The 56,061-nt window shown below is 60.7% G+C and carries 56 protein-coding genes and 1 pseudogene (2 of these 57 only partly in view); 26 read left to right on the forward strand and 31 right to left on the reverse strand.

All coding sequences use genetic code 11. The annotated features are described in order from the left end of the window. From TU81_RS20810 to TU81_RS20830, 5 genes are all read right to left on the reverse strand, one after another. Window positions 1-13: the beginning of a lysylphosphatidylglycerol synthase domain-containing protein gene (locus TU81_RS20810; protein WP_038981331.1), read on the reverse strand. 974 nt of this gene lie to the left of the window's left edge; 13 of the gene's 987 nt are visible here — the first part of the coding sequence; its start codon is at window positions 11-13; its stop codon lies beyond the left edge, outside the window. After that, on the reverse strand, window positions 10-1,296 hold the full coding sequence (gene clsB, locus TU81_RS20815; RefSeq protein WP_048396426.1) for a cardiolipin synthase ClsB: 1,287 nt from the start codon (window positions 1,294-1,296) through the stop codon (window positions 10-12). Before clsB ends, TU81_RS20810 begins: the two co-directional genes overlap by 4 nt. Then, the gene (locus TU81_RS20820) at window positions 1,293-2,090 is read right to left on the reverse strand and encodes an endonuclease/exonuclease/phosphatase family protein (protein WP_038981333.1); all 798 of its coding nucleotides are present in this window, start codon (window positions 2,088-2,090) and stop codon (window positions 1,293-1,295) included. The genes clsB and TU81_RS20820 overlap by 4 nt, the downstream gene beginning before the upstream one ends. Next, the gene (locus TU81_RS20825) at window positions 2,087-3,013 is read right to left on the reverse strand and encodes a DUF72 domain-containing protein (RefSeq protein ID WP_048396427.1); all 927 of its coding nucleotides are present in this window, start codon (window positions 3,011-3,013) and stop codon (window positions 2,087-2,089) included. Before TU81_RS20825 ends, TU81_RS20820 begins: the two co-directional genes overlap by 4 nt. Before the next feature lie 191 nt (window positions 3,014-3,204). Continuing rightward, window positions 3,205-7,530, reverse strand: coding sequence for an Lhr family helicase (locus TU81_RS20830; RefSeq protein WP_038981335.1), 4,326 nt, complete (start codon window positions 7,528-7,530; stop codon window positions 3,205-3,207). 326 nt (window positions 7,531-7,856) lie between these two features. Here TU81_RS20830 and TU81_RS20835 point away from each other — a divergent pair, with 326 nt between their 5' ends. Both TU81_RS20835 and TU81_RS20840 read left to right on the forward strand, forming a co-directional pair. Continuing rightward, the gene (locus TU81_RS20835; protein ID WP_038981336.1) at window positions 7,857-8,741 is read left to right on the forward strand and encodes a sugar nucleotide-binding protein; all 885 of its coding nucleotides are present in this window, start codon (window positions 7,857-7,859) and stop codon (window positions 8,739-8,741) included. After that, window positions 8,734-9,663, forward strand: coding sequence for an NAD-dependent epimerase/dehydratase family protein (locus TU81_RS20840; RefSeq protein ID WP_038981337.1), 930 nt, complete (start codon window positions 8,734-8,736; stop codon window positions 9,661-9,663). The genes TU81_RS20835 and TU81_RS20840 overlap by 8 nt, the downstream gene beginning before the upstream one ends. Window positions 9,664-9,912: 249 nt before the next feature. On the opposite strand, the gene TU81_RS20845 is transcribed toward TU81_RS20840, so the two are convergent. The 5 genes from TU81_RS20845 to TU81_RS20865 all read right to left on the reverse strand — a co-directional run bounded on the left by TU81_RS20845 (window position 9,913) and on the right by TU81_RS20865 (window position 14,006). After that, entirely contained in the window at window positions 9,913-10,611 is a 699-nt protein-coding gene (locus TU81_RS20845; protein ID WP_038981338.1) for an OmpW/AlkL family protein, read from the reverse strand. 247 nt (window positions 10,612-10,858) lie between these two features. Continuing rightward, window positions 10,859-11,377 (reverse strand): DUF3299 domain-containing protein, encoded by a 519-nt coding sequence (locus TU81_RS20850; RefSeq protein ID WP_048396505.1) that lies wholly within the window; start codon window positions 11,375-11,377, stop codon window positions 10,859-10,861. Window positions 11,378-11,388: 11 nt separating this feature from the next. After that, on the reverse strand, window positions 11,389-12,654 hold the full coding sequence (locus TU81_RS20855; RefSeq protein ID WP_007906845.1) for an ABC transporter permease: 1,266 nt from the start codon (window positions 12,652-12,654) through the stop codon (window positions 11,389-11,391). Between the two features lies 1 nt (window position 12,655). Further along, window positions 12,656-13,366, reverse strand: coding sequence for an ABC transporter ATP-binding protein (locus TU81_RS20860; RefSeq protein ID WP_038981339.1), 711 nt, complete (start codon window positions 13,364-13,366; stop codon window positions 12,656-12,658). Between the two features lie 37 nt (window positions 13,367-13,403). Beyond that, the gene (locus TU81_RS20865) at window positions 13,404-14,006 is read right to left on the reverse strand and encodes a DUF2796 domain-containing protein (RefSeq protein WP_038981340.1); all 603 of its coding nucleotides are present in this window, start codon (window positions 14,004-14,006) and stop codon (window positions 13,404-13,406) included. A gap of 135 nt (window positions 14,007-14,141) precedes the next feature. Here TU81_RS20865 and TU81_RS20870 point away from each other — a divergent pair, with 135 nt between their 5' ends. Then, a complete protein-coding gene (locus TU81_RS20870; protein ID WP_038981341.1) occupies window positions 14,142-14,489 on the forward strand; it encodes a hypothetical protein in 348 nt (115 codons plus the stop codon). 107 nt (window positions 14,490-14,596) lie between these two features. Here the strand turns inward: TU81_RS20870 and trxA are convergent, their stop codons facing one another. From trxA to TU81_RS20885, 3 genes are all read right to left on the reverse strand, one after another. Further along, window positions 14,597-15,469, reverse strand: a complete 873-nt coding sequence (gene trxA / locus TU81_RS20875; protein ID WP_038981342.1) for a thioredoxin — start codon at window positions 15,467-15,469, stop codon at window positions 14,597-14,599. A gap of 175 nt (window positions 15,470-15,644) precedes the next feature. Then, window positions 15,645-16,301 (reverse strand): class I SAM-dependent methyltransferase, encoded by a 657-nt coding sequence (locus TU81_RS20880; protein WP_038981343.1) that lies wholly within the window; start codon window positions 16,299-16,301, stop codon window positions 15,645-15,647. Beyond that, window positions 16,298-16,762 (reverse strand): lipoprotein, encoded by a 465-nt coding sequence (locus tag TU81_RS20885; RefSeq protein ID WP_038981344.1) that lies wholly within the window; start codon window positions 16,760-16,762, stop codon window positions 16,298-16,300. The genes TU81_RS20880 and TU81_RS20885 overlap by 4 nt, the downstream gene beginning before the upstream one ends. 117 nt (window positions 16,763-16,879) lie before the next feature. Here TU81_RS20885 and nrdR point away from each other — a divergent pair, with 117 nt between their 5' ends. The 12 genes from nrdR to TU81_RS20945 all read left to right on the forward strand — a co-directional run bounded on the left by nrdR (window position 16,880) and on the right by TU81_RS20945 (window position 25,618). Beyond that, window positions 16,880-17,344, forward strand: coding sequence for a transcriptional regulator NrdR (nrdR, locus tag TU81_RS20890; protein ID WP_007906838.1), 465 nt, complete (start codon window positions 16,880-16,882; stop codon window positions 17,342-17,344). Continuing rightward, window positions 17,341-18,474, forward strand: a complete 1,134-nt coding sequence (gene ribD, locus TU81_RS20895) for a bifunctional diaminohydroxyphosphoribosylaminopyrimidine deaminase/5-amino-6-(5-phosphoribosylamino)uracil reductase RibD (protein WP_038981345.1) — start codon at window positions 17,341-17,343, stop codon at window positions 18,472-18,474. Before nrdR ends, ribD begins: the two co-directional genes overlap by 4 nt. 47 nt (window positions 18,475-18,521) lie before the next feature. Continuing rightward, window positions 18,522-19,199, forward strand: coding sequence for a riboflavin synthase (locus TU81_RS20900; protein WP_038981346.1), 678 nt, complete (start codon window positions 18,522-18,524; stop codon window positions 19,197-19,199). A gap of 31 nt (window positions 19,200-19,230) precedes the next feature. Then, window positions 19,231-20,322: a bifunctional 3,4-dihydroxy-2-butanone-4-phosphate synthase/GTP cyclohydrolase II gene (ribBA, locus tag TU81_RS20905; protein WP_038981347.1), complete on the forward strand. Its 1,092-nt coding sequence runs from the start codon at window positions 19,231-19,233 to the stop codon at window positions 20,320-20,322. 91 nt (window positions 20,323-20,413) lie between these two features. Further along, window positions 20,414-20,890 carry a 6,7-dimethyl-8-ribityllumazine synthase gene (ribH, locus tag TU81_RS20910; RefSeq protein WP_003228649.1) on the forward strand — a complete coding sequence of 159 codons (477 nt, stop codon included), beginning with the start codon at window positions 20,414-20,416 and terminating at the stop codon, window positions 20,888-20,890. Further along, window positions 20,887-21,387, forward strand: coding sequence for a transcription antitermination factor NusB (nusB, locus tag TU81_RS20915; RefSeq protein ID WP_038981348.1), 501 nt, complete (start codon window positions 20,887-20,889; stop codon window positions 21,385-21,387). Before ribH ends, nusB begins: the two co-directional genes overlap by 4 nt. 18 nt (window positions 21,388-21,405) lie before the next feature. Next, window positions 21,406-22,371, forward strand: a complete 966-nt coding sequence (gene thiL, locus TU81_RS20920) for a thiamine-phosphate kinase (RefSeq protein ID WP_038981349.1) — start codon at window positions 21,406-21,408, stop codon at window positions 22,369-22,371. After that, window positions 22,368-22,871: a phosphatidylglycerophosphatase A family protein gene (locus TU81_RS20925; RefSeq protein ID WP_008073949.1), complete on the forward strand. Its 504-nt coding sequence runs from the start codon at window positions 22,368-22,370 to the stop codon at window positions 22,869-22,871. Before thiL ends, TU81_RS20925 begins: the two co-directional genes overlap by 4 nt. A 23-nt stretch (window positions 22,872-22,894) precedes the next feature. Beyond that, window positions 22,895-23,632 carry a substrate-binding periplasmic protein gene (locus TU81_RS20930; protein ID WP_048396428.1) on the forward strand — a complete coding sequence of 246 codons (738 nt, stop codon included), beginning with the start codon at window positions 22,895-22,897 and terminating at the stop codon, window positions 23,630-23,632. 152 nt (window positions 23,633-23,784) lie between these two features. After that, the gene (gene ribA, locus TU81_RS20935) at window positions 23,785-24,402 is read left to right on the forward strand and encodes a GTP cyclohydrolase II (protein WP_007906827.1); all 618 of its coding nucleotides are present in this window, start codon (window positions 23,785-23,787) and stop codon (window positions 24,400-24,402) included. Further along, window positions 24,399-24,818 (forward strand): hypothetical protein, encoded by a 420-nt coding sequence (locus TU81_RS20940; RefSeq protein WP_038981351.1) that lies wholly within the window; start codon window positions 24,399-24,401, stop codon window positions 24,816-24,818. Before ribA ends, TU81_RS20940 begins: the two co-directional genes overlap by 4 nt. Then, on the forward strand, window positions 24,818-25,618 hold the full coding sequence (locus TU81_RS20945; RefSeq protein WP_048396429.1) for a cobalamin-binding protein: 801 nt from the start codon (window positions 24,818-24,820) through the stop codon (window positions 25,616-25,618). The genes TU81_RS20940 and TU81_RS20945 overlap by 1 nt, the downstream gene beginning before the upstream one ends. A 107-nt stretch (window positions 25,619-25,725) precedes the next feature. On the opposite strand, the pseudogene TU81_RS20950 reads toward TU81_RS20945, so the two are convergent. From TU81_RS20950 to exaC, 13 genes and pseudogenes are all read right to left on the reverse strand, one after another. Further along, window positions 25,726-27,602, reverse strand: a pseudogene (locus TU81_RS20950) (TonB-dependent receptor domain-containing protein). A 151-nt stretch (window positions 27,603-27,753) separates the two neighbouring features. After that, window positions 27,754-29,652 carry a 1-deoxy-D-xylulose-5-phosphate synthase gene (gene dxs / locus TU81_RS20955; RefSeq protein ID WP_048396430.1) on the reverse strand — a complete coding sequence of 633 codons (1,899 nt, stop codon included), beginning with the start codon at window positions 29,650-29,652 and terminating at the stop codon, window positions 27,754-27,756. 91 nt (window positions 29,653-29,743) lie between these two features. Further along, window positions 29,744-30,631: a (2E,6E)-farnesyl diphosphate synthase gene (ispA, locus tag TU81_RS20960; RefSeq protein ID WP_038981355.1), complete on the reverse strand. Its 888-nt coding sequence runs from the start codon at window positions 30,629-30,631 to the stop codon at window positions 29,744-29,746. Continuing rightward, window positions 30,628-30,870 (reverse strand): exodeoxyribonuclease VII small subunit, encoded by a 243-nt coding sequence (locus tag TU81_RS20965; RefSeq protein ID WP_007894317.1) that lies wholly within the window; start codon window positions 30,868-30,870, stop codon window positions 30,628-30,630. The genes ispA and TU81_RS20965 overlap by 4 nt, the downstream gene beginning before the upstream one ends. Window positions 30,871-31,611: 741 nt before the next feature. Next, the gene (locus TU81_RS20970; protein WP_038981356.1) at window positions 31,612-32,358 is read right to left on the reverse strand and encodes a S24 family peptidase; all 747 of its coding nucleotides are present in this window, start codon (window positions 32,356-32,358) and stop codon (window positions 31,612-31,614) included. A 237-nt stretch (window positions 32,359-32,595) separates the two neighbouring features. Beyond that, complete coding sequence (gene ppa / locus TU81_RS20975; protein WP_008052339.1) at window positions 32,596-33,123, reverse strand: inorganic diphosphatase; 528 nt, start codon at window positions 33,121-33,123, stop codon at window positions 32,596-32,598. Between the two features lie 113 nt (window positions 33,124-33,236). Next, window positions 33,237-34,049, reverse strand: a complete 813-nt coding sequence (locus TU81_RS20980; protein ID WP_048396431.1) for a M90 family metallopeptidase — start codon at window positions 34,047-34,049, stop codon at window positions 33,237-33,239. 6 nt (window positions 34,050-34,055) lie between these two features. Next, window positions 34,056-34,712 carry a DedA family protein gene (locus TU81_RS20985; RefSeq protein ID WP_038981360.1) on the reverse strand — a complete coding sequence of 219 codons (657 nt, stop codon included), beginning with the start codon at window positions 34,710-34,712 and terminating at the stop codon, window positions 34,056-34,058. Window positions 34,713-35,037: 325 nt separating this feature from the next. After that, window positions 35,038-35,499 carry a GNAT family N-acetyltransferase gene (locus TU81_RS20990; protein ID WP_038981361.1) on the reverse strand — a complete coding sequence of 154 codons (462 nt, stop codon included), beginning with the start codon at window positions 35,497-35,499 and terminating at the stop codon, window positions 35,038-35,040. A 112-nt stretch (window positions 35,500-35,611) separates the two neighbouring features. Next, entirely contained in the window at window positions 35,612-36,436 is an 825-nt protein-coding gene (gene eutC / locus TU81_RS20995; protein ID WP_161794733.1) for an ethanolamine ammonia-lyase subunit EutC, read from the reverse strand. Window positions 36,437-36,444: 8 nt separating this feature from the next. Further along, window positions 36,445-37,839 carry an ethanolamine ammonia-lyase subunit EutB gene (locus TU81_RS21000; RefSeq protein WP_048396432.1) on the reverse strand — a complete coding sequence of 465 codons (1,395 nt, stop codon included), beginning with the start codon at window positions 37,837-37,839 and terminating at the stop codon, window positions 36,445-36,447. 51 nt (window positions 37,840-37,890) lie between these two features. Continuing rightward, the gene (gene eat / locus TU81_RS21005) at window positions 37,891-39,339 is read right to left on the reverse strand and encodes an ethanolamine permease (RefSeq protein ID WP_038981364.1); all 1,449 of its coding nucleotides are present in this window, start codon (window positions 39,337-39,339) and stop codon (window positions 37,891-37,893) included. Window positions 39,340-39,472: 133 nt separating this feature from the next. Then, the gene (exaC, locus tag TU81_RS21010; RefSeq protein WP_038981365.1) at window positions 39,473-40,993 is read right to left on the reverse strand and encodes an acetaldehyde dehydrogenase ExaC; all 1,521 of its coding nucleotides are present in this window, start codon (window positions 40,991-40,993) and stop codon (window positions 39,473-39,475) included. 391 nt (window positions 40,994-41,384) lie between these two features. Here exaC and TU81_RS21015 point away from each other — a divergent pair, with 391 nt between their 5' ends. From TU81_RS21015 to TU81_RS21030, 4 genes are all read left to right on the forward strand, one after another. Further along, complete coding sequence (locus TU81_RS21015; protein WP_048396433.1) at window positions 41,385-43,298, forward strand: sigma-54-dependent Fis family transcriptional regulator; 1,914 nt, start codon at window positions 41,385-41,387, stop codon at window positions 43,296-43,298. 158 nt (window positions 43,299-43,456) lie between these two features. Then, window positions 43,457-44,806: a UDP-N-acetylmuramate:L-alanyl-gamma-D-glutamyl-meso-diaminopimelate ligase gene (mpl, locus tag TU81_RS21020; protein WP_038981367.1), complete on the forward strand. Its 1,350-nt coding sequence runs from the start codon at window positions 43,457-43,459 to the stop codon at window positions 44,804-44,806. Further along, window positions 44,803-45,435: a flavin prenyltransferase UbiX gene (ubiX, locus tag TU81_RS21025; RefSeq protein ID WP_007894343.1), complete on the forward strand. Its 633-nt coding sequence runs from the start codon at window positions 44,803-44,805 to the stop codon at window positions 45,433-45,435. The genes mpl and ubiX overlap by 4 nt, the downstream gene beginning before the upstream one ends. Then, a complete protein-coding gene (locus TU81_RS21030; RefSeq protein ID WP_048396434.1) occupies window positions 45,428-45,712 on the forward strand; it encodes a YceK/YidQ family lipoprotein in 285 nt (94 codons plus the stop codon). Before ubiX ends, TU81_RS21030 begins: the two co-directional genes overlap by 8 nt. An 85-nt stretch (window positions 45,713-45,797) precedes the next feature. Here TU81_RS21030 and TU81_RS21035 read toward each other — a convergent pair whose 3' ends face one another. From TU81_RS21035 to TU81_RS21045, 3 genes are all read right to left on the reverse strand, one after another. Then, window positions 45,798-46,439, reverse strand: a complete 642-nt coding sequence (locus TU81_RS21035) for an oxidoreductase (protein ID WP_048396435.1) — start codon at window positions 46,437-46,439, stop codon at window positions 45,798-45,800. A gap of 27 nt (window positions 46,440-46,466) precedes the next feature. Continuing rightward, the gene (locus tag TU81_RS21040) at window positions 46,467-48,182 is read right to left on the reverse strand and encodes a C13 family peptidase (RefSeq protein WP_038981369.1); all 1,716 of its coding nucleotides are present in this window, start codon (window positions 48,180-48,182) and stop codon (window positions 46,467-46,469) included. Between the two features lie 114 nt (window positions 48,183-48,296). Next, window positions 48,297-48,752, reverse strand: a complete 456-nt coding sequence (locus TU81_RS21045) for a MaoC family dehydratase (protein WP_038981370.1) — start codon at window positions 48,750-48,752, stop codon at window positions 48,297-48,299. Window positions 48,753-48,946: 194 nt separating this feature from the next. Here TU81_RS21045 and TU81_RS21050 point away from each other — a divergent pair, with 194 nt between their 5' ends. Genes TU81_RS21050 through TU81_RS21060 form a run of 3 tightly spaced genes read left to right on the forward strand, consistent with a single transcriptional unit; the run spans window position 48,947 to window position 50,623 of the window. Next, window positions 48,947-49,309: a CidA/LrgA family protein gene (locus tag TU81_RS21050; protein ID WP_038981371.1), complete on the forward strand. Its 363-nt coding sequence runs from the start codon at window positions 48,947-48,949 to the stop codon at window positions 49,307-49,309. Beyond that, window positions 49,306-50,022, forward strand: coding sequence for an LrgB family protein (locus TU81_RS21055; RefSeq protein ID WP_008009037.1), 717 nt, complete (start codon window positions 49,306-49,308; stop codon window positions 50,020-50,022). Before TU81_RS21050 ends, TU81_RS21055 begins: the two co-directional genes overlap by 4 nt. A 10-nt stretch (window positions 50,023-50,032) precedes the next feature. Then, window positions 50,033-50,623 (forward strand): LON peptidase substrate-binding domain-containing protein, encoded by a 591-nt coding sequence (locus TU81_RS21060; RefSeq protein ID WP_038981372.1) that lies wholly within the window; start codon window positions 50,033-50,035, stop codon window positions 50,621-50,623. Between the two features lie 93 nt (window positions 50,624-50,716). Here TU81_RS21060 and TU81_RS21065 read toward each other — a convergent pair whose 3' ends face one another. Both TU81_RS21065 and TU81_RS21070 read right to left on the reverse strand, forming a co-directional pair. Continuing rightward, window positions 50,717-52,033 (reverse strand): bifunctional DedA family/phosphatase PAP2 family protein, encoded by a 1,317-nt coding sequence (locus TU81_RS21065; protein ID WP_048396436.1) that lies wholly within the window; start codon window positions 52,031-52,033, stop codon window positions 50,717-50,719. Between the two features lie 191 nt (window positions 52,034-52,224). Then, entirely contained in the window at window positions 52,225-52,923 is a 699-nt protein-coding gene (locus TU81_RS21070; RefSeq protein ID WP_048396437.1) for a DNA-3-methyladenine glycosylase, read from the reverse strand. A 189-nt stretch (window positions 52,924-53,112) separates the two neighbouring features. Between TU81_RS21070 and TU81_RS21075 the strand changes: the two genes are divergently transcribed. From TU81_RS21075 to rlmH, 4 genes are all read left to right on the forward strand, one after another. Beyond that, a complete protein-coding gene (locus TU81_RS21075) occupies window positions 53,113-54,384 on the forward strand; it encodes a glutamate-5-semialdehyde dehydrogenase (protein WP_048396438.1) in 1,272 nt (423 codons plus the stop codon). Window positions 54,385-54,430: 46 nt separating this feature from the next. Next, window positions 54,431-55,075, forward strand: a complete 645-nt coding sequence (gene nadD, locus TU81_RS21080) for a nicotinate-nucleotide adenylyltransferase (RefSeq protein WP_161794745.1) — start codon at window positions 54,431-54,433, stop codon at window positions 55,073-55,075. A gap of 72 nt (window positions 55,076-55,147) precedes the next feature. Next, a complete protein-coding gene (gene rsfS / locus TU81_RS21085) occupies window positions 55,148-55,642 on the forward strand; it encodes a ribosome silencing factor (RefSeq protein WP_038981377.1) in 495 nt (164 codons plus the stop codon). A 9-nt stretch (window positions 55,643-55,651) separates the two neighbouring features. Then, window positions 55,652-56,061, forward strand: partial view of a 23S rRNA (pseudouridine(1915)-N(3))-methyltransferase RlmH gene (gene rlmH, locus TU81_RS21090; RefSeq protein WP_003185785.1) — the 5' portion only. Its footprint extends 58 nt past the window's final position; only the first 410 of its 468 coding nucleotides appear in the window; its start codon is at window positions 55,652-55,654; its stop codon lies beyond the right edge, outside the window.

Below are 56,061 nucleotides of genomic sequence, written 5' to 3' on the forward strand. Positions count from 1 at the left end.
CAGAATGCCTCATGCCTTATCGCTCCCAGTCGGATGGATGAAGGGTTTCAGGCGCGGTTTATGCGCCGGCAGCCAACCAGCCCACGCCGGGAAATGCCGCAGGAAGTGAAACACCAGAAAGCCGACAGTCATGTGCCAGATCCGCCCGCGAGGCGCCTTGTCCGCCGACATGACCTTGCAGTGGTTGCTGCTCAACTCGTCGAGACGCTCGAACAGATCGCGGTTGAAGGCGCGGTCGCGGATCAACACGTTGGCCTCCAGGTTCAGCGACAGGCTCAGCGGGTCGAGGTTGCTTGAGCCTACGGTGCTCCAGTCCTCGTCAACCAGGGCGACTTTGCCATGCAGGGGCCGGTCGCAATATTCGTAAATCGCTACGCCGGCCCGCAGCAGATAATCGTAGGTCATGCGCGCGGCGAGCCTGGCCACCCGCAAATCCGGCTGGCCCTGAAGAATCAGGCGCACCTCGACCCCTCGACGCGCCGCGTTGCGGATCTCCCGCAGCAGCCGATAGCCTGGAAAGAAGTAGGCGTTGGCGATCACCACGCGATGCCGGGCACCGCGCACGACCTGCAAGTACACCTCTTCGATATCGCCCGGGTGTTCGCCATTGTCGCGATACACCAGCCGGACCTGACCATCATGATCGCTGACCGCCAGTTCCGCGCGCCGCTGTCTGCGGCGCTGCCACCAATATTTGGCCCGGGCCGGGCGGCCGCTTTGCAGCAAGGCGAAATGATGGATATCGGCCACCGCCGGGCCTTGTACTTCAACCGAATAATCCTGTTTGGCCTCGGGGCCGAAGTCGGCCAAATGGTCGGCGGAAAAGTTGATTCCGCCGAGGAACGCAATCGTCCCGTCGACCACCACAATCTTGCGGTGCAGGCGGCGGAACCAGTTGGTGCGAATGCCAAAGTGACGCGGGGCGGGGTCGAATATTTGCAGGCGCACACCGGCATTGCTCAGGGCGGCGAGGAACTCCGTACTCAATTCGCCACAGCCAAAACCGTCGAGGTTGACGGTGATGCGCACACCCCGGTGAGCCGCTTCAATCAGGATTTTTTGCAGCTCATTGCCGACCTTGTCCTCGAACACAATGAAAGTCTCCAGCAGGATTTCACTCTGGGCCTGGCGCAGCGCTTCAAACACCCGTGGAAAGTATTCCTCACCGTTCTCCAGCAATTGGACCCGGTTGTTACCGTGCCAACCGTATTCGACGTTAACGACCGCCGGCTCACGCACGGGCGGAGGCGCGGAGACGTGTTCGATCGTGGTTTTTTCCATCAATGGGCCGGTCATAGCTCGATCTCCACCGATAGCGGTGCATGGTCAGAAAGGTGTGACCAGGGCCGTGCCGCCAGTACTTGCGGATGGCTGGCCTTGAGGTTGCGCACGTAGATGCGGTCCAGGCGCAACGCCGGCAGACGCGCCGGGAAACTGCGCGCTGGTTTGCCATGCAGCTCGGCGAACACCTCACGCAAACCGCAGGGCTTGAGCAGTGCATCGGCGCGCAGGCGCCAGTCGTTGAAGTCGCCAGCGACCACCACCGGGGCATCCTGCGGCAACTCTTCCATGCGTTGGCTCAGCAGCTTGAGTTGTGCCGTCCGGTGACTTTCGCGAAGCCCCAGATGGACGCAAATGGCATGCACTTCCCGACCATCGCCGGGCATCCGCAGCACGCAATGCAGGATTCCACGGTTCTCATGGCCGTGGATGGAAACGTCGAGGTTGTCGTGGCGGATGATCTGGAACTTCGACAACAGCGCATTGCCGTGATCGCCCGCCGGATAAACCGCGTTGCGCCCATAGGCAAATTGCGGCCACAGGGTATCGGCCAGAAACTCGTACTGGGGCATCGCTGGCCAATTGTTGTAGCGCTGGGGGTGATGCTCGTGGGTGCCATGGACTTCCTGCAGAAACACCACGTCGGCGGACACACTGCGCACCGCCTCACGCAACTCGGGCAGGATGAAGCGCCGGTTGAGCGCGGTGAAACCCTTGTGGGTGTTGACCGTCAGCACGGTGAAACGGCTCACGGCGCTGATAATGGGTTGCTGTTCATCCGTTGTGCCGACCGGTTCGGGAACGCTCATGGCAGCACTCCTTCGGCAGCTGGCTCACCGGGGGCGGTGGCAAGGTCTTTGTCGAGATGCAAACGCTCAAGCAAGCGGCGGGCATCGAAGGGCGCCCGGACCTTGATGTCGTTATCGAAATAGCAGAACACTTCCCGAGACTTGCGTGTCTTGGTTTTTTGCCGGGGCGCGATCAATTGCGGATCCGCCGGTTGCTGTCCGTGATACCAGGCCTCGATCCGGTCGCCCCAGCGTTGCAGCGCTTGTGGGGTGTAACCGCTGGCGTAGAGCTCTTCGGCACCGTGCAGACGCAGATAGACGAAATCACTGGTGAGGTCTTCGCGATACGGCCATTTCCCGGCGGTGTCAGCGATGACCAGCGCGGTGTTGTAGCGTTTGAGCAGCCGGACGAAGGCGGGATCGACAAAGCTTTCGTGGCGAATTTCCACGGCATGGCGCAGCGGTTTTTTGCCGTAGGCTTTCATGCTGGCGTGACCGTTCAAGCGCGGCTCATGTTGGCGTGCGAGGGCGGCGGCCTGTTCCGTGTCGTGGGGTAATTGTTCGAGAAAGCTTTCGAACAATTCCGGGTCGAATTTGAAGTTGGGCGGAAATTGCCAGAGGATCGGGCCGAGTTTTTCCTTGAGCTCCAGCACCCCGGAGGCAAAGAAATTCGCCAGCGGTTTATGAATGTCCCGCAAGCGCTTGATATGGGTGATAAAACGCGGAGCCTTGACGCTGAAGACGAAGCCCGCCGGGGTTTCGTCGTACCACTGGGCATAACGTTCGGGCCGTTGCAGGGCGTAAAACGATCCATTTATTTCGATGCTGTTCACTGCCCGAGAAGCGAATTGCAATTCGCGCTTCTGGGTCAGCCCCTTCGGGTAGAACTCCCCCCGCCAAGGCGTGTAGCGCCAGCCTGAAATACCAATATGAATCGCCGCCATGTCGCCTCCCGTCCTCGGACAGCCCTGTCTTTTGATGACTGCCGGGTGTGCGAGAAAGTTTCGATGGGGCTACGGACGGTAAAAGCAAGAAGATCGCCACACCCCCTGTAGGAGCGAGGCTTGCCCGCGAAGAACGAAGACGCGGTTCTGCTGATGCATCGCGGCGCTCCCTTCGCGGGCAAGCCTCGCTCCTACAGAGAACTATGGCGAGTCAGCTTATTGCGTAGTTCGGTACTGGCCTGCTGATCCAGCTCCAGCCAGAACTGCTGCTTGCCGGCGATCTCGGCGGCGGCCGGTAAACCGTCGCGATACACCAGTCGATTGCTCGCCAGCGCCGGCACTTTCGCGCCTGGCAACAAGGTGCCGGCAAGGTTCAGCGGATCCACCCCGCACACCGCGATCAGACTTCCATCATGCGGTCGCCGCCTGACTTCGCGCAGCAATGGAATCGCCTCGGGTAACGCAAATTGCTCCCCCGCCAGACCACTGACAAACCGCCCGCCACGAATCTCGCCCCGGGCCTCGAGCCGATGGAACGTGCGCAGCAATTCCCGCCAACTCGGCAACCAGTCCGCCTCACGCTCCAGCAAGCGCCAGAACACCACGCCGTAACGGCGCAGCAAGGTCATGGCGATGTGTTCCAGGGATTCGCTGGGTGTGGGCGCCGGTCGTTGCTTATCCACAACTGGGGCGGCAGCACCGCGGCGCAGCAACGCCCAGCGTCCGGCATCGTCCATGCCGCCGACAAACGCTCCGCGCCCACGTCGGCTGCTGCGATTCTGGCGTTTGCTGGCCGGGGTAATCAGCGCGCGCAAGCCGGCGAAGCTGTCGGCGTTAACCAGCCCGGCACCGACCAGTTCCTGCAAGGCGATTTCCAGTTCCGAGCGCAGCAGATGGGCTTCATGAATCAGCTCATCGAAAAACAGTGCGCCGTGCTGACTGAGCGCTTCATGGACTTTTTGTGTTTTGGGCGACAGTTCGCTGACTGGCGTCTGCTCGGTCAAGCCGCTCCACAACCCGACCTGACTGCGCGGCAGCAATAGAATCGGCGTGCTGCGCAATGCCGTGCTGGCGCTCTTGTTGCGCGCGGTCAGACGGGTCCAGACCAGTTTGCCGCTGCGGCACAACTCATCCAGCCAACTCGCCGAATAGTCTTTGAGACGCGCCGGCAGAATGTCGCTGTCCCACGCTGACGCGGCGGCGGGGTAGCCTTCGAACTGGCTGATGATCGCCGGTAACACCGCGCGGCCCTGGCCTTGGCTTGCGGCGGAGAGATGCTGCCAGTCGAACAGGAATCGCATGAAATCCTGCAACGCCACCGGCTCGATTTCCCGTCGCAGACGCTTGACCGTATACCGATGAATCCGCGCCAGCAGATGCCGTTCGCACCATTCTTCTTCACGGGCGCCCGGGGTGAATTGCCCGCGCAGTACATAGCCTTCGCGCTCCAGTTGCGCCAAAGCCTGAGTGACTTGAATCGCCGGTAATCCAAGCGGCTCGGCAATCGCCTTTAGCGGCAACGGACCAAACGCGCTGAGCCGTGCACGAATCAGTTCCAGCACTGCTTCGTCCGGCTCCCAGGTTTCATCGAAACCGGGCAATGCCTCCAACGGTGGAACCAATATGGCTTGTGGATAAATCGCTCGCAGGCAGGTCAGTCGTTCCAGCGCCAACCACAGCGATTGCTCGGCGTTGATCTGCAAACGGCTGGCCCGGCCACTGTCGGCCAAGGCATTCAGCCAATCGAGCCAATTCGGGTTGGCCTGGGCCTCGGCGTCGGCGATGCACGCCAGGCTCATCAGCGCTTCATGCATTTCATCAATGCCGGTTGGCGTTGGCCAGGCTTCATCACGCACCGCGGCAATCGCCTCGGCGTCCAGCGCACCGAGATCATCGGTGGATTGCGGATCGCTCCAGCGGCGGCTGAGCACTGCCTGAGTGCGGCGCTCTTCCAGCGGCGCGTCGTCGAGAAAGGTGTAGGGGCGGGCGCTGAGAATCTCCGCCGCCAGTGGCGAGGGCGCCGGCAAATCGCGGCTGATCAGGCGGATGTCGCCCTGTTCCATGCGCCGCAACAACGCCAGCCAGCCTTCGCTGTCCATCGCTTCGTGCAGGCAATCGTCGAGGGTTTGTTCCACCAGCGGATGGTCGGGAATCTCACGCTCGCCGGCGAGGTTTTCCACGCAGGCGATCTGATCGGGAAACACGCTGGCGATCAGGTCTTCGCTTTTCATCCGCTGGATCTGCGGCGGTACTTTGCGTCCGCCACTGTAGCGCGGCAGCGCCAGGGCGACCCCTGCGTTCCAGCGCCAGCGCACGCCGAACAGCGGGGCCTCAAGCACTGCTTGAATCAAGGTATGTTCGGCACCGTTGCTGTGCAGATAACGCCAGACGTCCTCTAGCTCGAAGCTGTGGCCGGTGGACAGCGACAGCACGATGGCGTCCTCGCTGGCGGCGGCCTGCAATTCAAAGTTGAACGTGCGGCAGAAACGCTTGCGCAGGGCCAGGCCCCAGGCGCGGTTGATGCGGCTGCCGAATGGTGAGTGGATGATCAACTGCGTACCACCGGACTCGTCGAAAAACCGCTCCATCAGCAGCGTGTCTTGCGATGGCAAGGCGCCGAGGGTCTGGCGTGCCCGGGCCAGGTAATCCACCAGTTGCTCGGCGCTGGCGAGGTTCAGGCCGAGGGTGTCGGTCAGCCAGTCGACGGCTGGCTGCAAGTTGCCGGGTGTGGCACCGAGCCGCTCATCGAGTTGCGCTTGCAGGCGTGCCACCGCGAACGACAGTTCATCACTGCGCCCGGGTGCTTCACCGAGCCAGAACGGAATGGTCGGCGGTTGCCCCTGAGCGTCTTCGACCCGGACCTTGCCGGTTTCGACCCGCAGGATTCGATACGACGTATTGCCCAGCTGAAAGATATCCCCGGCAATGCTTTCCACCGCGAAGTCTTCGTTGACGCTGCCGATGTTCAGCCCTTGAGGCTCCAGCAGAACGCTGTAGTCGGCGTTGTCGGGAATCGTCCCGCCGCTGGTCACGGCGGTCAGCTTGGCGCCTCGACGGCCGCGTAGGGTGCGGCTTACCGCGTCCCGGTGCAGGTAAGCGCTGCGAATACCCAGGCGCCCGTTGTAGCCTTCGGCGAGCATTTGCAGCAGTGCCTGATAGTGCTTTTCGTCGAGCGTGGCGTACGGCGAGGCTTTTCGCAGCATTTGCAGCAGCGCCTGTTCCTGCCATTCCTGGCAGCTGACCTCGGCGATGATCTGCTGGGCCAGCACGTCCAGCGGCGCTTCTGGGATCTGCAACGTGTCGAGCTCACCACGGCGAACGCAATCGAGCAGGGCGGCGCATTCGATCAGGTCGTCGCGGGTGGTGGCGAATAACCGGCCCTTGGGCGTGCCGCCGACCTGGTGCCCGGAGCGGCCAACCCGTTGCAGAAACCCGGCAATCGAGCGTGGTGAAGCGATCTGGCACACCAGGTCGACGTCGCCGATATCGATCCCCAATTCCAGCGAAGCAGTGGCGATCAGCACTTGCAGCTCGCCGCGCTTGAGCCGTTGTTCTGCATCCAGGCGAAACTCTTTGGCCAGGCTGCCATGGTGGGCCGCTACCGCATCCTTGCCGAGGCGTTCGCTCAAGTGCCGACTCAGGCGTTCGGCCAGGCGCCGGGTGTTGACGAAAATCAGCGTGGTCCGGTGTTCACGGGCGAGGGCGGCGAGTCGGTCATAGACCAGTTCCCAGACGTCGTTGGCCATTACCGCCGACAACGGCACGGGCGGCACCTCTATATCGAGATCCCGTGGACGGGCGTGGCCGATGTCGATGATTTCGCAGTCGCGATCACGGCCGACCAGAAAGCGCGAGACCGCTTCAATGGGTTTCTGCGTGGCGGACAGGCCGATACGCACCAGCGGTTGGGAGCAGAGTGCCTGCAAGCGCTCCAGGCTCAGGGCCAGGTGGCTACCGCGTTTGCTGGCGGCAATGGCGTGGATTTCGTCGACAATCACCGTGTGGGTGGTGCCGAGCATTTGCCGGCCGGAGTCGGAGCCGAGCAGCACGTAAAGGGATTCCGGGGTGGTCACCAGAATGTGCGGCGCGGTTTTGCGCATGGCCGAACGCTCTTTTTGCGGCGTATCACCGGTGCGCACGGCAGTGCTGATTGGCACATCGGGCAGGCCCATCACCCGCAACTGTTCGGTGATGCCGGCCAGCGGGTTTTGCAGGTTGATCTGGATGTCGTTGGACAGCGCCTTGAGCGGCGAAACGTAGACCACCAGGGTTTCGTCCGGCAGGCCATCCGGGCTCTCCAGGCCACGATGGACCAGATCGTCGAGCACCGCCAGAAACGCGGTGAGGGTCTTGCCGGAACCGGTGGGCGCGGCGATCAGGGTCGAACGGCGCTGGCGGATCAACGGCCACGCCCGGGCCTGGGCGGCGGTGGCCGCTGGGAAGGTGTTGCTGAACCAGGCGCTGACGGCGGGGTGAAAGCCTGCCAGTGCAGCGTCCGTGGGGATGGGCAGATTCATGTCCTGATTTATGCGGGCGAGTCGGGGAAGATGCAAGTACCGCTCACGACCTTTGCCGGCCTTTAGGGCCCCTTCGCGAGCAAGCCCGCTCCCACAGTTAAACAGTGTCGGTCACAAAATTTGAGTACACAGGAGATCCAGTGTGGGAGCGGGCTTGCTCGCGAAGGGGCCAGCAGGGTCAACCCAATCCGACGGAACTACACTTTACGGATGACGGTTGCGCACTAAACCCGCAAAATGCAACGATTCCGGCAATTATTGAGGACATCGCCTGCGGGCGCTGTCGATAAAGCCATCGTTCCAATCAGACTGGGCCTGCTGACTCTATGCGAATGCGCCTTATGTTACTGGGCGGCGGAAATGCCCTTGGGCAGGCGCTGATTCGCCTCGGTGCGGAGGAAGACATCGGTTTCCTCGCCCCCCGCCCACCGCAAGACGGCTGGGACGCCGCGAGCCTGACGCAACTGCTCGACGATACCCGTCCGGATGCGTTGATCAATCTCGCCTATTACTTTGACTGGTTCCAGGCGGAAACCGTCAGCGAACAGCGTCTGGCCGGGCAGGAGCGAGCCATCGAGCGGCTGGCCGAGTTGTGCCAGCATCACAACATTGTGCTGCTGCAACCGTCGAGTTATCGCGTGTTCGATGGCTCCCGGGCGACCGCTTACAGCGAAAAAGACGAACCGGTACCGCTGGGCCTGCGCGGTCAGGCCTTGTGGCGAATCGAGCAAAGCGTACGCGCCACCTGTCCGCAGCACGTGCTGCTGCGTTTCGGCTGGCTGCTCGATGACAGCCCCGACGGCACCCTCGGGCGATTCCTGAACCGGGCCGAGAAAGCTGAAGAACTGCTGATGGCCGATGATCGTCGCGGCAATCCGACGCCGGTGGACGATGCTGCCCGGGTGATCATTTCGGTGCTCAAGCAACTCGATTGCTCCGCGCCGCTATGGGGCACTTACCACTACGCCGGGCATGAGGCGACCACGCCGCTGGCACTGGGGCAGGCTATCCTTACCGAAGCACGCGCCCTGCACCCGTTGGCCATCGAAGCGCCGACCGCCCAGGCTCACGCCGCGCGGCCCGACGCCGCCGAAGAACCGCAACACGCAGTGCTGGCCTGCAAGAAAATTCTGCACACTTTCGGGATCAAGCCCCGCGCCTGGCGCGCGGCACTCCCGGGCTTACTGGATAGGTTTTATCGCCATGGCTGACGGCCCTGTTTTAATCACCGGCGGCGCCGGTTTCATCGGCTCGCACCTGACCGACGCCTTGCTCGCCAAGGGGCACTCGGTGCGCATTCTCGATGACCTCTCCACCGGCAAACGCAGCAACCTGCCGCTGGACAATCCCCTCATCGAACTGATCGTGGGCGACGTCGCCGATGCCGCACTGGTGGCGCGTGCGATGGCCGGTTGCAGCGCGGTAGCGCATCTGGCTGCGGTGGCTTCGGTGCAGGCCTCGGTGGATGACCCGGTGAAGACCCATCAGAGCAATTTCATCGGCTCGCTGAATGTCTGCGAAGCCATGCGTCAGACTGGCGTCAAACGGGTGCTGTACGCGTCCAGCGCAGCGGTCTATGGCAACAATGGCGAAGGCGAGTCGATCGACGAAGACACGCCCAAGGCACCGTTGACGCCGTACGCGGCAGACAAGTTGGCGAGCGAACATTACTTCGATTTCTATCGTCGCCAGCATGCTCTGGAGCCGGTGGTTTTTCGTTTCTTCAACATCTTCGGCCCGCGCCAGGATCCGTCCTCGCCGTATTCCGGGGTGATCAGCATTTTCAGCGAGCGTGCACAGAAAGGCTTGCCGATCACCGTGTTCGGCGATGGCGAGCAGACTCGGGATTTTGTCTACGTCGAGGACCTGGTGGACGTGTTGGTGCAAGCCATCGAGAAACCGCAGGTCGAAGTCGGTGCGGTGAATGTTGGCTGGAATCAGGCGACGACCCTCAAGCAAATGCTTGCAGCCCTTGAAGCGGTGGTCGGCAAGCTGCCGCCCGTGAGCTACGGCCCGGCACGCTCCGGTGACATCCGCCATTCACGCGCGAACAACCGGCGTTTGCTGGAGCGGTTTACCTACCCGGAGCAGACACCGATGAGTGTTGGTCTTGCGCGGTTGCTGGGACGCTGACATTTTGTACGGCCATGAAAAAGGCGCCTTTGAAGGCGCCTTTTTTGTGGGTCGGATATCACTTTCAGGGCCAATGCAGACCCCTGTGGCGAGGGGGCTTGCCCCCGTTCGACTGCGCAGCAGGCGCTATCCGGACAATGAGGTATGTCAGGCGAAATGCGCTCGTAGATTTGGGGGTTACTTCGCAACCCAACGGGGGCAAGCCCCCTCGCCACAGGAATCGCTTTCGCCATTACAGCGGTGGATTGCTTAAAACTTGTAACCCAAACCAACCATGTAAATGAACGGGTCCACATCAACGTCGACCTTGGCCCGGGTGCCCGGTGCGACGGCGTTGTTTTCCACGGTCGCGGTGGTGTCGATGTCGATGTAACGTACTTGGGCGTTGATCATTACGTTGTCGGTCAGCATGTAGTCGGCACCGATCTGCCAGGCCAGACCCCAGGAGTTTTCCGCCTTGAAGTTGCTGAAGCCGTTGGCGGCTGCTTCGCTGCCGACGTGCTCGTCGTAGATCCAGGTGTAGTTGATACCGCCGCCGATGTACGGCTGGAACGCGGACTTGGCGTCCAGCGGGTAGTAGACCAGGCTCAGGGTTGGCGGCAGGTGTTTCAGCGTACCGAGTTTGCCATTGGCCGCGCCGAGGGCGGTGCCTTTGAGCTTCACGTCATGCTCGAACGGCGAGGCCGCGAGCAATTCGATCCCCAGGTTATTGGTGATCATGTAGGCGAAGTTCAGGCCCAGTTGCGTGTCGCTGCTCATGGTGGCCTTGCCACCCAGGTCGGCGCCCTTCAGCGGGCCTTGATCGACCTTGACGCTGGAGCTGTCGGCATCCGGGTTGACGGTGATCGCACCGGCCCGAACGATGATGTCACCGGCGGTGTGAGCATGGGCGAGCGGGGCTGCGAGCGCGAGGGCGAACAGCGAAGCGCAGAGCAATGACTTTTGCATGGGGGCTCCAAAGGACGTTAAAAATGTTCGATGTCCAATGGTAGGGATCCAACTGATACGGTCTTTTGATTCAGCTCAATGAAACAGTGATGGCCCTGTTTTTTGCGCAGCCTTCGAAGGCCCCTTCGCGAGCAAGCCCGCTCCCACAGGGATCTTCTGTGAATGCAATATTTGTGAACAACAGAGAACACTGTGGGAGCGGGCTTGCCCGCGATGGCGATTGAACAGACAACACAGAACTGCCGGATCATTCCGGCAATTCATACACATAAATCTTGTCCGCCTCCATCTGATACCCGGCATCCGCCAACTCGCTGGTGGATGCCTTGACCTGCAACGCACCTTCGATCCAGTAAGGCTGGTACAGCTCATCAAGCTTCACGCCGACTTCGCTTTTGACATGCACGATCTGGTTCGACGGAGGAGGCGGAACGTGGATGCAGGCGCCGAAATACGGTACCAGCAGAAACTCCGTGGTGCGGCCTTCTTCACTGACTTCCAGCGGCACGATGTACCCCGGCAAACGAATATTCTTGCCGTCGAGGCTCTTCACCACTGGCGCGTTCGGCATGTCCTGCCTGGCCGCTGGAGCCGACTCTGCGGACAACGCGTCGCTCATCTTCGACAGGTCATGCAGCGGCGTCATGTTCGGCACTTCTGGCGCAGCATCCGGCGGGATCATTTCCGACCAGGTCAGGTCCTTCGGCTCTGCCGCCCACAACGGAAGGGCAACCAGCATCAATAGCGCAAACACAGCGCGGGGCATCATTAATGTCCTCATAGTCGGATCGACAGGCCATCGGCCAAGGATTGGCGATACGCGCGCCAGGCCGGCACGCTGCCCATCAGCAGCGCGGCGATCAGGATGCCACCGAGCAGCGTCCATTCATATTCGCTCGGCCAGGCCAGGGGCAAGTACAAGCCGTAATTCGCCTGCACGTAACCTTGTGCCACGGCGATGCACACATACAGCAGCGCGACGCCGGCAATCACTCCGGACAACGCCAGGGCAAAGGCTTCCAGCACTAACAAGGTCGCGATGTGCCACGGCCGAGCGCCGACCGAACGCAGAATCGCCATCTCGCGGCGCCGCTCATTGAGGCTGGTGAGGATCGCCGTGAGCATGCCGATCAACCCGGTCAGGACCACGAACAGCGAGACGACGAACAAGGCTTTTTCCGCCGTGCTCATCAAACTCCACAGCTCTTGCAATGCCACACCCGGCAGGATCGCCAGCATCGGTTCGCCACGGAATTCGTTGATCTCCCGTTGCAGCGCAAACGTCGAAATCTTGCTGTTGAGACCAAGCATGAACGCAGTGATCGCTTGCGGCGTCAGGTCCATGTTGCGCGCTTGGTCGGCACTGATCCGGCCATTACCGCGCGCCGGCACGCCGTTGTGCCAGTCGACGTGAATGGCTTCCATCCCGCCGAGGCTGATGTGCAGCGTGCGGTCCACCGGGGTGCCGGTGCGTTTGAGAATGCCGACCACGGTGAATGGTTTGTCGTCGTGTTTGACCAGGCTGATCACCGCCACGCCATGGGCCAGCACCAGTTTGTCGCCGAGCTTGTAATGCAGCGCATCGGCCACTTCGGCGCCGAGCACCACTTCGAACGGATCGCTGGCGAAAGCGCGGCCGTCGGCGAGTTCGAGGTGCTGTTGATGGCCGTACTGGTAGTGCTCGAAGTACGCCTCGGTGGTGCCCATCACCCGATATCCGCGATGGGAATCGCCGAGGGACATCGGAATCGCCCACTTCACTTTCGGGTTGTTGGCGAAATGTTCAAAGCTGTCCCAGCGGATGTTGTTGGTGGCGTTGCCGATGCGGAACACCGAATACAACAGCAGGTTCACCGAGCCGGAACGTGCGCCGACGATCAGGTCGGTGCCGCTGATGGTGCTGGCGAAACTGGCCTTGGCTTCGGTGCGCACCCGCTCCACGGCCAGCAACAGGCAGACCGACAGGGCGATGGCGAACGCGGTGAGGATCGCGGTGAAGCGACGGTTAGCCAGACTGGCCATGGCTAGACGAAACAAATACATCTCAGACCTCGGACGGGGTGGCGGCGCGATTGAGATCGGCCAGCGACAGGTGGCGATCGAACAGCGGCGCGAGGCTCTGGTCATGGCTGACAAACAACAGGCTCGACCCGGCTTCGCGGCATTCGGCGAACAGCAGACGAATGAAGTTCTCGCGGGCGTCGTAGTCCAGCGCCGAGGTTGGTTCGTCAGCGATCACCAGTTCCGGCTGACCAATCAACGCGCGTGCGGCAGCGACCCGTTGCTGCTGGCCGATGGACAGCGAATCGGCACGGCGGCTGAGGATGTTTTCATCCTTGAGGCCCAAGTGGGCGAGCAGGGTGGCCGCAGCCTGATCTACACTGCCGTGGCGCTGGATCGCCCGTTCGGCACGCAGCTTGGAGAAGTGGCAGGGCAGCTCGACGTTCTCGCGCACCGAGAGAAATGGCAGCAAGTTGAACTGCTGGAAGATGTAGCCGGTGTGATCGACGCGGAAGTGGTCGCGGGCACCGGCAGAGAGTTCGGTCAGCTCCTGGCCGAGCAGGCGAATGCTGCCGCGATCAGGCTTCTGCACGCCACCGAGCAAGCCCAGCAGGGTGGTCTTGCCGCTGCCGCTGGGGCCTTTGAGGAACAGGGTTTCACCCGGCATGAGGCGAAACGCCGGGATGTTCAGCAGCGGCGGATGACCGGGCCAGCTGAAACCCAGGTCGGACAGTTCGATGAGTGCTTGGGTCATTTAACCGGTTTCATGAGTGCTGATGATCGGGGTGGGTTTAGAACTTGAGGGCAGCAGCCTTGGCCGTCACTTCAACCCCTTGCTGCCCGCTCGGGCTGATCAGTTGTACCTGAATCTTCTGGGTGGCCGGGAATGTGTTGAAGATATTCGCCAGATCCAGGGTTTTCAGCGCGCCCGGGGCCGAGCAGCTCAATTGGTAATGGGCGTGGATTTCGCTGTGGTCATGGTGATGTTCATGACCGTCCTTGGCCGCCTCGTGATCATCTTCGTCATGGTCATCGGTATCCGGCTTGTCACCGAACAACGGGCTTTCCAGTTCCTGAGTCGCGACCACGCAACCGGCGGCTTTCGGCAGGTTGAACAGCACCAGTGGTTTTTCCAGCTGCGCGCGGACGGCAGCGACTTTGGCTTTGTCGGCGTCGGTGGTGGCGGCGTGTTCGAAGCCCACCAGGTTCATCGCCGGGCTTTCCAGCTCCAGCTCCAGAGTCTGGCCATCCAACGCCGCGTTCAGGCGACCGACGCCGTGTTCGTGGGCGCTGAGGCTGCCATGTTCATCATGATCGTGATCATGCTCGACCGCCGCATGGGCGACAGCCAGCGGCAACAAGGCAAACGGCAAAGCGAGCAGCAGACGGCGCATGACGGGTCTCCGAAAAGTAAAATGTAAAAATTGTTATGTGATCTTATAACGAAAGTGCGGAGAGTTTGACCGTCTGCTTGGCGTAGCGCAAGACCCATGGGAGCATGCGAGTCAGGTATGTGCAGGAGCAGACTTATGTTGCGAATACGCGGAAGCATCGGCGACTGGCCGGTGGATTTGACCCTGGAACTGGATGAGGGCGACTGGGCGCAGCTTGGTGCGCAGTTGCAGGCAGCAAAACCCGAGGCGAGTGCGGCGCCCGCCAAACCGGTGAATCAGGACGATGCGCTGTGGCAGATAGCCCAAGAGTTGCTGCGCAAGGCCGGGCAATTGAGCGGGCCGGATCTGCTGGAGCAGCTGGAAGGGCTGACCGGCAGCGCAGCGGCGGGCAAGCGCTTGTTGGTGCGCTTGCGCCACTGCGCAAACGTCAAAGTGGTGAGCGGCGGGGATACGCCGCTGTACAGCTGGATCGAGCCAGCGTAGGAGCTGCCGCAGGCTGCGATCTTTTGATCTTGTTTTTAAAAAGCAAAATCAAAAGATCGCAGCCTGCGGCAGCTCCTACGGGATCGGGTTCACATGGCCCGATCCGCTTAATACAGCGCAGCAAACAACTTGCGACGGTACGTGGTCACCAGCGGGTGATCGTTGCCCAGCAGTTCGAACACTTGCAGCAAGGTCTTGTGCGGTAAGCCTTCGCTGTAGCTGCGATTGCGGATGAACAGTTTCAGCAAGGCATCCAGCGCAGCGTCGTATTGCTGACGGGCCAATTGCTGGATCGCCAGTTGATAGACCGCCTCATCGTCCTGCGGATTTTTCGCCAGACGCGCTTTCAGGTCTGCCGCATCCGGCAAATCCCTGGCCTGACCGAGGAACTGGATCTGCGCCTTGGCGCCGGCCAGCGCGGCCTTGTGCTCATCGGTCTTGACCGCGTCGAGCACGATTTGCGCTTCACCCAGTTCGCCGCGCTCAGTCAGGCAGCGGGCGTAGAGGATCAGCGCCTTGGCGTTGGTGTTGTCTTCAGCCAGCAGTACTTTGAGCGTGGCTTCGGCGTCGGCGTAGCGGCCTTCATCAAACAGCGCCTGAGCCTGTTCGAACGGGTCGGCCGCAGCGGGCGGCGGCATTTGCACGTGGGGTTCGAGCATCGTGCGCACAGCCGATTCCGGTTGCGCACCGGCAAAACCGTCCACCGGCTGACCGTCCTTGAACAGCACCACCGTCGGCAGGCTGCGAATGCCGAAGCGCGCAACAATGTCCTGTTCGATGTCGCAGTTGACCTTGGCCAGCAGCAACTCGCCCTGATAGCTCTCGGCGATGGTTTGCAGCATTGGCATCAAGGCCTTGCACGGCGCACACCATTCGGCCCAGAAATCCACCAGCACCGGTTTGTGAAAAGAGTTCTCGATCACCGACTGGTCGAAATCGGCAGTCGTGGCGTCGAAAATGTACGGCGTTTCCTGACTCATGGGGGATCTCGTAAAAGCGTGAATGTGGTCACTATAAGGCTTGGTGGGGGGCTGCTGAAAGTCGTAACGTTGATCGTTCCCACGCTCTGCGTGGGAATGCCTCAATGGACGCTCTGCGTCCGCTTTGGGACGCGGAGCGTCCCGGGCTGCATTCCCACGCAGAGCGTGGGAACGATCAAGCTCGGGTGGCGTGGTAGAGGCTCACATACCGAAACTCTTCGGGCTCGGCCAGATCCGGCAACGTCATCGCTTCCAGCATTTCAATGCGCTGATACAACGGATGGCGAAAATCCCTCACCCGCGAATCCGCCACCAACGCTTCCCGGCCACGGCTAAGAAATTCATCGAGCAACGGCAGATTCGCCCGGTCGTACAACACATCGGCCACCAGAATCAGATCGAACCGATCGGCCTCGGCGAAAAAGTCCGTCGAGTAGCTGAGTTGCACGCCATTGAGTTCGGCATTCGCCCGACACGCGGCAATCGCCAACGGGTCCAGGTCACAGGCCACCACTTCCAGTGCCCCGGCTTTCATCGCCGCAATCCCGGCGACCCCAGAGCCAGCACCGAAATCCAGCACCCGTTTACCTTCGACCCATTGCGGGTGCTCGGCGAGATAACGCGCCACGGCCAGCCCACTGGCCCAGCAGAAACTCCAGTACGGCGGCTCGTGGAGAATCCGTCGGGTTTCTTCCGGGCTGAAGGCGCGATCCATGTTATCGCCGTCGATCAGCCAGAGTTTCAGCTCGGTGCCGGGTAACTCACAGGCTACAAGCTGTGCATCGCCGAGCAGTTCACTTAACGCCTGTTGCAGGTCGAGCGGTGCAATCATGGCGCTTTGACGAATTGCAGCTGACCCAATGCCTGGGTGGTTGGCTGTGTGATCATTTGCGCTGGCAGATGCAGAATCAACTGCCCGGACTGGCTGGCGCGGCCACGAAGCTCAACGCGGGCACCGACCGGAAAGGACTCGGGGTTGAAACGCAGACGAAACGGCAACACTTGATTGGTGCCGATCAGGTTGGAACTGGCGAGCAGTAGTTGCGGACGATCCTTTTCGTCGATCACCAGCAACGCCAGTTCGACTTCGGCACCGGCCGGCACGCCCTGCAGGGTGCCGCTCAATTCACGTTGATATGTCGGCAGGGGGCCGAGCTCGGCCGACGCCTTGGCTTTCTTCTGCGCCTGTTGCGGTGCAGGGCCGGGCGTTGGCGGCTGGGGCTTGGGCGCATCGCTGCCACAGGCCACCAACAGGCTGAAAAGACTGAGCAAAATGAGTGGTCGTAAAGACATTGGCGGCTCCAGCAAGCGAAATCCATATACAGCCAGTCTGTATACCGCAAACCCTATGGCTTGTCTTGCCACGGGGATGCGCTACCATGGCCCTCCCATTTTTTGTTGCCTGCCACCATGCACTGTCCCTTCTGCGGTGCCAACGACACCAAGGTCATCGACTCGCGTCTGGTCGCCGAGGGCGAACAGGTGCGCCGCCGGCGTGAATGCCTGGCCTGCGGCGAACGTTTCACGACGTTCGAAACCGCTGAACTGGTGTTGCCGCGCCTGATCAAAACCGACGGCAGTCGCCAGCCGTTCGACGAAGAAAAACTCCGTGCCGGTATGCAGCGGGCGCTGGAGAAGCGCCCGGTGAGTGTCGAGCGCCTCGAATCGTCGCTGGTGCATATCAAACACAAGCTGCGCGCCACCGGCGAACGTGAGGTCAAATCCCTCGTGGTCGGCGAACTGGTGATGGCCGAGCTCAAGAAGCTTGATGAAGTCGCCTATATTCGCTTCGCTTCGGTGTACCGACGCTTCCAGGACCTCAACGAGTTCCGCGAAGAGATCGATCGCCTCGCCCGTGAGCCGGTGAAAGAATGACCACACCTCCCGAACAAGCCATTCTCGACGCGCATTACATGGCCCGGGCCCTGGAACTGGCGCGCAAAGGTCATTACACGACGCATCCCAACCCTCGTGTTGGCTGCGTGGTGGTGCGTGACGGGCAGATTGTCGGCGAAGGCTGGCATGTGCGCACCGGCGAACCGCACGCCGAAGTCCACGCCCTGCGCGCCGCTGGCGACAAGGCGCGGGGTGCCACGGCTTACGTGACCCTCGAACCTTGCAGTCACCACGGCCGTACGCCGCCTTGCGCCGATGCGCTGGTGAATGCCGGTGTGGCGCGTGTCGTTGCGGCGATGCAGGACCCGAACCCGGAAGTCGCCGGTCGCGGTCTGCAACGTCTGGCCCAAGCCGGTATCGCCACGGAAAGCGGTGTGCTGGAAGGCGAGGCACGCAAGCTCAATCAAGGCTTCCTCAAACGCATGGAACATGGCTTGCCGTTCGTGCGGGTCAAGTTGGCGATGAGCCTCGACGGTCGCACGGCGATGGAAAGTGGCGAGAGCCAGTGGATCACAGGTACAGCGGCGCGTTCGGCGGTACAGCGTTTGCGCGCCGAGGCCAGCGTGGTGCTGACCGGCGCCGACACGGTACTGGCGGACAATGCGCGCTTGACCGTACGTGCCGACGAGTTAGGTCTGGATGCTGAACAAACGGCCTTGGCCATGAGTCGTCCGCCGCTTCGCGTGCTGATCGACGGTCGTCTGCGGGTGCCGCTGAATGCACCGTTCTTCAAGGCCGGTCCCGCACTGGTCGCCACGTGTGTCGCGGTGGAAGAACAGTACGCCAACGGCCCGGAATGCCTGATCGTGCCGGGCGACGATGGCCAGGTCGATCTGCATCAGTTACTGGTCGAACTCGCTAACCGTGGCGTCAATGACGTGCTAGTCGAAGCCGGCCCGCGACTGGTTGGCGCGTTTGCCCAGCTCGGGTTGGTGGACGAATTCCAGATCTTCATCGCTGGCAAGTTTCTCGGCTCCTCGGCCCGCCCCTTACTGGACTGGCCACTGGCGCAGATGAAAGACGCGCCCGAGCTCAAAATCACCGAAATCCGTGCGGTTGGCGATGACTGGCGAGTCACTGCCATCCCTGCGCCATCGGCGAGCGTATAATTCCCGGCCATTGCTCTAGCGCTGGCTCTGTTCTCGAGGAGGACTCCATGTTTACCGGCATCATCGAATCCATCGGCAGTATTCGTGCATTGACCCCAAAAGGCGGAGATGTGCGGGTTTACGTAGAAACCGGCAAGCTCGACCTGAGCGACGTAAAGCTGGGCGACAGCATTGCCGTCAATGGCGTGTGCCTGACCGCGGTTGAATTGCCGGGCAATGGCTTTGCGGCGGACGTCAGTCGCGAAACCCTCGACTGCACCGCCATGAATGACCTCAAAAGCGGCAGCCCGGTCAATCTGGAAAAAGCCCTGACCCCGACCACTCGCCTCGGCGGGCATCTGGTCAGCGGCCACGTCGATGGCGTGGGCGAAGTGGTTGCCCGCACCGAAAATGCCCGCGCCGTGGAATTTCGCATCCGTGCCCCGAAAGACCTGGCCAAGTACATCGCCCACAAAGGCTCGATCACCGTCGACGGCACCAGCTTGACCGTGAACGCGGTCGATGGCGCCGAGTTCTTGCTGACCATCATTCCGCACACCCTGAGCGAAACCATCATGGCGTCGTACCAGCCGGGTCGCCGGGTGAACCTGGAAGTCGACTTGCTGGCACGTTATCTGGAACGCCTGTTGTTGGGCGACAAGGCCGCAGAGCCAAGCGACTCTTCGCAAAGGCCAGGTAACATCACTGAAAGCTTTCTGGCCCAAAACGGCTACCTCAAATCCTGAAGCTCAAATTTCGAAAGAAGGGGGGTGCCTTGTGGCGCTCAATAGCATCGAAGAACTGGTTGAAGACATCCGCCAAGGCAAGATGGTCATCCTCATGGATGACGAAGACCGCGAGAACGAAGGCGACCTGATCATGGCCGCCGAGTGCTGCAAGCCTGAACACATCAACTTCATGGCCAAGCACGCCCGTGGCCTGATCTGCATGCCGATGAGCCGCGAGCGCTGCGAACTGCTCAAGCTGCCGTTGATGGCGCCACGCAACGGTTCCGGTTTCGGCACCAAGTTCACCGTGTCCATCGAAGCCGCCGAAGGTGTGACCACCGGTATCTCCGCGGCCGACCGTGCGCGCACGGTGCAAGCCGCTGCCGCCAAAGACGCCAAGGCTGAAGACATTGTCAGCCCCGGCCACATCTTCCCGCTGATGGCCCAGGCCGGCGGTACGCTGGCCCGCGCCGGCCACACCGAAGCTGCCTGCGACCTGGCGCGCATGGCCGGTTTCGAGCCGAGCGGTGTGATCTGCGAAGTGATGAACGACGACGGCACCATGTCCCGTCGCGCCGAACTCGAAGCGTTTGCCGCCGAACACAACATCAAGATCGGCACCATCGCCGACCTGATTCACTACCGGATGATCCACGAACGTACCGTTCAGCGGATTGCCGAGCAGCCGCTGGACAGCGAACTGGGCCAGTTCAACCTGGTGACCTACCGTGATTCGGTGGAAGGCGACGTGCATATGGCACTGACCCTGGGCACCGTGTGCGCCGAAGAGCCGACGCTGGTTCGGGTACACAACATGGACCCGCTGCGTGACCTGTTGATGGTCAAGCAACCGGGCCGCTGGAGCCTGCGCGCCGCCATGGCTGCGGTTGCCGAGGCTGGCAGTGGCGTGGTGCTGTTGCTCGGTCACCCGCTCGATGGCGACGTGTTGCTGGCGCATATCCGCGAAACCGCGGATCACAGCGCCGTGAAAAAACCGACCACCTACAGCATCGTCGGTGCCGGTTCGCAGATCCTTCGGGACCTGGGCGTGCGCAAAATGCGCCTGATGAGTGCGCCGATGAAATTTAATGCGATATCCGGTTTCGATCTGGAAGTTGTAGAATACGTGCCCTCCGAATAATGACCGGCAATTTGCGGGCCTGTATTCGCGGTTAACACATCACTGAGGGACGCGTAGAAAACGCGTCCCGGCTCTTTAAGAGATCTAACGAATGACCCTGAAGACCATCGAAGGTACCTTCATCGCCCCTAAAGGCCGCTACGCTTTGGTAGTGGGCCGCTTCAACAGCTTCGTCGTTGAAAGCCTGGTCAGCGGTGCAGTTGATGCCCTGGTTCGCCATGGCGTGAGCGAAAGCGACATCACCATCATCCGTGCGCCTGGCGCCTTCGAAATCCCGCTGGTTGCGCAAAAAGTCGCTCAGAAGGGCGAGTTCGCGGCAATCATCGCCCTGGGCGCAGTCATTCGTGGCGGTACTCCGCACTTCGAATACGTGGCTGGCGAATGCACCAAGGGCCTGGCCCAGGTGTCCATGGAATTCGGCGTGCCGGTCGCTTTCGGCGTACTGACCGTTGATTCCATCGAACAAGCCATCGAACGTTCCGGCACCAAGGCCGGTAACAAAGGTGCTGAAGCTGCCCTGTCCGCCCTGGAAATGGTCAGCCTGCTGGCGCAGTTGGAGGCCAAGTGATTAGCGACGATAGCGATCGTTTCAACCCGCGCGATCCAAAGCCTGCGGATGCCGGCAAGCCATCGAAAAGCGTCAAGCGTCGCGAAGCCCGTCAGCTCGCGACTCAGGCGCTGTACCAATGGCATATGGCCAAGCAGTCGCTGAACGAGATCGAAGCGCAGTTTCGGGTCGATAACGATTTCAGTGATGTCGACGGCGCCTACTTCCGTGAAATCCTGCATGGGGTTCCGGCTCAGAAGGACCGGATCGACGCCGCACTGGCGCCATGCCTGGACATCACCATCGAAGAGCTGGACCCGGTTGAACTGGCGGTTCTGCGCCTGTCCACCTGGGAGCTGCTCGAGCGCGTTGATGTGCCGTACCGCGTTGTGATCAACGAAGGTATCGAACTGGCCAAGGTCTTCGGTTCCACCGACGGCCACAAGTTCGTCAACGGTGTGCTCGACAAGCTGGCCCCGCGTCTGCGTGAAGCTGAAGTGAAGGCGTTCAAGCGCTAACCAGCGCTTGAGTTTGCGATGGGCGAGTTTGAGCTGATCCGCAATTTCTTCGCCGCCGCGCCTTGTGCGCAAGGCGGCGAAGGCGTTGCCCTCGGGATCGGCGACGACTGCGCCTTGCTGGCTGTTCCCCCCGGGGAGCAGTTGGCGATTTCCACCGACACGCTCGTGGCCGGTGTGCATTTCGCAGACCCTTGCGACCCGTTTCTGCTCGGTCAGCGCTCGCTGGCTGTGGCTGTCAGTGATCTGGCCGCCATGGGCGCCGCTCCCATTGCCTTTACCCTTGCCCTGACCTTGCCGACGGTGACCACCGATTGGCTGGGAGCCTTCGCCCGTGGTTTGAACCTCATGGCGCAAAATTGTGGTGTAGCGCTGGTGGGTGGCGATACCACTCGCGGGCCGTTGAGCCTGACCATGACCGTGTTCGGTCGGGTGCCGGCCGGTCTGGCGTTGACCCGCAGCGGCGCACAGCCGGGCGATTTGCTCTGCGTGGGCGGTGAGCTGGGTAACGGCGCGGGCGCATTGCCGCTGGTGCTCGGCCAGCGGATGGCTGAAGCGGCCATCGCTGATCCGTTGCGTGCCCATTACTGGTCGCCGCAACCGCAGCTGGGTCTGGGCATGGCGTTGCGCGGCAAAGCCACTGCGGCGCTGGACATCTCCGACGGCCTGCTCGCCGACTGCGGTCATATTGCCCTGGCGTCGAAAGTCGGGGTTCAGGTAGAGCGCAGTAAGCTGCCGTTGTCGAAGGCGCTGCTGGCCTTCCTCGGTCAGTCTGGCGCTGAGCAAGCTGCCCTGAGCGGCGGTGACGATTACGTGCTGGCCTTCACCTTGCCGCCCGCCGAGTTGCCATCGTTGCTGGCGGACGGCTGGCCGATCCATGTGCTTGGGCGGGTCGTAGCAGGGCAGGGCGTGACGCTGCTGGATGCCGACGGACACGACATCACCCCGCCAATCCGGGGTTATCAACATTTTCGGGAGACACCGTGACAGATCATCCCAAACAGGTCCCGGCGGAGTTCGTACCGCCGTCGGTCTGGCGCAATCCATGGCATTTCCTGGCGTTCGGCTTCGGCTCGGGCACCCTGCCAAAAGCGCCGGGCACCTGGGGTTCGTTAGTGGCGTTACCCTTCATTCCGTTGTGGCAGATGCTGCCCGATTGGGGTTATTGGCTGATGCTCGGCATCACCATGCTGTTCGGCTTCTGGCTGTGCGGCAAGGTCGCCGATGATTTGCGCGTGCACGACCACGAAGGCATCGTCTGGGACGAAATGGTCGGGATGTGGATCACCCTGTGGCTGGTACCGGAAGGCTGGTATTGGTTGCTGGCGGGGTTCCTGATGTTCCGTTTCTTCGACATCCTCAAGCCCTGGCCGATTCACTGGATCGACCGGCATGTGCACGGTGGTGTCGGGATCATGCTCGACGACGTGCTGGCAGGCGTATTTGCGTGGTTGGCGATGCAAGGGCTGGTGTGGTTTTTCGTCTGAGGCGTCAAGTGAGAGAACCGGGGATGGCGCGACGCGGGTTGCTGCTGATTGTTTTCGCGCTATTTTGCTCGTTCGCCCAGGCGGGGGATGCACCGACGACGCCGTCCGTGATTCATCTGGCCAGCGAAGCCTGGGAAGACTTCACCAACGCCGATGGTCGTGGTTTGGGGTGGGATGTGCTGCGCGAAGTGTTTGAGCCGGCGGGCGTCAAACTGGATATTCGAACCGAACCCTACACGCGCGCCACGGGCCTGGCACAGCGCGGCGAAGTGGATGCTTGTGTCGGTGCCTATCGGGATGAAGTCAGCGACGTGCTCTATCCGCGCTGGCATTTCGATACCGATCCGATCTATGCACTGGGTCTGGCCAGCAATCCGGAGCCGACCCTGCAAACCCTGGGCAACTATCGATTGGCTTGGGTGCGTGGCTACAAATTCCAGGATTATTTACCCAATGTGCAGAGCTACAACGAAATCGTGCGGCGTACCGGGATTCTTTCGATGCTGATTCACAACCGCATCGATTACTACATCGACGCGCTGGACGAGGTTAACTCCATCGTCAACCGAGCCAAGGCCCCATCGCAATTTCGCCGCACGCACATCGTGGATTTGCCGCTTTATCTGTGCTTTGCCGACACACCGAATGCCCGCAAATTGATGGTGTTGTTCGATCAGCGCATGGAAGAGCTGGTAAAAAACGGCCAGTTGAAACCGATCTTCGCAAAGTGGAAGCAGCCGTACCCGTTTGGCACAAACTGAACATAGCCCGCTCCCACAGGGTCGTTGGCTAGGCCTCTTGATCAAACATTTTGATCGTTATGCCCCATAATTCAGCCTAAGCGTCTGCAGGAACGTGCTGTTACAATGCCGCCTCTGCGAATCTTCAGTACATATAGATCAGGAGCACACCGGTGCCTGTCGTTTTTGTCGCCGCTTCCAAGCTGCCAACGCCTTTTGCGCAATTCACCATGCATGGCTTTCTCGATGAAGAGAACGGGCGCGAGCACGTGGTGCTGAGCCTGGGTGAGTTCGCTGACGGTGCTCCGGTACTCGGCCGGTTGCACTCCGAATGCCTGACAGGCGATGCCTTGTTCAGCCAGCGCTGCGACTGCGGTTCGCAACTCGAGGCAGCCTTGCAGGCAATCGCCCGTGAAGGCCGTGGCGTGTTGCTCTACTTGCGTCAGGAAGGTCGCGGCATTGGCCTGTTGAACAAGATCCGCGCCTATGAATTGCAGGACGGCGGTGCCGATACCGTTGAAGCCAATGAGCGTCTGGGTTTCGCCGCCGATCAGCGCGACTACGCCATGTGCCTGCCGATGCTGGAGCACCTGGGCGTGAAGTCCTTGCGTCTGATGACCAACAACCCACGCAAGGTCAAAGCCTTGACCGACATGGGCATCGTGGTTGCCGAGCGCGTACCGCTGCACACTGGGCACAACCCGCATAACAAACTCTACCTGGCGACCAAGGCGAGCAAGCTCGACCATATGATGGGCAACGAGCATCAGGGCGAGGTTGACCGGGCGTGACCCGCGGTCAGGTACGGCGGCGACTGTCCGTCAACTGGTGGCAATACCTGGCGCTGGCCTTGGTGCCGCTGTTCGTGATCAACGGGGTATTCGGCCAAAGCGAGGCGATTCTGCCGGTGCTGGCGATGCCATTGTTCATCGCCGGTGTGGCCTCGATGTTTGTCAGCCTGAAGTTCTTTGGTGGCTACAAGCACGCCCTGATCGCCACCCAGAAAGCCCTCGATACCCCTGAAGAACCCGCCGCCTGGATCGCCTTGGCCGCAAAACGCCGTGCCGCGTTTCTGGTCGCCGGCCTGCCTGCCTGGACCGGTGCAGTGGCGGTATTCGTCGGGCTTGAAGCTGTGCCGCTGGTGCTGCTGGCGCTGTCGACCGCGGTGCTGTTCTACCTCTACCGTATCCCGCGTCAACTCGGCTGATGCGCAGCGTCTGGCTGGCGGTGTTGCTGCTGGCCGTCAGCGGTTCGGCGACTGCGGTCGAGCGGGTTGTCAGTCTGGCACCGTCGCTTTCTGAAATCGTCGTTGAGCTGAACTCGGCTGACCTGCTGGTCGGTGTGCTGGATGCCGGTGAACGTCCCGCTGAACTCAAAGACATTCCTTCTGTTGGCAGCTACGGTCAGTTGGACATGGAACGACTGCTCAGTCTCAAACCCGATCTGTTGCTGCTCTGGCCGGGCAGTGTGGGGCCGGCTCAGCGTGAGCAGCTCAAACGGCTGAACATTCCCACCTTTGTCGCCGAACCTCACAACCTCGAACAACTTACTGCCCAGATTGAACTGATCGCTGCACAACTCGGCAGAGCGGAGCGCGGCGTTTCATTGGCCGAAAATCTGCGTCAACGACTCGATTCCCTGCGCCAGCGCTATCGAAGGGATGAGCCGATACGGGTGTTTTATCAAGTCTGGGATCGGCCGCTGTACACCGTGGGCGGTGGGCAGATCATCAGCGATGCGCTAGCAGTGTGTGGGGCGCGCAATGTGTTTGCCGACCTGACGCAGCCTGCACCGCAGGTCAGTGTGGAGGCGGTGTTGCAGCGCAATCCCGAGGTGATTCTGGCCAGTGATCAGGCGCAGCTTGATGCGTGGAAGACCTGGCCTCAGGTGGTGGCGGTGGCGCAGGGACAATTGCTGTTGGTGACGGATAAAGGCCTGGAGCGGCCGAGCGGGCAGATGATCGAAGCGACTGCCAAGTTGTGCCAGTTGATCGCGCCCGACCATTAAGACCGAGGCGCATCATCGCGGGCAAGCCCGCTCCCACAGGTTCAGTGTGATCCTTGTGGGAGCGGGCTTGCCCGCGATGAGGCCGGCCCAAACACCACAATCTCTGGTCAAAACCACGGCGTCCAGGTCACCCCGAACATCCACGCCCGGCCTTCCTCGCGATACCCATACTGACTGCCATCATGGCTGTACAACGCCCGGCTGTAGCTCTTGTCCAGCAGGTTATCGACCTTCAACTCCAGCTTGATCTCGCGATTCAGCGCCCAGCCGCTACGCAACCCCAACAACGCATACCCGCCTAACGGTTGCTGGTTGTTCTCGTCGTCATAACTGCTGCTTGCCAACTGGCACCGAAGCCGAGCCGATCAAATTGCCGATCCAGATCCAGGCTCAAAGTCCGTCGTGCACGACGGGCGAGGGTGTGGCCGCTGTCGCGATCCCGTGGGTCGATGATCGCTACGCCGAGGTTGCTCTGCCAGCCGAACAGCTCTTGTTTCAAAGCCGCTTCAAAACCGTTGATCCGCGCCGAAGCGACGTTCGCCGGGCGGTTGTTGCTGCCGAAAATAATCGCGTCTTCCAGATCGGTGCGGTACAGCGAGGCTTCCAGGCGACTGTTCTGCGTCAGCTGACTGCGCCATTGCAGCTCATAACTTTTCGAGGTCTCGGGTTTCAGGTCAGGGTTGCTGAAGTCCGGGTAGTACAGGTCATTGAAGGTCGGTGCGCGGAAGCCTTCGCTGTAGGTCAGCAGCACATCGTTGTCCGGGTTCAGCGGCAGGGTGAACGTGCCGCTCCAGCTGTTCTGGCTGCCGAACTGCTGGTTCTGGTCGCGACGCAGGCCCAGTTCGGTAGAGAAACTGTCGGTCTGATAGCGATGCTGGATAAACGCTGCACGGTTCCAGCGGCTGTCTTCGTCGAACGCTGTGCTGCTGTTGATTCGGTCTTCGTACCAGTCGCCGCCGAGGATCAGGCTGTTGCGTTCATCCAGGGTCAGGTCGTTTTGCCAGTTCACCGAATCGCGGTAAGTGTTGAACACGCTGCGCTCGTCGCTGAGCTTGTCGAGCGTCTTCTCGCGGTTTTCGCTGTGGCCGAACTCGACGCGGGTCTTCCATTGGTCATTGATCCGCGCATCGACATAACTGCTGACGCTGCTCACAGAGAACTCGCTGTAGGGCTGCTGCTGGACCGATTCGAAGGTGTTCATGTCGAAGCGGCCGAACGGGTTGTCGAATGCGCTTTTGCCCTGGTTATCCAGCAGGTTGGCGCCAATTTCGATGTCGTCGTTGAGGGTGTGACTCAGGCTTAAGCTGACCGATTTATTGCGGTATTCGTCGTGGTCGCCATCACTGGGATAAGACTCGTGCGTGCGATTGATGCCTGACGTTTCATCAAGGCTGGCACCGAGATTGAAGCGGGTCTGCGCGTCGCCGCCGGACAATCCGAGGCTGCGCTCCCAGGTCTGATTGCTGCCCACTCCCACATGCATGCGTGGTTGCAGGCCTTGTTCGTCGCCACGGCGAGTGAAGATCTGGATCACCCCGCCAATCGCATCGCTGCCGTAAATCACTGAACGCGAACCACGCAGCACTTCCACGCGCTCGACCTGTTCGATGTTGATGTGTTGCAGATTGCTGTCGCCGGAGGTCGAGTTGCCGATGCGCTGGCCGTCGACCAGCACCAGACTTTGCGCCGACTTGGTACCACGAATGTAGACCCCCGGCAGACTGCCACGCCCACCGGTTTGCCCGACCTGCACGCCCGGTACCCGGCGTAGCAGATCCGTGACACTGCTCGGTTGCAGACGGTCGATGTCTTCGCGGGTGAACACCGTGTTGGCAGCGCTGCTGTCGTTGCGCGCTTCGACTTGACGGTTAGCGCTGATCAACACGTCGGGCAGTTTCAGGGCCTGGTCGCGTTCGAAGGTGTCGGCCAAGAGTTGGCCGGCCGGCAGAAGCGTCAGCGTCAGGGCAAAAGGGGAGAGTTTCATGGATTATCCGAGGCGAATTCAGATACGACACAACCCCCCGTAGGAGCTGCCGAAGGCTGCGATCTTTTGATTCTGTTTTTTCAGGTTTGGAGCCGCCAAAGATCAGGATCAAAAGATCGCAGCCTTCGGCAGCTCCTACAGAGGATCGGGTTTACAAGTTGAGCAGCTGCAGGCGCTGACGCACCGCTTCTTCGATCCCGCTTTCATCCAGCCCACACTCAGCCAGCATTTGCGCAGGCTTGGCGTGCTCCACATAGGCATCCGGCAAGCCCAGGTGCAGCACCGACTTAAGGATGTTTTCGCGGGCGAGAAACTCGCTGACCGCGCCACCGGCACCGCCCATGATTGCGTTCTCTTCGACGGTCACCAACAACTCGTGGCTGCCGGCGATTTCGCGAACCAGTGCTTCGTCGAGCGGTTTGACGAAACGCATGTCGACCACGGTCGCATCCAGCTTCTCGGCGACTTTCAGTGCCTCGGCCAATTGCACGCCGAACACCAGCAGGGCGACTTTGCTGCCCTGACGGCGGACGACACCCTTGCCGATTTCAATCGGTTCGAGGTCTTTCGCGATCGGCGCATTGGGGCCGGTGCCGCGCGGATAACGCACCGCCGCCGGGCCGTTGTACAGATGGCCGGTGCTGAGCATTTTGCGCAGTTCGTTTTCGTCGCTCGGGGTCATCACCAGCATGCCGGGGATGCAACGCAGGAACGACAGGTCGAAGCTACCCGCGTGCGTCGGGCCGTCTTCGCCCACCAGGCCAGCGCGGTCGATGGCGAACAGCACGTCGAGGTTTTGTACCGCCACATCATGCACAAGCTGGTCGTAAGCGCGCTGCAGGAAGGTCGAATAGATCGCCACCACCGGTTTTGCGCCTTCGCAGGCCATGCCGGCGGCGAGGGTCACGGCGTGTTGCTCGGCAATCGCCACGTCGAAATAGCGCTTCGGGAAGCGCTCGCTGAACGCCACCAGATCGGAGCCTTCCTTCATTGCCGGAGTGATCCCGACCAAGCGTGAATCGGCAGCGGCCATGTCGCACAGCCATTCACCGAACACACCGGAATACTTCGGCCCGCCGGCTTTCTTCGGCGCGGCGGCCGGAGCATCCACAGGTTCGAGTTTGGTGATGGCGTGGTAACCGATCGGGTCGACTTCTGCCGGAGCGAAGCCTTTGCCTTTCTTGGTGACCACGTGCAGGAATTGCGGGCCTTTCAGATCGCGCATGTTGCGCAGGGTGGCGATCAGGGTCGGCAGGTCGTGGCCATCGATCGGGCCGATGTAGTTCCAGCCCAGCTCTTCGAACAGCGTGCCGGGGACCAGCATGCCTTTGGCGTATTCTTCGGTGCGACGGGCGATTTCCCAGGCACCGGGCAGACGCGACAGGACCTTTTTGCTGCCTTCGCGCATGCTCGCGTAAGTGCGGCTGGAAAGGATTTTCGCCAGATAGTTCGACAGCCCGCCGACGTTGCGCGAGATCGACATGTCGTTGTCGTTGAGGATCACCAGCATGTTGGCGTCCACTTCCGGCGCGTGGTTCAGCGCCTCGAAGGCCATGCCGGCAGTCAGTGCGCCATCGCCGATCACTGCAATCGCCTTGCGATCACTGTGTTGCAGGCGGGCGGCAATCGCCATGCCCAGCGCTGCGCTGATCGAAGTGCTGGAGTGGCCGACGCCAAAGGTGTCGTACTCGCTCTCGGAACGACGCGGGAAGGCGGCAACGCCGTCCTTCTGGCGCAGGGTGCCCATGCGCTCGCGACGGCCGGTGAGGATTTTGTGCGGGTAGGCCTGATGACCTACGTCCCACACCAGCCGGTCGTCCGGGGTGTCGAAGACGTAATGCAGCGCGATGGTCAGCTCGATGACGCCCAGGCCTGCACCGAAATGCCCGCCGGTCTGACCGACCGTGTAGAGCAATTCCAGGCGCAACTCATCAGCCAGGGTTTCCAGCTCGGCTTCGCCTAACCGGCGCAGGCCGTCCGGCGTGTTGGCACGGTCGAGCAGGGGCGTGGTCGGGCGCTTGCGGGGAATCTCATGAAACGTCGTGGGCATCAGGCGAATCGTTATAGGTATAAAAGATGCGGCAGTTTACCTGATGCATCGCCCCCTGCCCACGCGTTGGTTTTTTTTGGCAGATACGCCGTCAGCTGCGGCGATCGACGATGTACCGGGCCAGATCGCGCAATGGCTCGGCCGCCGCGTCAAACGGTCGCAGCGCGTGCAGGGCCTGGTCCCGCAGTTCCAGAGCGTAAGCCTTGGCCGCGTCGAGACCGAGCAGGGCCGGGTAGGTCGGCTTGTCCCGAGCGATATCGGCGCCCTGGCGTTTGCCGAGGGTTTCGGTGTCACTTTCGACGTCGAGAATGTCGTCCTGGACCTGAAATGCCAAGCCAATGGCCTGTGCATAACTCTGCAGGGACTTCAGTTCGTCCTTCGCGGCATGACCGCTGGCCAGGGCACCTAGCTTGACGCTGACTTCAATCAACGCGCCGGTCTTGTGCCGATGCATGTACTCAAGGGCTTTTTGATCGAGCTTCAGGCCCACCGAGCCGAGGTCGATGGCTTGCCCGCCGACCATGCCCGCCGGGCCCGCCGCCAACGCCAAGGCGCTGACCATCTGCAGACGGGTTTCGGCGTCGCAACTGCTCAGGCGCGGGTCGAGCAGGGCGCTGAAGGCCAGGCTCTGCAAACCGTCACCAGCGAGAATCGCGCAAGCTTCGTCGAATTTCTTATGCGTAGTCGGCTGGCCGCGACGCAGATCGTCGTCGTCCATGGCCGGCAAATCATCGTGCACTAGCGAATAGGCATGGATCAGCTCCACCGCACAGGCCGCGCCGTTGGCTTGCTCGGCCTTGCCGCCCAGCGCTTCACACGCGGCGTAAGCCAGCAGCGGGCGCACACGCTTGCCGCCATTCATCACGCTGTAGCGCATGGCTTCGTAGAGACGGGCAAGCTCAGGCCCTGGCGCGTTGAACAGGGTTTCCAGTGCAGCATTGACGCGAGCCTGGCTGGTCGCCGAATACGCCGCAATCATTCTGGCTGATCCGCGTCGAAGGGTTCCTCGGCCAGCTCACCATCACGCTCGAGCAGCACTTGAACCTTCTGCTCGGCCTGAGCCAGCGCCGCCTGGCAATCGCGGGTCAGACCGATGCCCTGCTCGAAAGCGGTCAGCGAGTCTTCCAGCGACAATTCGCCGTTCTCCAGACGCTCCACCAACGTTTGCAGGTCAGCGAGAGATTGTTCGAAATCCAGTGCAGCTTTTTTGCGGGCCATGGCGGCTATTTCCGGTTGACGTTAAACCGGCGCGACACTAGCAGACATAGGGGTTATGGGCAAATGAGCGGGGTGTTTCGGCCAACGAGTTTTGGGGGTGAATGTGACTTCCGTGGCGAGGGGGCTGTGTCGATCATGATTAATGTGTTGAGTCATCGGGATAGTAGAACTGGGATGAGCCGATTAAAAATGCTATTCGGCTCATATAGTGAGCCGAATATGACGTCTGTTCGGCTCACCGGCCAGCCATCGACAGGTGTCGCCCCACGTCCGGGTGCGACTGAATCGCGCAATATCGCGGTCTGGACTCTACCCATTTGCAATGGGCTGCAGGTCAAAGCATATCTTTCAGGCATTAAAAAAGCCGGCTTGTGGCCGGCTTCTCGGGGACTGGCTTGGTTTATTTTTGGTAAACCGCGCCAGCCTTCAAAACGTACACCCGGATCTTGCGTCCGGCTGTGGGACTTGGCGAGAAAGTCATCTGCCTTGTCGGTGCGATCTGAGCCTGAAGAAGGGTCGATGCGCAAATGTGGGGCGCAGCATACTGATTTTTTTGAGAAATTCCCAGCTTGGCATGCGGGGTAGAGCGATTGCGCTCAGGTGTAGCAGCTGACGAGGCAAGCCCCTGTAGGAGCGAGGCTTGCCCGCGAAGAACGATGACGCGGTCTGCCTGGCGGACCGCGGCGCTCCCTTCGCGGGCAAGCCTCGCTCCTACAGGGGTTGCCCCCTCGCCATGGTTGATTACAGAAAGGGCACAGACGGCCGGCGTTTATTGAGCGTCGACCACCAGAATACCCATCCCAATACCCTGATGTTCTGCTTGTCGATCTGCTCGGCATTGAAGATTTCGTCTGGATATTCGGCTTTGTTATAGCTGCGCAACCGCAGCGCATTCCCTGGCATCCGATGCAGGTATTTGATCCGCAACATCCCGTCATGCTCGATCGCATAAATCTCCCCATCAATAACCTGAGTCAGCCCGCGGTCGATCGCAAGCGTCGAACCGTCTTCTATCTTTTCGCCCATGCTGTTGCCGATCATGTGGGTACAAATAGCGTCGGCGTGGTTTATTTCCAGAGAGTCCAGGTGGCCGCGTGGCAGGCGGATGGATTGGCTGGGGTCTTTGACGACGTGAGTTTTGTTGGAGCCCGGGGCGGTGGCTGTTTCTTTGTAGAAGGGCAGCTCTACGTCGATGGGTTCGATCACCGTGTAAATGCCACGGATGGCCTGGGCATCGAAGGTATTGCCGGCCTCGTCGAGCACGCGCAGGCGTGAGGACTCTTTCGGGCCTTCGCCGGTTTTCAGCCAGTCGCTGTTTACAGACAGTAGTCTGGCGACCTCTTCCATGCGGTAGGCGGGCACACCTCGGGTGTACCAGTTGTGGATATTTTGCGCTTCCGTGTCGAAGAAAACGGCAAATCCTGTGGTTGTGATTTTCGCTGCTTCGAGGAGCGCTTTAAACCGTGGGCCGCTAGTGTTCTTTTTCATAAACACGAGTTTACTGGCGCAGGATGGGGGTTTGAATAAACGATCCGTTCAAATTTCGAGGGAAATTTAAGACTGGATGTAAGGCGCTTTTAGTGGAATTTAAACAGGAAAACACCAAAGCCAAGAAGCGTTCCACGTACCGTTAAAGGTCAGTATCTGAGCGGAGCGCCCACAAAAAACCCCGGATCAACCGGGGTTCTTCTTCAACCGTCGCAGCTAGAAGCTTACCGCAGCTTCTCAGCCTTTATAGGCAGCAACCGACTTGGTGATCGCGTCGCGGGCGGCATCTGCGCCGGCCCAGCCTTCGATCTTCACCCATTTGCCTTTTTCGAGATCTTTGTAGTTCGCGAAGAAGTGCTCGATCTGCTGGATCAGCAGAGGTGGCAGATCGGTGTATTCCTTCACGTCGACGTACAGCTGGGACAGCTTGTCGTGTGGAACCGCGATCACTTTGGCATCGCCGCCGCCGTCGTCGGTCATGTTCAGGATGCCGACTGGACGCGCGCGGATTACCGAACCTGGAGCAACCGGGTAAGGGGTCACGACCAGCACGTCGAGGGGATCACCGTCGTCGGCCAGGGTGTTCGGGATGTAACCGTAGTTGGCCGGGTAGAACATCGGGGTGGCCATGAAACGGTCAACGAACAGGCAGTCGCTGTCTTTGTCGATTTCGTATTTGATCGGCGCGTGGTTGGCCGGGATCTCGATCGCGACGTAGATGTCGTTCGGCAGGTCTTTGCCAGCCGGAATCTTGCTGTAGCTCATTGGGCGGTGCCCCCGTTAGTTGACCAAAAACACTTGGCCGGATTGACCAAAAAGTGGCGGCGATTATAGGCATATTCCGCCACCGTTGCTATGTGCCAGAGGTCGTGTAGACCTTAGTCGTGTGCCTGATAGACAGGGTTCTCTGCCAGAAGTTGCCGCAGTCGGGCCAATGGATCCTGCCGATAAAACAGCTTCAGCTGCTCATAGACCTGTGGATAAGCCTCGTGCAGCAAATCCGGGGCGCTGAAGAAGTATTCGCTGGTGACCGCGAAGAACTCGGCGGGGTTTTCCGCTGCGTACGGGTCGATGGCGGTTTGCGCGTCAGGGTTGCGGTCCAGTTGCCGATCGAGGTCGTCATAGGCTTCTTGCATGACTTTGGCCCAGTCGCTGACGCGCATATCGGCATGCAGCGGGGGCAGGCCATTGGCGTCGCCGTTGAGCATGTCGAGTTTGTGCGCGAGTTCGTGGATGACCAGGTTATAGCCTTCCCAGCCACCGCTGGCCATCACGCCCGGCCAGGCGAGGATGATCGGGCCTTGTGGCCAGGCTTCGCCACTGTGTTCGCCGTCCCATTCGTGTTCGACGCCACTGGCATCGCGATGGCGCTGGGGGCTGAGGAAATCGTCGGGGTAGAGGATGATTTCGTGAAAGCCCTGATACCAGTTCAGATCGCCCAGATGCAGCAGCGGCAATTGGGCCTGGGCGGCGAGCAGCAGGCGTTGTTCCTGGTGAAGTTCTACGCCGGGCAGGGCGGTCAAGTGTTTGTCTTGCAGGAACAGCACGCAGGCTTCACGCAGCCATTGGTCTTCGGCTGCGCTGAGACCATCGAGAAAGCTCAGGTGATGGCGCACCCGTTGCCACATGTCGTCGGCAATCGGATGCCTGGTCAGGGTGCGCTGGCGTCGCCAGGCGCTAAGGGACCACATCGTGAGTCAGCGGGGTTCGGCTTTGGACGCGGCATGACCGAGGCGGCTGCGGATCACGCTGATGATCATCGGTAGCAGAGACAGCAGGATGATGCCCACCACCAGCAGCGACAGGTTTTTCTTGATGAACGGTACGTTACCGAAGAAATAACCGAGGGTGACCAAGCCACCCACCCAGAGGATGGTGCCGAGGACGCTGAAGGCAAAGAAACGTGGGTAAGGCATTTTGCCAACGCCGGCGACGAACGGGGCAAAGGTGCGAATGATTGGCAGGAAGCGCGCCAGGGTCACGGTTTTGCCGCCGTGCTTGTCGTAGAAGTCGTGGGTTTGTTGCAGGTAGTCGCGGCGAAAGATTTTCGAGTTCGGGTTGCTGAACAGCCGTTCGCCAGCGGTGCGGCCGATTACATAGTTGGTGCTGTCACCGAGAATCGCCGCCAGCATCAGCAGGCCGCCCAGCAGCACCGGGTCCATGCCGCCACCGGCCGCCACGGCGCCCGCGATGAACAGCAGAGAATCGCCCGGCAGGAATGGCATCACCACCAGACCGGTTTCGCAGAAGATCACCAGAAACAGAATGGCGTAAATCCATGCCCCGTAGTTAGTCACCAGCATGTCGAGGTAAACATCGAGATGCAGGATAAGGTCGATAGGGTTGAAATCCATGGAAAGCACCTGTGGTGATGGCCCGACTCTGCAGGCCTGTGCGGATGGCTTCGCGTAAGACTACAGCTAAGTGTGATTTTTCTTACGAGCCGGAAGAATGGGCATTATACGGGGTGACAAGTGAAAAACGCGTCGAGTTTGTAGCGGGGGATGTCGATGGGTCGACCATAGGTCTGTTGGCTTTGCACAATCCACTGTGGTGAGGGGGCTTGCTCCCGTTGGAGTGCGAAGCGCTCCTGATCCGACCGGCGTGATTTACGACGGCTGCGCAGCCGAACGGGGGCAAGCCCCCTCGCCACAGAAGTCTGCCTCGCTGCCAAGGTGCTTAAATCCCGTCACTGATCGGCAACACGTAGTTCTTGAACTCGGTGTCTTCCTTGAACCCGATGGATTCATAGGTTTTTTGCGCAACATCGTTATTGCTGCTGGTGGAAACGCGCATGCGCACGGCATTGGTTTCTTTGGCCATTTTTTTCGCGGTGCGGATCAGGTTGTCGGCCACCAACTGGCGGCGGGCGTCTTCGGCGACGTAGATGTCGTTGAGGATCCATACGCGTTTAAGCGAAAGAGACGAAAAACTGGGGTACAACTGACAAAAACCCATCAGTTTGTTGTTGTCGTCATCGGCCAGGGCCAGGTAGATCACCGATTCCTTGCGCCGCAGGCGTTTCTCGAGGAATGCCCGGGACGAGTCTGGATACGGCAAGGAACCGTAAAATTCACGATATTTGACGAACAACGGGGTCAGCAGGTCGAGGTGTTCGAGGGTCGCTTGAATAATCCGCATGGTAGGTCTCGTCTTCAAGTGGCTGTCTTACGTGGTGACGGCGACGGGAAACCCTGGCGGCCGTGCATCGATCCTGCCTGAAACCTGAATAGAAACGCAATGCGGAAACGGTTCAGGTAGCCGACGGGCTCAGTAGGAAATTACCTTTCATGTCTGCACCATTATCCGACTCCAGCGTCTGAACCTGGGCTTCGTCCTTCAGACTGACCCCCGATAACTGCCGCCGACAAGCTTCGCGCATCAAATACAGCAAACGGTGTGCCGCCATGCCGTAACTCAAGCCTTCGAGCCGGATATTCGAGATGCAGTTGCGATAGGCGTCCGTTAGTCCGACCTTGGGATTATAGGTGAAATACAGCCCCAGGCTGTCTGGCGAGCTCAAGCCGGGGCGTTCGCCGATCAATATGACGACCATTTTGGCGCCGAGCAGCTCGCCAATCTCGTCGGCCACCGCGACTCGGCCCTGTTCCACAAGGATCACCGGTGACAGGGACCAACCCTCAGCGGCTGTCTGCTCTTCTATGCGCGCCAGAAACGGTAAGGTATGGCGATGAACGGCCAATGCCGAGAGGCCATCAGCCACCACAACGGCCAAATCGATCCCACCAGGATGGCTCAGCGCGTAGTCGCGCAGGGTCTGCGCCGACTCATCACTCAACTTTCGCCCCAAATCAGGGCGCTGCAGATAGCTGTTCCGGTCCGTGGCGGCGCTGTGCAGCAGCAAACTTTCACGTCCGCGCTCGGCCAGTTGCGAACTGAGCCCCATGTGGTCGAACGGCAGGTGCACCGCATCCCGGGCCTGTGCATGGGCGTACTGAAAATCCAGCTGCGCGCTGGTCGGCATACTGGTGCCGGTGCGACCGAGGGCAATACGTGCCGGGGTCAGGCGGCGCAGCTCCAGCAACGGGTTTTGCGGGTCGACAGGTGGTTTATCCATCTCAATACTCATCCCAGTTGCGCCATGGCCTGACGGAAGGCCGGCGGCAGGTTGTCGCCGAAGTGAATTTTGCCGTCTGCCTGGGTGAAGATGCCCATGTTCGCCAGCCACTGTTCAAACTCCGGCGCCGGTTTCAGGCCCAAGGTTTTCCGGGCGTAGAGAGCATCGTGGAACGACGTGGTCTGGTAGTTGAGCATGATGTCGTCAGAACCGGGAATGCCCATGATGAAGTTGATCCCGGCCACGCCCAGCAGGGTCAGCAGGGTATCCATGTCGTCCTGATCGGCTTCGGCGTGATTGGTGTAACAGATGTCGCAACCCATGGGCACACCCAGCAGCTTGCCGCAGAAGTGGTCTTCGAGCCCGGCACGGATGATCTGTTTGCCGTTGTAGAGGTATTCCGGGCCGATGAAGCCTACGACGGTGTTCACCAGAAACGGTTTGAAATGGCGTGCCACGGCGTAGGCGCGGGTTTCGCAGGTTTGTTGATCGATGCCGTGGTGGGCGTTGGCCGACAGGGCGCTGCCCTGGCCGGTCTCGAAGTACATCAGATTCTGGCCCAACGTGCCGCGATTCAGGCTCAAGCCCGCGTCATAGCCTTCCTGCAAGACGTTGAGGTTGATGCCGAAACTGGCATTGGCCGCTTCCGTACCAGCGATCGACTGGAACACCAGGTCAAGCGGAACGCCGCGATTCACCGCCTCGATGGAGGTGGTGACGTGGGTCAGCACGCAGGCCTGTGTAGGAATTTCATAGCGCTGGATGATCGCATCGAGCATTTCCAGCATGGCGCAGATCGAAGCGATGCTGTCGGTGGCCGGGTTGATGCCGATCATTGCATCACCGTTGCCGTACAGCAGACCGTCGAGGATGCTCGCGGCGATGCCGGCCGGTTCGTCGGTGGGGTGATTGGGTTGCAGGCGTGTCGAGAGCCGTCCGCGCAGGCCCAGAGTGCCGCGGAATTTGGTGACCACGCGGATTTTCTGCGCCACCAACACCAAGTCCTGCACGCGCATGATCTTCGACACAGCGGCGGCCATTTCCGGGGTCAGGCCCGGAGCGAGGGCGCGCAGGCTCTGTTCGTCGGCGGCGTCGCTGAGCAGCCAATCGCGAAAGCCGCCGACAGTGAGGTGGCTGACTGCTTTAAAAGCCTGTTTATCGTGAGTGTCGATGATCAGCCGGGTGACCTCATCGGCCTCGTAAGGAATCAGTACTTCCTGCAGGAAGTGAGTCAGCGGTATGTCTGCCAGGGCCATCTGCGCGGCCACGCGCTCGCCATCATTGAGGGCGGCAACGCCGGCCAGAAAGTCCCCGGAGCGCGCCGGGCTGGCTTTGGCCATGACGTCCTTGAGGCTGTCGAAGCGGTAGGTGTGGGCGCCGACCGTGTGAGCAAAACTCGCCATACAGATTCTCCGTGACGGCGCAGACAAGGCCTGCGCCGGGATTTGCGGCCGTTAGTGCAAGGCTTCTTCAGCTTTCTGAATGGCCGCGAACTCTTCTTCGGGCGTGCCTGCTACCAAGTGATGCCGACTGTAGAAAGCAAAGTAAGCAATTAACACTCCATAGATGATCGCGGCGCCAATCACCACCCGCGGATCCACCAGAAAACCCGCCACCACGGCGATGCAAGCCAACACCAGTGCCACGCCTGAGGTGAAGATACCGCCCGGCGTGCGGTACGGCCGATCCATTTTGGGGCGACGGATACGCAAGGTGATGTGTGCGGCCATCATCAGCACATAGGAGATGGTCGCGCCGAACACCGCCACCAGAATCAGCAGGTCGCCCTGGCCGGTCAGTGACAGACCGAAGCCGATGATGCCGGGAATGATCAACGCCAGTACCGGCGCCTTGCTCTTGTTGGTTTCGGACAGTTTACGCGGCAGATAGCCGGCACGGGACAAGGCAAAGATCTGCCGCGAATAGGCATAGATGATCGAGAAGAAACTGGCGATCAGCCCGGCCAGGCCCACAAGGTTGACGAAGCTGCCCATCCAGGTCGAGCCGCCATAGGCTTTGGTCAGCGCTTCGACCAATGGGTTACCGGAGGTCAGCAGGGCGTTGGAGCCAGCACCACCAGGGCCGATGACCAGAATCAGCAAGGCAAAGCTCACCAGTACCAGCATGGCGCCGATCAGCCCGCGGGGCAGGTCGCGTTTCGGGTTTTTGGTCTCTTCCGCCGCCAGTGGCACACCTTCGACGGCCAGGAAGAACCAGATTGCGTAAGGAATGGCTGCCCAGACGCCGACATAGCCGAAGGGCAGGAAGCTGCTGGCGCCCTTGGCCTCGGTCACCGGGATGTCCAGCAAATTGGCGACATTGAAGTGCGGCACCATCGCGATCAGAAATACTGCCAATGCCAAGGCCGCGACGGCGGTGATGACGAACATCAACTTCAGGGCTTCGCCGACACCGAAAATGTGAATGGCGATAAAGATGATGTAGAACGCCAGGTAAATCATCCAGCCGCCAATGCCGAACAGCGACTCACAATACGCCCCGATAAACACTGCGATCGCCGCTGGGGCGATGGCGTACTCGATCAGGATCGCGGTTCCGGTGAGGAACCCGCCCCACGGCCCGAATGCGCTACGGGCAAATCCGTAGCCCCCGCCGGCGGTCGGGATCATCGAAGACAATTCGGCCAGGGAGAAGCACATGCACAAGTACATGGTGGCCATCAGCAACGTGGCGAGAAACATGCCGCCCCATCCGCCTTGGGCCAAACCGAAGTTCCAGCCGGCGTAGTCACCTGAGATGACATAAGCCACACCCAGGCCCACCAGCAGGACCCAGCCCGCCGCACCTTTTTTCAGTTCACGTTGTTGGAAATAATCGGAGCCGACTTTTTCGAAGTCGACCGAGGAGATAGCCGGCTGCGCGCTGGCTTGATCGCTAGGCATAGGGTTCACCTGTTCTTATTGTTTTTTAGTCGGCGTTTTTGCCGGGGTGGCGCTAGATATTTCTGCTGAATGTTCAACCGCTTCGCGAGCAAGCCCGTTCCCACAGGGGAAGTGGCTTGCTCGCGACAGGCGTTTAGAAGAAGCCCAATGGATTGATGTCGTAGCTCACCAGCAGGTTTTTGGTCTGCTGATAGTGGTCGAGCATCATTTTGTGGGTTTCACGACCGACGCCGGACTTCTTGTAACCACCGAACGCGGCGTGCGCCGGGTACAGGTGGTAGCAGTTGGTCCACACGCGACCGGCCTTGATGGCGCGGCCCATGCGGTAGGCGCGGTTGATATCGCGGGTCCAGAGACCGGCGCCCAGGCCGAACTCGGTGTCGTTGGCGATGGCCAGGGCTTCGGCTTCGTCCTTGAAGGTGGTGATGCTCACCACCGGGCCAAAGATTTCTTCCTGGAACACGCGCATTTTGTTAGTGCCCTTGAGCAGGGTCGGCTGGATGTAATACCCGGTCGCCAGGCTGCCCTCGAGTTTTTCCACCTTGCCACCGGTCAGCAGCTCGGCGCCTTCGCCCTTGGCGATTTCCAGGTACGAGAGGATTTTGTCGAATTGCTGCTCGGACGCCTGGGCGCCGACCATGGTGTCAGTGTCCAGCGGGTCGCCACGTTTGATCGACAGCACTTTCTTCATCACGACTTTCATGAAGTCGTCGTAGATCGACTCTTGCACCAATGCACGGGATGGGCAGGTGCAGACTTCGCCTTGGTTGAAGAACGCCAGCACCAGGCCTTCGGCGGCTTTTTCGATGAAGGTTTCTTCGGCTTGCATGATGTCGGCGAAGAAGATGTTTGGCGACTTGCCACCCAGCTCCACGGTGGACGGAATGATGTTCTCGGCGGCGCATTTCATGATGTGCGAGCCGACCGGGGTCGAGCCGGTGAAGGCGATCTTGGCGATGCGCTTGCTGGTGGCCAGGGCTTCCCCGGCTTCTTTGCCGAAGCCTTGCACCACATTGAGTACGCCGGGTGGCAACAGGTCGCCGATCAGTTCCATCAGCACGGTGATGCCCAGCGGGGTTTGCTCGGCCGGTTTGAGGACCACGCAGTTACCGGCGGCCAGGGCCGGGGCGAGTTTCCAGGCGGCCATCAGAATCGGGAAGTTCCACGGAATGATCTGCCCGACCACGCCCAGCGGTTCATGGATGTGATAGGCCACGGTGTTGCCGTCGATCTCGGCGGCGCTGCCTTCCTGGGCGCGGATGCAACCGGCGAAGTAGCGGAAATGGTCGGCGGCCAGCGGGATGTCGGCGTTGAGGGTTTCGCGCACGGCCTTGCCGTTGTCCCAGGATTCGGTGATCGCCAGCACTTCCAGGTTCTGTTCGATGCGATCGGCGATTTTCAGCAGGACCAGCGAGCGAGCCTGGGCGGACGTGGCGCCCCAGGCATCGGCGGCGGCATGGGCCGCGTCCAGGGCCTTTTCGATGTCTTCGGCGGTGGAACGCGGGAATTCGGCAATAGGTTGGCCGTTGACCGGCGACGTATTGGTGAAGTACTGACCTTTGACAGGCGCGACGAACTCGCCGCCGATGTAGTTACCGTATTTGCTCTTGAACGAAACGATAGCGCCTTCAGTACCGGGGTGAGCGTAACGCATGATGGGTTTCTCCTTGGCTTTTGTGCTTATAAGGGAGGACGCGCTAAAGCGCTGCATTAAGCGTAGAGCAAAGGTCGGGCCAGCGCCTTGCAGGTCCGGTAAATCAAGGCCTTGCGTGTTTTTTGTCGGACGGATGGGTGGCGTTTGTGACGCTTGCGGTACAGCCGCCGTGACACTTTGTACCGTTTGTGGCACAACGTGTGACTGGCGGGTCTTGCCAGCATTGCAATGCAGGCTAGGCTGGAGGATGCTCGAACCTCCCTCCCTGTAGGAGCGAGGCTTGCCCGCGAAGGCCATGATGCGGTTTGCCTGATGCACCGCGTTATCGTTCTTCGCGGGCAAGCCTCGCTCCTACAGGGGGATGTAAACCGCTCGGGGAGAATAATAAGAAATGCACGACAACCATTTGAGTCGCCATGCCCAGCAAGTGCTGACCGTGACCCAGGGTAAATCCCACCTGCACGGTCCCGGTAGCGATCCGTCCATTGCTCGTTCCTGGCTGCGTTGTCTTGAGGACTATCACCTCGACCCGGCCCTGACCATGGCGCCGACGGTGCTGGAACATGGCCGCGTGCTGGAAAGCCGCGAACGCTTGCAGCAAGTGCTGCAGATCGCCGGCAACGAAATGACCAGCCTCCACCAGCAACTTTCCGGCGCCGGCCACGCGGTGCTGCTGACCGACGCCCGCGGGGTGATCCTCAACTGCGTCACTGCGCCCACCGAACGGAAGATTTTCGAGCGCGCCGGTCTTTGGCTGGGCGCCGACTGGAGCGAAGCCTGCGAAGGCACTAATGGCATCGGCACCTGCCTGGTGGAGCGTCAGTCCCTGACCATCCATCAAGACGAACATTTTCGTGGCCGTCACACCGGCCTGACCTGCTCGGCGAGCCCGGTGTTCGATCCGCACGGCGAGCTGCTGGCGGTGCTCGACGTGTCTTCGGCGCGTCACGAGGTTTCGCGTCAGAGCCAGTTCCACACCATGGCCCTGGTCAATCTGTCGGCGAAGATGATCGAGAGCTGCTATTTCCTGCGCTACTTCGACAATCAATGGTTGCTGCGTTTTCACCTGCAGGCCGAATCCGTCGGGCTGTTCAGCGAAGGGTTGCTGGCGTTTGACGGGGAAGGGCGGATCTGTGCGGTGAACCAGAGTGCGCTGAATTTGCTGGGGCATATTCGTGGCGGGCTGTTGGGTAAACCGGTGGAGGCGTTTTTCGACTGCTCGCTGGATGAATTGCTCGGCCGCGCGAGCCCTAGTGCCAGCGCCAGTTGGCCGTTGCGCACCCGTGACGGGCGGCGGCTGTTTGCCGTATTGCGCGGGCAGCCGCGCAGTATTCCGGTGCCAGTGGTGCAAAGCCCGATGGTTGCCGAGCGTCCGCGCTTGTCGGGCATTTGCCTGGGCGATGCCGCGTTGCAGGAGGATTTCCGCAAGGCCTTGCGCGTGTTTGAACGGGATGTGCCGTTGCTGATCAACGGCGAAACCGGTTCCGGCAAGGAAGCCTTCGCCAAAGCCGTGCATCAGGCCAGTCAACGGGCAGCAAAATCTTTCGTTGCTCTCAATTGCGCGGCGATTCCCGAAAGCCTGATCGAAAGCGAACTGTTCGGCTATCGCGGCGGCAGCTTCACCGGTGCCCGCAAGGAAGGCATGCGCGGCAAGCTGCAGCAGGCCGATGGCGGGACGTTGTTCCTCGATGAAATCGGTGACATGCCGCTGAGCATGCAGACCCGTCTCTTAAGGGTGCTGGAAGACCGTCAGGTGGTGCCGATTGGCGGTGAGCCGGAATCGGTCAATGTGCGGATCATCAGCGCCACCCACCGCAATTTGCTTGAGCGGGTGCAGGACGGCAGTTTCCGCGAGGATTTGTATTACCGGCTCAATGGGCTGGAGGTCGCATTGCCGGCGCTGCGTGAGCGCGCTGACAAATCACAGTTACTCGACTTTTTGCTGGCCGAAGAGGCGGGTGGGGAGACGGTATTGATCGACGGGCCGGCGCGGCAGGCCTTGCTGGATTTTGCCTGGCCGGGGAATGTGCGGCAGTTGCGCAATGTGCTGAGGACTTTGGCGGCGCTATGTGACGGCGGTCGGATCGGGCTGGAGGATTTGCCGGCGATGATTCGCCAGGCCCGGCCGGTGACGGCGTCGGCGGTTGAAGAACCGTCCGAGTATCCGCTGGATGATGCCGAACGGCTGGCCTTGCTGACGGTGCTCGAACAGCAGCGCTGGCACATGACGCACACGGCTGAGCAGCTGGGCGTCAGCCGCAATACCCTCTACAGAAAGCTGCGTAAGCATGGGATCGCCCGGTAAACCGAGTCGCGGCCAATCGCGGGCAAGCCCGCTCCCACAAGGGCAGCGCAGACCCTGTGGGAGCGGGCTTGCCCGCGATGGCGTCAGTGTGGGCGAAACACAAGGTGCGATTTTCCCCTCCCTACGCTAACCTGCGGCCATGTTTTACGAGGTCGACTATGCACATTCATATTCTTGGTATCTGCGGCACTTTCATGGGTTCGATGGCGGTTCTGGCCAAAGAGCTGGGCCATCACGTGACGGGCTCCGATGCCAACGTCTATCCGCCAATGAGCACTCAGCTGCAAGCCCAGGGCATTGAGTTGACCCAAGGTTACGACCCGGCACAGCTCGATCCGGCCCCGGACCTGGTGGTGATCGGCAACGCCATGTCCCGCGGCAACCCGGCCGTCGAATATGTGCTGAACAAAGGCCTGCCGTACGTCTCCGGCCCACAATGGCTGGCCGATCACGTACTGCAAGGTCGCTGGGTGCTGGCGGTTGCCGGCACTCACGGCAAAACCACCACTAGCAGCATGCTCGCCTGGGTCCTGGAACATGCCGGTATGAGCCCGGGTTTCCTGATCGGCGGCGTGCCGCAGAATTTCTCGGTGTCGGCGCGTCTGGGTGATACGCCGTTCTTCGTGATCGAAGCCGACGAATACGACAGTGCATTCTTCGACAAACGCTCGAAATTCGTTCACTACCGCCCGCGCACGGCGATCCTGAACAATCTTGAGTTCGATCATGCCGACATTTTCCCCGATCTGCCGGCCATCGAACGTCAGTTCCACCACTTGGTTCGGACCATCCCGAGCGAAGGCCTGGTGATCCATCCGACCACCGAGCCGGCATTGCTGCGCGTGATCGAAATGGGCTGCTGGACCCCGGTGCAAACCACCGGTGCCGGCGGTCAGTGGCAAGTCAAACTGCTCAGTGAAGACGGCTCGAAATTCGAAGTGATGTTCGAAGGCGCCGTTCAAGGCGTGGTCGAGTGGGACATGACCGGTCAGCACAACGTCGCCAACGCCTTGGCCACCTTGGCCGCTGCACGTCACGTCGGCGTTGTACCGTCGATGGGCATTGCTGCATTGAGCGCGTTCAAAAGCGTGAAGCGCCGGATGGAAAAAGTCGCGGAAGTGCGTGGCATCACCATTTACGACGACTTCGCTCACCACCCGACGGCCATCGCCACCACCCTCGACGGCCTGCGTAAACGCATTGGCGACGCGCCGTTGATCGCGATCATCGAACCGCGCTCCAATTCCATGAAGCTCGGCGCTCACCGCGATGGCTTGCCGGAAAGTGTGGTCGATGCTGATCAGGTGATCTGGTATTCGCCGGCCAACCTCGGTTGGGATCTTGGCGGCACCGCTGCGTTGTGCACCGTCCCGTCGATCGTCAGCGATTCGCTGGAAGGCATCATCGAGCGCGTGAAGAGCCAGGCCCAGCCCGGCACGCATGTGGTGATCATGAGCAACGGCGGCTTCGGCGGCCTGCACGGCAAATTGGCCGAGGCGCTGCAATGAACAACGGCCCGGAACGCATCACGCTGGCGATGACCGGCGCTTCGGGCGCCCAGTACGGCTTGCGCCTGCTCGACTGCCTGGTGCGTGAAGACCGCGAGGTGCACTTCCTGATTTCCAAGGCTGCGCAACTGGTGATGGCTACCGAGACTGATGTCTCGCTGCCGTCGAAACCGCAGATGATGCAAGCCTTCCTCACTGAATACACCGGCGCCGCCGCCGGGCAGATTCGGGTGTATGGCAAGGAAGACTGGATGTCGCCGGTGGCCTCAGGGTCTGGCTCGCCAGCGGCGATGGTGGTGGTGCCGTGTTCCACCGGGACCTTGTCGGCTATCGCGACCGGGGCCTGCAACAACTTGATCGAGCGGGCTGCCGACGTGACCTTGAAGGAGCGCCGCCAGCTGATTCTGGTGCCGCGCGAGGCGCCGTATTCGAGCATTCATCTGGAGAACATGCTCAAGTTGTCGAACATGGGCGTGACCATTCTGCCGGCGTCACCGGGCTTCTATCACCAGCCGCAAACCATCGATGACTTGATCGACTTCGTCGTGGCGCGAATTCTCAACTGTTTGAACATCCCGCAAGACATGCTGCCGCGCTGGGGCGAACACCATTTGAGCAGCGATGAATAAGCTGCTGATCATCCTGCTGGCTTTGCAGTTGGCGGGCTGCGCCACGGCACGAACCCTTGATGCAGCCAAGCCCGGGGCGCCGGTGGTGTATTCGGGGACGCGTCTGGATTGGTATGCGATGAACGGCGGGTGCTGCGCCAGGGATAGGTTCGGCGCAGAAGCGCCGAGTTATCCGGGTGTTGACCTGCCGGCCAGTGCCTTGCTCGACACGCTGCTGTTGCCGCTGTCGTTGTTGACGGTGATTGGCGTAAGTTTTCAAGCGACTGGCGGATTGTAAAAAGCAGAAGATCGCAGCCTTCGGCAGCTCCTACAGGTGTACACATACCTATGTAGGAGCTGCCGAAGGCTGCGATCTTTTGATCTTACTTACCCAACTTACGCAACTCATCCGACTCGACAATCCGTACACCATCCTGCTCTTCCAGCGCCAGGCGCCACATGGCGCGGGCCAGTTGGCAGGCTTCGATGCCGTGGTACTTGCCCGGAATCAATCGGGACAACGGACCGGCGACTTTCTCGCCCAGTCGTGGCTCGACGCGATCGCCCAGCAACAGCGAAGGCCGGCAAATGGTCAGCTGCGGCCAATTCTGCGCGCGCAATGCGTGTTCCATCTCCCCTTTAACCCGGTTGTAGAAAATCGAGGATCGCCGATCGGCACCCAGAGCGCTGATCACGATCAAGTGCCGTGCACCCATTTCCCGTGCACGTTTGGCGAAGGCCACGACCATGTCCAGGTCCACCGCGCGAAACGCTTCCTCGGAGCCGGCCTGCTTGATCGTGGTGCCCAGGCAGCAGTAGGCAATGTCGACGCGACCGTTCAATTGCGGCAAAAACACCGCTGGGTCGCCGACCGGGTTTTCCAGGTGAGGATGCTCTGCCAGTGGTCGACGTGAGGGGGCTAATACCCGTGTAATCGTTGGCTCGTTGAGTAGACGGTCAAGCAAATGTTCACCGGTTAACCCGGTAGCTCCGGCAAGCAATACATGCTGAGGCGTCAAGTACATAGTCATTCCCCCTTGATACTATTCAGCTTAGTTGCTCTTTTCATCCTTGCTGATAGAGACACTTTGCAGTGCCTTTCGTGCCTGTTGTTTGCGCAACAGTTGCCAGTGGCTGAGAACGGTTTTCGGCGCCCAGATCTGTGGCTCGGAAGCTTCGAAGCTGTCGGCCAGTTCACGCTCGGCCACGGTGGCGCTGGCCAGTTTGAAGGCTTGCTCCAGATCGTCGGTCTGGTTCAGCGCCTGGGCGAACAGCGCGTCGCCGAAATAAGTGAAGTTGGCTTCTTCGGAGCACCCAAAGGACACTCGATCGGCGCGCGAGGCGGTCATGATCAGGGTGCGTTCGTCCTTGAGGGCGGGGATGAAGCCGCCGGAATAGCAAGACGAAATCACAATGATCTTGTCGCGCTTCTTCAGGGGCGCGAGGACGGCGGCGAGTTCGTCGGCCGGCAAATCGGCCAGTTCCATGCGTGGCTGGTCGAGCACCAGTTCGTGTTCGCTGGTGCCGTGGCTGGTCAGGTAAATGAACAGCAAGTCTTCCGGGCCGCTGCGTTCGGCCAGGGTCTGGGCGGCGCGGCGCAGGTTCTCCCGGGTGGCCATCGGCCGGTCGCCGAGGTGATCGCGATGGTTGACCAGGCGGATCTGACCGAAGGCGCCGAAACGGCTGGCGAGCATGTTGGCGACGTAGTCGGACTCGCGCAGGAACACGCTCTGCTTGCCATCGCCGCCCAAGGTCAAGGTGTACAGTTCGACCGCCGGGGTCGAGGCGGGCACGTTGGCCATTGCATCATCGAGCAAGCGACCCTGGGCCAGCAAGCCAAGTTCGAGGGGGTCGGGTAGCAGCTTGCCGTCGGCGTCGCGCACGCGCTGACTATTGACCCAGGTGCCGCTCTGCACCGTGCCATCGGTCAGCACCAAAGTACCTTGGCCCTGATAGTTGTCGCCGTCGAACTGGCCGATATAGAAGCTGCCATCGGCCAGGTTCAAGCGACCCTGACCGGTGAAGCGCCAGTCGCTGAACTGACCGATGTAGTGACTGCCGTCGGCGCCGATCAACTCGCCCTTGCCGCTGAGCGCGCCTTCCTTGAACTGACCGAGCCAGACATCGCCATCGGCGTTTTCGTAGCGGCCCTTGCCATGCAGTTGATTGTTCTTGAAACCGCCGACATAGATATCGCCATCGGCGCTGTTAAAGGTGCCATTGCCTTCCAGCTGGCCGTTGGCGAAATGCCCGGTGAACTGATTGCCGCTGGCATCGCTGCGCTGGCCTTCGCCGTTGGGTTTGCCGTGGGCGAATTGACCCTGGTATTGGCTGCCGTCTGCGAGTTCCAGACGACCGAGCCCTGAATATTGATCGGCCTTGAATTCGCCGCGGTAGGTCATGGCGTTTTCTTTGAGGGTACCTTCACCGTCGCGTCGACCTGCCTTGAAACCGCCGGTATAGCTGCTGCCAGTGGTGGTCAGCGTGCCTTGGCCGTCAAACAGCCCTTGCTGGAATTGCCCGCGATAGACCTCGCCGTTGCTGCCATGCCATTCGCCCTGGCCATGCCATTGGCCTTTGTCGAACTGGCCGGCGTACCAGCTGCCGTTCGGGTAATCGATGCGGCCTTCACCTTGCAGCAAGCCGTTGACCAGATCACCGCGATAGCGTCCGCCGTCCGGCAGGCGGGCATCGGGGGGCAACAGCGATTCGCCATCGCCGCAAGCGGTGAGCAACAGGGTCAGAGCAAGGAGTGCAAGTGAGCGCATAGCGGGATCCGGGCAATTAGGCGACCGAGTATGCCGCAGCTATGTGTCGCATTTATAGGGACACAGCACAGACACGGCGCGAAACAGCGTGAGCTGCTTCGCATCCGGGATGCTTTACACGAAGCAGAGGGACAGTGGCTCGGCGATATACGCCGGTTTGTCCGACCCTTCGATTTCAAGCGTGGCGGTGGCCTTGAGCAGCCATTGGCCGGGTTTCTTCTCGATGACCTCGTTCATGTCGACCTTGAGTCGCACCCTGGAATTGACCTTCACAGGCTGGATGAAACGAACGCTGTCCAGACCGTAGTTGACCACCATCTTCGCGCCTTCGGGCAGGATGAGGATGTCTTCCATCAGTTTGGGGATCAGCGACAACGACAGGAAGCCATGGGCAATGGTGCTGCCAAAAGGTGTTTGCGCAGCTTTGACCGGATCGACATGGATGAACTGATAATCGCCTGTGGCTTCTGCGAACAGGTTGATGCGTTCCTGATCGATGGTGAGCCACTGGGAACATCCGAGTTCCTTGCCGACATAATCTTTGAGCTCCGCAACTGGAACATAGGGCATTGAGACTCTCCTTGGGTTCATCGGTTTTTGGTTTTTCGAGCGGGGGGATGACCTCCCTTGCGAACCACTTTAGATCAACATGACAAATTGTTCCGGTCAACTAACCATGCTTTTGGCGAATGCCGATTCATAGCGTTGGCATGCTTATAATGTCGGGCCCCTTCTTTGTGGGGAGCGCGCGTGGGAGATGATGGATGTTGTTACGTGGCCTGACCTGGCTGGTGCTTTTTCAATTGCTCGGCACCGCCCTCAATCATCTGTTTTTGCCGGTACTGCCGGGGCCGATCATTGGCCTATTGTTGCTGCTGGGATATCTGATTATCCGCGGTCAAGTCGGTGAACCCCTGAACCTCGCGGCCAGCAGTTTGTTGCGTTACCTGCCGTTGCTGCTGGTTCCCCCGGCCGTAGGCGTGATGGTTTACGCCGCCGACATTGCCGCGGATTTCTGGGCGATCACCGGTGCGCTGGTGCTGTCACTGCTGTTGTCGATGGCCTTCGCCGGCGTGCTGATGCAGCGCATGGTCAAGCCTCACGCTCATCGCGAGGACGGCCAATGATTTTCGATTGGCACGGCGCCTGGGCGTCGGTGATTCATCATCCATTGTTCGGTATTGGCATTACGCTGGGGGCGTATCAGTTGGTGCTGGCAGCCTTTGAGAAAACCCGCTGGGTTTTTCTGCAACCGGTGCTGGTCTCCATGTTGCTGGTCATCGCTGTACTGGTCGGTTGCGGTCTGAGTTACGCCGAATACCGCAAGAGCACCGAGATCCTCAGCATCTTGCTCGGGCCGGCGACTGTTGCGCTGGCGGTGCCGCTGTACCTCAACCTGCGACGGATCCGGCAGTTGTTCTGGCCGATATTTACTACGCTGGTGATAGGTGGTGTAGTCGCCACGGGCATGGGTGTACTGCTGGGCTGGTGGTTCGGCGCCGAACACATGATCCTGATGACCATGGCACCCAAATCGGTGACCTCGCCGATTGCCATGCTGGTGGCGGAGCAGATTGGTGGCGTCGCGGCGTTGGCCGCGGTGTTCGTGTTGATTACCGGAGTGATCGGGGCGATCTTCGGGCCGAGTCTTCTGACCCGCCTCGGTGTCCACAGCCCAGAGGCCCGCGGCATGGCCCTGGGCATGACCGCCCACGCCGTCGGCACTTCGGTGGCCTTGCAGGAAAGTGAAGAGTGCGGTGCCTTTGCGGCACTGGCGATGAGTCTGATGGGCGTGGCCACGGCGGTGTTCCTGCCGTTGGCGGTGTCGATGGTGGTGTAAGGAAATGTCTATGAGCTTGCCGCTTTTTCCGCTGAACACGGTGTTGTTTCCGGATTGCATCCTCGACTTGCAGATCTTCGAGGCGCGCTACCTGGACATGATCGGTCGCTGCATGAAACAGGGCGGCGGCTTCGGTGTGGTGTGCATCCTCGACGGTGAAGAAGTCGGCATCGCCCCCGAAGGCTACGCACGAGTGGGGTGCGAGGCGCTGATCACCGACTTCCACCAGCAGGACAATGGCCTGCTGGGCATTCGGGTGAAGGGCGGGCGGCGTTTCCATGTAGTGCGCACTGAGGTGCAGCGCGACCAGTTGATCGTCGCCGAAGTCGAGTGGCTCAAAGATGAGCCTGAGCAACCGCTACAGGATGACGACGCCGACCTTGTCGCGCTGCTCAAGGCTTTGGCGGAGCACCCGATGGTCGAAGCGTTGAGCATGGGCACCGAAGCGACGGGGCAACAGTCGCTGGCCAATCAGTTGGCCTACCTGTTGCCGTTTGCCGAGGTGGACAAGATAGACCTGCTGCAACTTGATGATCCGCAGCAGCGGCTGGATGCGATTCAGGCGTTGCTGGATGAGTTGCAGGGTGAGTTGTTTGCCTGACGTCCGCTAGAAGATCGCAGCCTCCGGCAGCTCCTACATTAAATTGGCGTACACCCTGTAGGAGCTGCCGAAGGCTGCGATCTTTTGATTTTTTCAGTACGCATACCGCAACATCGCATGCGGCATGTGTCTCAACACAAAGAAACCGAACAACGCCACCAACGACGGCAATACCAGCCACCAGATTTTCGGCGGCATGGCGTTGAGCGAAGTCTGGCGTTGAGTCAGCCAAAGACTCACTGCACACACGCACGCCGCCAGCATCGCGCCGGCCAGTACATCGGTCGGCCAGTGCGCGCCCAGGTACACCCGCGAGAAGGCAATCATCAGCGCCGGCAAGCAGCCCACCAATAACCAGGTCAGGCGCATGCGCGGCGGTTGCCCGCGACCCGCCAGCACAGCGAGCGTCAAGAACAGCGCGAAAGAGCCCGAGGCATGGCCGCTGGGCATGCTGTAGCTGGTCAGTGGATCGCTCAGCACTTCCGGGCGCACACGGGCGAAAAAGTGCTTGGTCGCGGTGTTGCCCAGTGCGGTGAACAGCAGGGTGCCGCCGGCGAAGAGTGCGTGTCGCCATTGTCGTGTCAGCAATAGCAAGACTGTCAGCAGCGCGCTGAACATGAACATGTTGCGGAACTCACCGATCAGCGTGAACACCACAGCCACTTCATCAAGCACCGGGCTACGGTGTTCCTGTATCAGGGTCATCAGTCCTTGGTCAAGGGCGGTCAGGTGCGGATAGCCGATGAACAGGCCGATCAGGATCAACAGGCTCATGCTGCTGATCCAGAGGGTCGCCCGGCGATGGCGGCGCAGGCTGCTGTTTGCGCTCAGACCGACCATCACTGCAATGCTGCCGGCGACAATCCCGGCTTCAGGCCAGAAACCTTCCGGCAATGGCAGGCGAATCGCGGCCCCGGTGGCCCAGCCCGGCAGGAGATAGGCGAGGCTCCAGCCCGCGGCAGCCAACAGGCTGACGACGGCGAAGCGCGGGAAGGGCATGTCGAACATCCCGGCGACCATTGGCAGCATTGGCCGCAGCGGGCCGATAAAGCGTCCGACCAACAGGCTGGCGATGCCATAACGCTGGAAATAAGCCTCGGCCCCGGCGATCCATTCCGGATGATGGCGCAACCCCGGCAGGCGACGGATGTTCTGGTGGAAATGTCGCCCTAAAAAGTACGAAACGATGTCGCCCAGCACACCGCCGAGAAAGCCCAGCAGCAGCGTTTCACCCAATGGCAGCGCGCCACTGCCAGCCAGTACCGTTACGGCAAACAGCAACACCGTGCCAGGCACGATCAGTCCGACAATCGCCAGGCATTCCATACAAGCCACTATGAACACTGCCGCGGCCAGCCATTGCGGATTGACCGTCAGCCAACCGGTCACGCTATCGAGCCATGGGCCCATAAAAACAACTCCGTCTGATTCAATTGGCCCTTGGTGGGCGAACACAATTTAAACAGCACCATAAAACCCTGTGGGAGCGGGCTTGCCCGCGATGGCGCCGTGACAGTCAGCCTTAATGTCGACCGGTATGGCCCTATCGCGGGCAAGCCCGCTCCCACAGGGATCTCCTTTGCATCAAGATTCAGCAGGTATCAGGACAACAAAAAATAATCGCGACCTTCGACTTGCCCCCGGCGCAGCGGGTTGCGCGTGCAGTAAAGTGCGTAAGCCGCATCAACAAAACGGTACATCAAGTGTTCGTCGCGCCCGTGGGGAATGCCCAGGCGTGTGGTCTGGATGATGTGGCCGGGCGCTGGCCCGACATCTTCCACCAGCAGCACTTCATGGTCGAAGCGTTTGGCGTCCCAGACTGGCACCTTCAGCCCCAGCGCTCTGCAGAGCAGCGTTTGTCCAGCACACAATTTTTGTGAGGGGCGAGGGCGGCCCCGGGCATCGGGATTGTTCAATAGCATCTGCGCCAGGCTCGCCGGCCCGCTCAGTTCGTCGACCCATGGATAGGCGGACTTGATCAACACCGCATTGCCGGGGCCCTGAGCGCTGAAGTTCAACGAATCGCCGCCGCGGGCGTAATACATATAGATGTGGCCGCCATCCAGAAACAAAGCCTTACGCTTTTCTGTGTAGCCAAGAGAGGCGTGGCTGCCTTTTTCTTCGCAGTAATAGGCTTCGGTCTCGATGATCCGGGCACTGAGCCACAGGTCGCCGACCCGATGACGGATGATTTTGCCCAATAAATCCCGGGCTAGCGTTTGGGCGTCGCGGTCGAAAAATGCATCCGGCAGCCCCTTGGGCGGGGACGTAGTGGAGGCACGAACAGTCAGATTGGTCATGATGAACAGCGTTTATCAGGGCTGATTGAGTCGTGATGATAACAATATGCAGCTTAATCACGGCTGAACGTCGGCAAATTGCGCTCCATTTCGACCATCCGCCTGTCACCGCTGTTAGTCCCGGGACGCGGCAGCTATAATCTGCCGCTTTACTCTTTACCAAGACCTTAGCAAAGACCATTGCAGACCATGACTGAGTCCGTTCTTGACTACATGACCCGTTTGGGTCGCGCCGCCCGCGAAGCTTCCCGCGTGATCGGCCGTGCCAGCACCGCGCAGAAAAACCGTGCGCTGCAGGCGGCTGCCAATGCGCTGGACGCTGCACGCGCCGAACTGACGGCTGCCAATGAGCTGGATTTGGCCGCCGGTCGCGCCAATGGTCTGGAGCCTGCTCTGCTGGAACGCCTGGCACTGACCCCGGAGCGCATCGACGGCATGATCGTCGGTTTGCGTCAGGTCGCGGCACTGCCGGACCCGGTGGGTGCGATCCGCGACATGAGTTATCGCCCGTCCGGCATCCAGGTCGGCAAGATGCGTGTGCCATTGGGCGTGATCGGGATCATCTACGAATCACGGCCGAACGTGACCATCGATGCCGCCAGCCTGTGCCTGAAGTCCGGCAACGCGACCATTCTGCGTGGCGGCTCCGAGGCGATTCATTCCAACCGTGCTATTGCTGCCTGCATCCAGCGCGGCCTGGCCGAGGCCGATCTGCCTGCCGCCGTGGTGCAAGTGGTCGAAACCACCGACCGTGCGGCCGTCGGCGCGCTGATCACCATGCCCGAATACGTCGATGTCATCGTGCCCCGGGGTGGCCGTGGCCTGATCGAACGGGTCAGTCGCGATGCCCGCGTGCCCGTCATCAAGCACCTGGACGGCATCTGTCACGTCTATGTCAGCGCTCATGCCGATCTGCCGAAAGCCCAGCGCATCGCGTTCAACGCCAAGACTTACCGTTATGGCATCTGTGGCGCCATGGAAACCTTGCTGGTCGATCAGGCAGTCGCCAAGGATTTCCTGCCATCGATGGCTGCCCAGTTCCGCGAAAAAGGCGTCGAACTGCGCGGTTGCGAGCGTACCCAGGCGATCATCGAGGCCATTGCAGCGACTGAAGAAGACTGGCACACCGAATACCTGGCGCCGATCCTCTCGATCCGCGTGGTCGACGGTCTGGATCAGGCCATCGAGCACATTAATAAGTACGGCTCCCATCACACCGATTCGATCGTCAGCGAAAACCTGGCAGACACCCGGCGTTTCGTGGCTGAAGTCGATTCGTCTTCGGTCATGATCAACACCCCGACGTGCTTCGCCGATGGCTTCGAATACGGATTGGGTGCCGAGATTGGCATTTCTACTGATAAGCTGCACGCCCGCGGCCCGGTGGGCCTCGAAGGTCTGACCTGCGAGAAGTACATCGTGATCGGTGACGGTCAGTTGCGCGGCCAGGAGTCGGTCTGACTTGGGCGACTTCGACCCGTCAATCCAAGTGACCGCCAGCGAGCCTCTGCCTCGACGCATTGGCGTACTGGGCGGGACCTTCGACCCGGTGCACATCGGCCATTTGCGCGGTGCGCTGGAAGTCGCCGAATCGCTGGCGCTCGATGAGTTGCGTCTGACACCCAGTGCCAGGCCGCCTCATCGCGGTACGCCGCAAGTGTCGGCGAAGGACCGTCTGGCGATGGTCAAGTGCGCGGTGGCCGGTGTGCCTCCGTTGGTGGTGGACGCCCGCGAATTGCAGCGGGACAAACCGTCCTACACCATCGACACCCTGGAACTGATGCGCGCCGAATTGGCCGCCCCAGACCAGGTTTTTCTACTTTTGGGCTGGGACGCATTTTGCGGCCTGCCCACTTGGCACCGCTGGGAAGAGTTGCTCCAGCATTGCCACATCCTGGTGCTGCAACGCCCGGATGCCGACAGCGAACCGCCGGATGCCTTGCGCAACCTGCTGGCAGCGCGCTCGGTGAGCGACCCGCTGGCCCTCAAAGGGCCGAGCGGACAGATTGCATTCGTCTGGCAGACGCCGCTCGCGGTATCCGCCACCCAGATCCGTCAACTGCTGGCCAGCGGTAAGTCGGTACGTTTCCTGGTGCCCGACGCGGTCCTGGCCTACATCGATGCGCACGGGCTTTACCGTGCGTCGAACTGAAAAAGGGCGCGCTTCAAGGCACGTGAATGCGTGTATCGAAGCGCCCGAACACACGAGCAAAACGAGTTTTATATGACTGACAAAGACGTAAACAAAGTAAAGCGCAAGGGCACGTTCAAGAGCGCTCCGCTGCCAGTAGTGGCCAATACCGGCCCGGAACTGCGCGGCGAAGAGCTGGTCAAGGTTGCCGTTGCAGCCCTGGAGGACGTCAAGGCCCAGGATGTTCTGGTGATCGACGTTCGTGAAAAGCAGAGCATCACTGACTTCATGATCATTGCTACCGGTACTTCCAACCGCCAGATCGGCGCGATGCTGGACAAGGTCCGCGAGGCGGTCAAGGCCCAGGGCGTCAAGCCGTTGGGTGAAGAGGGCAAGGGCGACAGCGACTGGGTGTTGCTGGATATGGACGATGTCATCGTGCACATGATGACTGCCAGCGCTCGCCAGTTCTATGACCTGGAGCGTTTGTGGCAGGGTGCCGAGCAGAGCCGTGCCGGCAGCGCCGCGCACCACAGCCCGGAAAACACCCATGAGCATTTCATCAAGCTCAACAAAGACCAGCAATAAGGGAACGCTGTGCGACTGCGACTGATCGCCGTCGGTTCACGCATGCCCAAATGGGTGGAAGAAGGCTGGCATGAATATGCCAAGCGTCTTCCGTCCGAGCTGGCGCTGGAACTGGTGGAAATTCCGCTCAACACTCGCGGCAAGAACGCCGACGTGGCGCGCTTTATCCGTCAGGAAGGCGAAGCCATGCTGGCCAAGGTCGGGCCGAACGAGCGCATTGTCACCCTCGAAGTCCACGGCAAGCCCTGGAGCACCGAGCAACTGGCGGTCGAACTCGATCGTTGGCGGCTGGACTCGCGCACGGTGAATTTCATGGTCGGCGGCCCCGAGGGGCTGGCGCCGGAAGTCTGTGCCCGGGCGGATCAACGCTGGTCGTTGTCACCGTTGACGTTGCCGCACCCGCTGGTGCGGATTCTGAT

The organism is Pseudomonas lini (genome assembly GCF_001042905.1).
GTDB classification, from domain to species: Bacteria; Pseudomonadota; Gammaproteobacteria; order Pseudomonadales; family Pseudomonadaceae; genus Aquipseudomonas; species Aquipseudomonas lini.

Bases quoted from the DNA above. Each gene is read 5' to 3' on its own strand.
- TU81_RS20900 (WP_038981346.1), top strand. From the start codon at position 18,522: ATGTTTACCGGCATCATCGAATCCATCGGCAGTATTCGTGCATTGACC.
- TU81_RS20870 (WP_038981341.1), top strand. From the start codon at position 14,142: ATGTTGCGAATACGCGGAAGCATCGGCGACTGGCCGGTGGATTTGACC.
- TU81_RS20835 (WP_038981336.1), top strand. From the start codon at position 7,857: ATGCGAATGCGCCTTATGTTACTGGGCGGCGGAAATGCCCTTGGGCAG.
- TU81_RS21035 (WP_048396435.1), bottom strand. From the start codon at position 46,439: ATGTACTTGACGCCTCAGCATGTATTGCTTGCCGGAGCTACCGGGTTA.
- TU81_RS20885 (WP_038981344.1), bottom strand. From the start codon at position 16,762: ATGTCTTTACGACCACTCATTTTGCTCAGTCTTTTCAGCCTGTTGGTG.
- eat (WP_038981364.1), bottom strand. From the start codon at position 39,339: ATGCCTAGCGATCAAGCCAGCGCGCAGCCGGCTATCTCCTCGGTCGAC.
- rsfS (WP_038981377.1), top strand. From the start codon at position 55,148: ATGACTGACAAAGACGTAAACAAAGTAAAGCGCAAGGGCACGTTCAAG.
- TU81_RS21040 (WP_038981369.1), bottom strand. From the start codon at position 48,182: ATGCGCTCACTTGCACTCCTTGCTCTGACCCTGTTGCTCACCGCTTGC.
- thiL (WP_038981349.1), top strand. From the start codon at position 21,406: ATGGGCGAGTTTGAGCTGATCCGCAATTTCTTCGCCGCCGCGCCTTGT.
- TU81_RS20830 (WP_038981335.1), bottom strand. From the start codon at position 7,530: ATGAATCTGCCCATCCCCACGGACGCTGCACTGGCAGGCTTTCACCCC.
- eutC (WP_161794733.1), bottom strand. From the start codon at position 36,436: ATGGATAAACCACCTGTCGACCCGCAAAACCCGTTGCTGGAGCTGCGC.
- ispA (WP_038981355.1), bottom strand. From the start codon at position 30,631: ATGATTGCGGCGTATTCGGCGACCAGCCAGGCTCGCGTCAATGCTGCA.
- mpl (WP_038981367.1), top strand. From the start codon at position 43,457: ATGCACATTCATATTCTTGGTATCTGCGGCACTTTCATGGGTTCGATG.
- TU81_RS21045 (WP_038981370.1), bottom strand. From the start codon at position 48,752: ATGCCCTATGTTCCAGTTGCGGAGCTCAAAGATTATGTCGGCAAGGAA.
- TU81_RS20855 (WP_007906845.1), bottom strand. From the start codon at position 12,654: ATGTATTTGTTTCGTCTAGCCATGGCCAGTCTGGCTAACCGTCGCTTC.
- TU81_RS20865 (WP_038981340.1), bottom strand. From the start codon at position 14,006: ATGCGCCGTCTGCTGCTCGCTTTGCCGTTTGCCTTGTTGCCGCTGGCT.
- TU81_RS20820 (WP_038981333.1), bottom strand. From the start codon at position 2,090: ATGAGCGTTCCCGAACCGGTCGGCACAACGGATGAACAGCAACCCATT.
- TU81_RS20970 (WP_038981356.1), bottom strand. From the start codon at position 32,358: ATGAAAAAGAACACTAGCGGCCCACGGTTTAAAGCGCTCCTCGAAGCA.
- TU81_RS20990 (WP_038981361.1), bottom strand. From the start codon at position 35,499: ATGCGGATTATTCAAGCGACCCTCGAACACCTCGACCTGCTGACCCCG.
- TU81_RS21060 (WP_038981372.1), top strand. From the start codon at position 50,033: ATGAGCTTGCCGCTTTTTCCGCTGAACACGGTGTTGTTTCCGGATTGC.
- TU81_RS20945 (WP_048396429.1), top strand. From the start codon at position 24,818: ATGCGCAGCGTCTGGCTGGCGGTGTTGCTGCTGGCCGTCAGCGGTTCG.
- TU81_RS21055 (WP_008009037.1), top strand. From the start codon at position 49,306: ATGATTTTCGATTGGCACGGCGCCTGGGCGTCGGTGATTCATCATCCA.
- clsB (WP_048396426.1), bottom strand. From the start codon at position 1,296: ATGACCGGCCCATTGATGGAAAAAACCACGATCGAACACGTCTCCGCG.
- TU81_RS20965 (WP_007894317.1), bottom strand. From the start codon at position 30,870: ATGGCCCGCAAAAAAGCTGCACTGGATTTCGAACAATCTCTCGCTGAC.
- TU81_RS20840 (WP_038981337.1), top strand. From the start codon at position 8,734: ATGGCTGACGGCCCTGTTTTAATCACCGGCGGCGCCGGTTTCATCGGC.
- ubiX (WP_007894343.1), top strand. From the start codon at position 44,803: ATGAACAACGGCCCGGAACGCATCACGCTGGCGATGACCGGCGCTTCG.
- TU81_RS20985 (WP_038981360.1), bottom strand. From the start codon at position 34,712: ATGGATTTCAACCCTATCGACCTTATCCTGCATCTCGATGTTTACCTC.
- TU81_RS21015 (WP_048396433.1), top strand. From the start codon at position 41,385: ATGCACGACAACCATTTGAGTCGCCATGCCCAGCAAGTGCTGACCGTG.
- TU81_RS20825 (WP_048396427.1), bottom strand. From the start codon at position 3,013: ATGGCGGCGATTCATATTGGTATTTCAGGCTGGCGCTACACGCCTTGG.
- TU81_RS21075 (WP_048396438.1), top strand. From the start codon at position 53,113: ATGACTGAGTCCGTTCTTGACTACATGACCCGTTTGGGTCGCGCCGCC.
- ribH (WP_003228649.1), top strand. From the start codon at position 20,414: ATGACCCTGAAGACCATCGAAGGTACCTTCATCGCCCCTAAAGGCCGC.
- TU81_RS20980 (WP_048396431.1), bottom strand. From the start codon at position 34,049: ATGTGGTCCCTTAGCGCCTGGCGACGCCAGCGCACCCTGACCAGGCAT.
- TU81_RS20850 (WP_048396505.1), bottom strand. From the start codon at position 11,377: ATGCCCCGCGCTGTGTTTGCGCTATTGATGCTGGTTGCCCTTCCGTTG.
- TU81_RS21050 (WP_038981371.1), top strand. From the start codon at position 48,947: ATGTTGTTACGTGGCCTGACCTGGCTGGTGCTTTTTCAATTGCTCGGC.
- TU81_RS20880 (WP_038981343.1), bottom strand. From the start codon at position 16,301: ATGATTGCACCGCTCGACCTGCAACAGGCGTTAAGTGAACTGCTCGGC.
- TU81_RS21065 (WP_048396436.1), bottom strand. From the start codon at position 52,033: ATGGGCCCATGGCTCGATAGCGTGACCGGTTGGCTGACGGTCAATCCG.
- TU81_RS20845 (WP_038981338.1), bottom strand. From the start codon at position 10,611: ATGCAAAAGTCATTGCTCTGCGCTTCGCTGTTCGCCCTCGCGCTCGCA.
- TU81_RS21070 (WP_048396437.1), bottom strand. From the start codon at position 52,923: ATGACCAATCTGACTGTTCGTGCCTCCACTACGTCCCCGCCCAAGGGG.
- ribD (WP_038981345.1), top strand. From the start codon at position 17,341: ATGACCACACCTCCCGAACAAGCCATTCTCGACGCGCATTACATGGCC.
- ppa (WP_008052339.1), bottom strand. From the start codon at position 33,123: ATGAGCTACAGCAAGATTCCGGCTGGCAAAGACCTGCCGAACGACATC.
- TU81_RS21000 (WP_048396432.1), bottom strand. From the start codon at position 37,839: ATGGCGAGTTTTGCTCACACGGTCGGCGCCCACACCTACCGCTTCGAC.
- TU81_RS20930 (WP_048396428.1), top strand. From the start codon at position 22,895: ATGGCGCGACGCGGGTTGCTGCTGATTGTTTTCGCGCTATTTTGCTCG.
- dxs (WP_048396430.1), bottom strand. From the start codon at position 29,652: ATGCCCACGACGTTTCATGAGATTCCCCGCAAGCGCCCGACCACGCCC.
- nrdR (WP_007906838.1), top strand. From the start codon at position 16,880: ATGCACTGTCCCTTCTGCGGTGCCAACGACACCAAGGTCATCGACTCG.
- trxA (WP_038981342.1), bottom strand. From the start codon at position 15,469: ATGAGTCAGGAAACGCCGTACATTTTCGACGCCACGACTGCCGATTTC.
- exaC (WP_038981365.1), bottom strand. From the start codon at position 40,993: ATGCGTTACGCTCACCCCGGTACTGAAGGCGCTATCGTTTCGTTCAAG.
- TU81_RS20860 (WP_038981339.1), bottom strand. From the start codon at position 13,366: ATGACCCAAGCACTCATCGAACTGTCCGACCTGGGTTTCAGCTGGCCC.
- TU81_RS21030 (WP_048396434.1), top strand. From the start codon at position 45,428: ATGAATAAGCTGCTGATCATCCTGCTGGCTTTGCAGTTGGCGGGCTGC.